General features: G+C 74.0%; 48 protein-coding genes and 1 riboswitch (2 of these 49 cut by a window edge). Of the genes, 21 read left to right on the forward strand and 27 right to left on the reverse strand.

The genetic code is table 11. The features are described 5' to 3' along the window. The 4 genes from MF406_RS17440 to MF406_RS17455 form a co-directional block, all read right to left on the reverse strand. Positions 1-522: the 5' portion of an ABC transporter permease gene (locus tag MF406_RS17440; protein ID WP_242895863.1), read on the reverse strand. Its footprint begins 333 nt before the window's first position; 522 of the gene's 855 nt are visible here — the first part of the coding sequence; its start codon is at positions 520-522; its stop codon lies beyond the left edge, outside the window. Beyond that, entirely contained in the window at positions 519-1,661 is a 1,143-nt protein-coding gene (locus tag MF406_RS17445) for an ABC transporter ATP-binding protein (protein WP_242895864.1), read from the reverse strand. Before MF406_RS17445 ends, MF406_RS17440 begins: the two co-directional genes overlap by 4 nt. A gap of 2 nt (positions 1,662-1,663) precedes the next feature. Continuing rightward, a complete protein-coding gene (locus MF406_RS17450; protein ID WP_242895865.1) occupies positions 1,664-2,740 on the reverse strand; it encodes a hypothetical protein in 1,077 nt (358 codons plus the stop codon). Positions 2,741-3,068: 328 nt separating this feature from the next. Then, positions 3,069-3,824, reverse strand: a complete 756-nt coding sequence (locus tag MF406_RS17455) for an SDR family NAD(P)-dependent oxidoreductase (protein WP_242897870.1) — start codon at positions 3,822-3,824, stop codon at positions 3,069-3,071. A 239-nt stretch (positions 3,825-4,063) separates the two neighbouring features. Between MF406_RS17455 and MF406_RS17460 the strand changes: the two genes are divergently transcribed. The 3 genes from MF406_RS17460 to MF406_RS17470 all read left to right on the forward strand — a co-directional run bounded on the left by MF406_RS17460 (position 4,064) and on the right by MF406_RS17470 (position 10,656). Further along, positions 4,064-4,285, forward strand: a complete 222-nt coding sequence (locus MF406_RS17460; protein ID WP_242895866.1) for a hypothetical protein — start codon at positions 4,064-4,066, stop codon at positions 4,283-4,285. A 167-nt stretch (positions 4,286-4,452) separates the two neighbouring features. Further along, the gene (locus tag MF406_RS17465; RefSeq protein ID WP_242895867.1) at positions 4,453-9,381 is read left to right on the forward strand and encodes a type ISP restriction/modification enzyme; all 4,929 of its coding nucleotides are present in this window, start codon (positions 4,453-4,455) and stop codon (positions 9,379-9,381) included. A gap of 234 nt (positions 9,382-9,615) precedes the next feature. Further along, complete coding sequence (locus MF406_RS17470; protein WP_242892089.1) at positions 9,616-10,656, forward strand: IS630 family transposase; 1,041 nt, start codon at positions 9,616-9,618, stop codon at positions 10,654-10,656. A gap of 125 nt (positions 10,657-10,781) precedes the next feature. Here MF406_RS17470 and MF406_RS17475 read toward each other — a convergent pair whose 3' ends face one another. Continuing rightward, positions 10,782-11,186 (reverse strand): VOC family protein, encoded by a 405-nt coding sequence (locus MF406_RS17475; protein ID WP_242895868.1) that lies wholly within the window; start codon positions 11,184-11,186, stop codon positions 10,782-10,784. A 175-nt stretch (positions 11,187-11,361) separates the two neighbouring features. Between MF406_RS17475 and MF406_RS17480 the strand changes: the two genes are divergently transcribed. Both MF406_RS17480 and MF406_RS17485 read left to right on the forward strand, forming a co-directional pair. Further along, entirely contained in the window at positions 11,362-11,973 is a 612-nt protein-coding gene (locus MF406_RS17480) for a ClpP family protease (RefSeq protein WP_242895869.1), read from the forward strand. Between the two features lie 3 nt (positions 11,974-11,976). Continuing rightward, on the forward strand, positions 11,977-12,597 hold the full coding sequence (locus tag MF406_RS17485) for a ClpP family protease (RefSeq protein WP_242895870.1): 621 nt from the start codon (positions 11,977-11,979) through the stop codon (positions 12,595-12,597). A 5-nt stretch (positions 12,598-12,602) separates the two neighbouring features. On the opposite strand, the gene MF406_RS17490 is transcribed toward MF406_RS17485, so the two are convergent. Then, the gene (locus MF406_RS17490) at positions 12,603-13,217 is read right to left on the reverse strand and encodes a helix-turn-helix domain-containing protein (protein ID WP_242895871.1); all 615 of its coding nucleotides are present in this window, start codon (positions 13,215-13,217) and stop codon (positions 12,603-12,605) included. Between the two features lie 267 nt (positions 13,218-13,484). Here MF406_RS17490 and MF406_RS17495 point away from each other — a divergent pair, with 267 nt between their 5' ends. Continuing rightward, positions 13,485-16,025, forward strand: a complete 2,541-nt coding sequence (locus MF406_RS17495) for a glycoside hydrolase family 2 TIM barrel-domain containing protein (RefSeq protein WP_242895872.1) — start codon at positions 13,485-13,487, stop codon at positions 16,023-16,025. A gap of 79 nt (positions 16,026-16,104) precedes the next feature. Here MF406_RS17495 and MF406_RS17500 read toward each other — a convergent pair whose 3' ends face one another. From MF406_RS17500 to MF406_RS17505, 3 genes are all read right to left on the reverse strand, one after another. Further along, on the reverse strand, positions 16,105-16,809 hold the full coding sequence (locus tag MF406_RS17500; RefSeq protein WP_242895873.1) for a TetR/AcrR family transcriptional regulator C-terminal domain-containing protein: 705 nt from the start codon (positions 16,807-16,809) through the stop codon (positions 16,105-16,107). 65 nt (positions 16,810-16,874) lie between these two features. Next, the gene (locus tag MF406_RS19180; RefSeq protein WP_371744680.1) at positions 16,875-17,165 is read right to left on the reverse strand and encodes a hypothetical protein; all 291 of its coding nucleotides are present in this window, start codon (positions 17,163-17,165) and stop codon (positions 16,875-16,877) included. Next, the gene (locus MF406_RS17505) at positions 17,072-17,767 is read right to left on the reverse strand and encodes a phosphotransferase family protein (protein WP_242895874.1); all 696 of its coding nucleotides are present in this window, start codon (positions 17,765-17,767) and stop codon (positions 17,072-17,074) included. The genes MF406_RS19180 and MF406_RS17505 overlap by 94 nt, the downstream gene beginning before the upstream one ends. A gap of 547 nt (positions 17,768-18,314) precedes the next feature. Between MF406_RS17505 and MF406_RS17510 the strand changes: the two genes are divergently transcribed. The 4 genes from MF406_RS17510 to MF406_RS17525 all read left to right on the forward strand — a co-directional run bounded on the left by MF406_RS17510 (position 18,315) and on the right by MF406_RS17525 (position 23,227). Then, positions 18,315-19,973 (forward strand): lactate racemase domain-containing protein, encoded by a 1,659-nt coding sequence (locus MF406_RS17510; RefSeq protein ID WP_242895875.1) that lies wholly within the window; start codon positions 18,315-18,317, stop codon positions 19,971-19,973. A gap of 80 nt (positions 19,974-20,053) precedes the next feature. Continuing rightward, positions 20,054-20,896 carry an ATP-dependent sacrificial sulfur transferase LarE gene (larE, locus tag MF406_RS17515; RefSeq protein WP_242895876.1) on the forward strand — a complete coding sequence of 281 codons (843 nt, stop codon included), beginning with the start codon at positions 20,054-20,056 and terminating at the stop codon, positions 20,894-20,896. Beyond that, a complete protein-coding gene (gene larB / locus MF406_RS17520) occupies positions 20,889-21,602 on the forward strand; it encodes a nickel pincer cofactor biosynthesis protein LarB (RefSeq protein WP_242895877.1) in 714 nt (237 codons plus the stop codon). Before larE ends, larB begins: the two co-directional genes overlap by 8 nt. Before the next feature lie 194 nt (positions 21,603-21,796). Then, on the forward strand, positions 21,797-23,227 hold the full coding sequence (locus MF406_RS17525) for an Nramp family divalent metal transporter (protein WP_242895878.1): 1,431 nt from the start codon (positions 21,797-21,799) through the stop codon (positions 23,225-23,227). A 464-nt stretch (positions 23,228-23,691) separates the two neighbouring features. Here MF406_RS17525 and MF406_RS17530 read toward each other — a convergent pair whose 3' ends face one another. The 3 genes from MF406_RS17530 to MF406_RS17540 all read right to left on the reverse strand — a co-directional run bounded on the left by MF406_RS17530 (position 23,692) and on the right by MF406_RS17540 (position 25,624). Then, positions 23,692-24,429, reverse strand: a complete 738-nt coding sequence (locus MF406_RS17530) for an AAA family ATPase (protein ID WP_242895879.1) — start codon at positions 24,427-24,429, stop codon at positions 23,692-23,694. An 86-nt stretch (positions 24,430-24,515) separates the two neighbouring features. Further along, complete coding sequence (locus MF406_RS17535; RefSeq protein WP_242895880.1) at positions 24,516-25,310, reverse strand: Crp/Fnr family transcriptional regulator; 795 nt, start codon at positions 25,308-25,310, stop codon at positions 24,516-24,518. Further along, entirely contained in the window at positions 25,307-25,624 is a 318-nt protein-coding gene (locus MF406_RS17540) for a GNAT family N-acetyltransferase (protein WP_242895881.1), read from the reverse strand. Before MF406_RS17540 ends, MF406_RS17535 begins: the two co-directional genes overlap by 4 nt. Positions 25,625-25,785: 161 nt before the next feature. On the opposite strand from MF406_RS17540, the gene MF406_RS17545 reads away from it, so the two are divergent. Further along, on the forward strand, positions 25,786-27,228 hold the full coding sequence (locus MF406_RS17545; RefSeq protein ID WP_242895882.1) for a lipase maturation factor family protein: 1,443 nt from the start codon (positions 25,786-25,788) through the stop codon (positions 27,226-27,228). A gap of 167 nt (positions 27,229-27,395) precedes the next feature. Here the strand turns inward: MF406_RS17545 and MF406_RS17550 are convergent, their stop codons facing one another. The 4 genes from MF406_RS17550 to MF406_RS17565 all read right to left on the reverse strand — a co-directional run bounded on the left by MF406_RS17550 (position 27,396) and on the right by MF406_RS17565 (position 32,039). Beyond that, positions 27,396-29,771 (reverse strand): glycoside hydrolase family 65 protein, encoded by a 2,376-nt coding sequence (locus MF406_RS17550; RefSeq protein WP_242895883.1) that lies wholly within the window; start codon positions 29,769-29,771, stop codon positions 27,396-27,398. Between the two features lie 19 nt (positions 29,772-29,790). Next, a complete protein-coding gene (locus MF406_RS17555; RefSeq protein ID WP_242895884.1) occupies positions 29,791-30,525 on the reverse strand; it encodes a beta-phosphoglucomutase family hydrolase in 735 nt (244 codons plus the stop codon). A 94-nt stretch (positions 30,526-30,619) separates the two neighbouring features. Then, positions 30,620-30,940, reverse strand: a complete 321-nt coding sequence (locus tag MF406_RS17560; protein WP_242895885.1) for a cupin — start codon at positions 30,938-30,940, stop codon at positions 30,620-30,622. An 82-nt stretch (positions 30,941-31,022) separates the two neighbouring features. Beyond that, on the reverse strand, positions 31,023-32,039 hold the full coding sequence (locus MF406_RS17565) for a YdcF family protein (protein WP_242895886.1): 1,017 nt from the start codon (positions 32,037-32,039) through the stop codon (positions 31,023-31,025). A 334-nt stretch (positions 32,040-32,373) separates the two neighbouring features. Between MF406_RS17565 and MF406_RS17570 the strand changes: the two genes are divergently transcribed. The 5 genes from MF406_RS17570 to MF406_RS17590 all read left to right on the forward strand — a co-directional run bounded on the left by MF406_RS17570 (position 32,374) and on the right by MF406_RS17590 (position 37,057). Then, positions 32,374-32,757 carry a VOC family protein gene (locus MF406_RS17570; protein WP_242895887.1) on the forward strand — a complete coding sequence of 128 codons (384 nt, stop codon included), beginning with the start codon at positions 32,374-32,376 and terminating at the stop codon, positions 32,755-32,757. Between the two features lie 91 nt (positions 32,758-32,848). Further along, a complete protein-coding gene (locus tag MF406_RS17575) occupies positions 32,849-33,349 on the forward strand; it encodes a TspO/MBR family protein (protein ID WP_242895888.1) in 501 nt (166 codons plus the stop codon). A 195-nt stretch (positions 33,350-33,544) separates the two neighbouring features. Beyond that, positions 33,545-35,659: an alpha/beta fold hydrolase gene (locus tag MF406_RS17580; protein ID WP_242895889.1), complete on the forward strand. Its 2,115-nt coding sequence runs from the start codon at positions 33,545-33,547 to the stop codon at positions 35,657-35,659. Positions 35,660-35,712: 53 nt separating this feature from the next. Further along, positions 35,713-36,756 (forward strand): S1 family peptidase, encoded by a 1,044-nt coding sequence (locus tag MF406_RS17585; RefSeq protein ID WP_242895890.1) that lies wholly within the window; start codon positions 35,713-35,715, stop codon positions 36,754-36,756. A gap of 82 nt (positions 36,757-36,838) precedes the next feature. After that, a complete protein-coding gene (locus MF406_RS17590; RefSeq protein WP_242895891.1) occupies positions 36,839-37,057 on the forward strand; it encodes a hypothetical protein in 219 nt (72 codons plus the stop codon). Positions 37,058-37,108: 51 nt separating this feature from the next. Here MF406_RS17590 and MF406_RS17595 read toward each other — a convergent pair whose 3' ends face one another. Then, positions 37,109-39,268, reverse strand: a complete 2,160-nt coding sequence (locus MF406_RS17595) for a PTS mannitol transporter subunit IICBA (protein ID WP_242895892.1) — start codon at positions 39,266-39,268, stop codon at positions 37,109-37,111. Between the two features lie 169 nt (positions 39,269-39,437). Between MF406_RS17595 and MF406_RS17600 the strand changes: the two genes are divergently transcribed. After that, positions 39,438-40,496, forward strand: a complete 1,059-nt coding sequence (locus tag MF406_RS17600; RefSeq protein ID WP_242895893.1) for a zinc-dependent dehydrogenase — start codon at positions 39,438-39,440, stop codon at positions 40,494-40,496. 138 nt (positions 40,497-40,634) lie between these two features. Then, positions 40,635-41,402, forward strand: a complete 768-nt coding sequence (locus tag MF406_RS17605) for a DeoR/GlpR family DNA-binding transcription regulator (protein WP_242895894.1) — start codon at positions 40,635-40,637, stop codon at positions 41,400-41,402. A gap of 14 nt (positions 41,403-41,416) precedes the next feature. Here MF406_RS17605 and MF406_RS17610 read toward each other — a convergent pair whose 3' ends face one another. The 10 genes from MF406_RS17610 to MF406_RS17655 all read right to left on the reverse strand — a co-directional run bounded on the left by MF406_RS17610 (position 41,417) and on the right by MF406_RS17655 (position 53,018). Beyond that, entirely contained in the window at positions 41,417-42,730 is a 1,314-nt protein-coding gene (locus tag MF406_RS17610) for an ABC transporter ATP-binding protein (RefSeq protein WP_242895895.1), read from the reverse strand. Beyond that, positions 42,724-44,487, reverse strand: a complete 1,764-nt coding sequence (locus tag MF406_RS17615; RefSeq protein WP_242897871.1) for an iron ABC transporter permease — start codon at positions 44,485-44,487, stop codon at positions 42,724-42,726. The genes MF406_RS17610 and MF406_RS17615 overlap by 7 nt, the downstream gene beginning before the upstream one ends. Further along, positions 44,487-45,629 (reverse strand): thiamine ABC transporter substrate binding subunit, encoded by a 1,143-nt coding sequence (locus MF406_RS17620; protein ID WP_242895896.1) that lies wholly within the window; start codon positions 45,627-45,629, stop codon positions 44,487-44,489. Before MF406_RS17620 ends, MF406_RS17615 begins: the two co-directional genes overlap by 1 nt. Positions 45,630-45,687: 58 nt before the next feature. Further along, a riboswitch (TPP riboswitch) is annotated at positions 45,688-45,789 on the reverse strand. A gap of 28 nt (positions 45,790-45,817) precedes the next feature. Next, complete coding sequence (locus tag MF406_RS17625; RefSeq protein ID WP_242895897.1) at positions 45,818-46,075, reverse strand: DUF4235 domain-containing protein; 258 nt, start codon at positions 46,073-46,075, stop codon at positions 45,818-45,820. 159 nt (positions 46,076-46,234) lie between these two features. After that, a complete protein-coding gene (gene mnhG, locus MF406_RS17630) occupies positions 46,235-46,678 on the reverse strand; it encodes a monovalent cation/H(+) antiporter subunit G (RefSeq protein WP_242895898.1) in 444 nt (147 codons plus the stop codon). Beyond that, a complete protein-coding gene (locus tag MF406_RS17635; RefSeq protein ID WP_242895899.1) occupies positions 46,675-47,286 on the reverse strand; it encodes a monovalent cation/H+ antiporter complex subunit F in 612 nt (203 codons plus the stop codon). Before MF406_RS17635 ends, mnhG begins: the two co-directional genes overlap by 4 nt. After that, complete coding sequence (locus MF406_RS17640; protein ID WP_242895900.1) at positions 47,283-47,879, reverse strand: Na+/H+ antiporter subunit E; 597 nt, start codon at positions 47,877-47,879, stop codon at positions 47,283-47,285. Before MF406_RS17640 ends, MF406_RS17635 begins: the two co-directional genes overlap by 4 nt. Further along, positions 47,876-49,414: a Na+/H+ antiporter subunit D gene (locus MF406_RS17645; protein ID WP_242895901.1), complete on the reverse strand. Its 1,539-nt coding sequence runs from the start codon at positions 49,412-49,414 to the stop codon at positions 47,876-47,878. The genes MF406_RS17640 and MF406_RS17645 overlap by 4 nt, the downstream gene beginning before the upstream one ends. Further along, positions 49,411-49,932, reverse strand: a complete 522-nt coding sequence (locus MF406_RS17650) for a Na(+)/H(+) antiporter subunit C (RefSeq protein ID WP_242895902.1) — start codon at positions 49,930-49,932, stop codon at positions 49,411-49,413. The genes MF406_RS17645 and MF406_RS17650 overlap by 4 nt, the downstream gene beginning before the upstream one ends. Beyond that, entirely contained in the window at positions 49,929-53,018 is a 3,090-nt protein-coding gene (locus tag MF406_RS17655) for a Na+/H+ antiporter subunit A (RefSeq protein WP_242895903.1), read from the reverse strand. The genes MF406_RS17650 and MF406_RS17655 overlap by 4 nt, the downstream gene beginning before the upstream one ends. 443 nt (positions 53,019-53,461) lie before the next feature. Here MF406_RS17655 and MF406_RS17660 point away from each other — a divergent pair, with 443 nt between their 5' ends. The 3 genes from MF406_RS17660 to MF406_RS17670 form a co-directional block, all read left to right on the forward strand. Then, positions 53,462-55,840, forward strand: a complete 2,379-nt coding sequence (locus MF406_RS17660; RefSeq protein ID WP_242895904.1) for a (Fe-S)-binding protein — start codon at positions 53,462-53,464, stop codon at positions 55,838-55,840. A 142-nt stretch (positions 55,841-55,982) separates the two neighbouring features. Beyond that, a complete protein-coding gene (locus MF406_RS17665) occupies positions 55,983-56,945 on the forward strand; it encodes a TIGR03885 family FMN-dependent LLM class oxidoreductase (RefSeq protein WP_242895905.1) in 963 nt (320 codons plus the stop codon). Then, positions 56,946-57,671 carry the 5' end (the start) of an alpha-amylase family protein gene (locus MF406_RS17670; RefSeq protein ID WP_242895906.1) on the forward strand. The gene runs 957 nt beyond the window's last position, so only the first 726 of its 1,683 coding nucleotides appear in the window; the start codon lies at positions 56,946-56,948; its stop codon lies beyond the right edge, outside the window.

Consider the following 57,671-nt stretch of genomic DNA (forward strand, 5'->3'; position numbering starts at 1 on the left):
GACCGTCGAGAGCAGCAGGGCGAGGGTGAGCAGGACGACCGTCTGCGCGGCGAGCAGCGCGAGGGCGGCCGCGGGCTGCGGGGGCCAATAGCCCACCGTCCACCGGACGACGAGGCACTGGGCCAGCCCGGCGAGGACGACGAAGCCGCTGCCGGCCACGACCAGCCCGAGCCACTTGCCGAGCAGCAGCGCGGTGCGCCGGACCGGCCGGGCGAGCACCGCGAGCGCGACGCCGGACTCGATCTCGCCGGCCAGCGTCGGGCCGGCGAGGAAGGCGGTGCCCAGCGCGGCGATCAGGCTGAAACCGAACATCACCAGGTTGAGCAGCACGGAGGCGGCCAGGCGGGACTCGCCGGTGGTGAGCGCGGCGGTCCCGGTCTCGGCCGCCAGCCGGGAGAAGCCCCAGCCGCTCAGCGCCAGCAGCACGACGGTGAGCCCGGCGAGGGCCAGCAGCACGCGCCGGCGGGACGCCTCGCGCAGGGTGAGCGCGGCCATCGTCAAGGCGGTGCGGACGGTGGTCATCGCTCGCCGCCGTGGCCAGCCCGCAGGATGCCGAGCAGGCGCTCCTCCAGGCTGATCCGGGCGGGCTCGACGGCGTGCACCCGCACCCCGGCGGCGGCCAGGTCCCGGACGAGGTCGGGGACGGCGTCGTGGTCGTCGTCGGCGGGCAGCGTCACGGTGAACCAGTCGCCGGCGCGCTCGACTCCCCCGGTCCGGGCCAGCCGCGCCTCGGCGGCCGGGGAGAAGCCGGTCAGCCGCAGCCGGACCTCGCGCTGGCCGAGCAGCTCGGCCAGCGTCCCGGCCGCGGCGACCCGGCCCCGGTCGAGGATGACGACCCGGTCGCAGACCCGCTCCACCTCGCCGATCAGGTGGGAGTTGAGGAGCACCGCGACGCCCCGGGACCGCAGCCCGAGCACGACGTCGCGTACGTCGGCGCGGCCGAGCGGGTCCAGGGCGCTGGTCGGCTCGTCGAGGACCACGAGCTCCGGCCGGGCGACCAGGGCGACCGCCAGGCCGAGGCGCTGCTGCATGCCCTTGGAGAAGCCGCCCACGCGGTCCCCGGCGCGGTCGCCCAGGCCGACGAGGGCCAGGCTGTCGCGCTGCTCCGCGGGCGGGATCGCGGTGCCCGAGAGCCGGACGTGCAGCCTCAGCACCTCGGCGGCGGTGAGCCACTGCTGGTAGCGGAAGAGCTCGGGCAGGTACCCGACCCGGGCCCGGGACTGTGGGTCGCGCGCCGCCCGCCCGAGGAGCAGCACCTCGCCCGCGTCGGGCCGGACCAGGCCGAGCAGCATCTTGATGACGGTGGTCTTGCCGGCGCCGTTGGGCCCGAGCAGCCCGACCACCTCGCCGCGGCCCACGGTGAAGGACACATCGTCGACGGCGGTCTGCCGCCCGTAGCGCTTGCGCAGGCCGGAGCACCACACGGCGGGGCCGGCGGGCAGGCCGGTGACCAGGTCCGCGGCCGCGCCGACGTCCGCGGCGGCGTCGCGGTGGCCGGTGCCGACGGCGACGCCGGCACCGTCCGTGGCGGCGCGACCGACGGCGACGCCCGCACCGTCCGCGGCCGCGGCACCGGCGCCGTCGGTGGCCGCCGCACCGGCCTCGGCGGCCGCGGCACCGGCGCCGTCGGCGGGACCGGCGCCGGCCCGCTCGGCGGCCATGGTCAGCGCAGGTCCTCGGCGACCGACAGCACCTCGTCGGCGCCCAGCGCGCCGCCCACGGCGGTCACCACGCCGTCGTCCACCCAGACGACGGCGGCCACCGTCTGGTCCCGCGCGACCAGCACCGTGGCCGGGACGCCGTCGACCTGCGCCTGGGAGGTGGTGACCTCGTCGGCCGGCACCGGCAGCGGGAGGGTGGAGCCGTCCGGGTCGAGGGCCCGCAGCTGTGCGGCGAGGTCCTCGGGCAGCCCGGGCAGGGACAGCAGGTAGTCGCGGGCCGCCGCGAACGGCACGCCGGAGGAGTCCACGGTCGGGGCGACAGCGCGGGCCACGACCAGGGCCGGGACGTCCTGGTTGGACGACCAGACTGCGGCGACCCCGGGGCCGCCCTCCAGCCGGAACCGGCTGCCGTCGAGGCCGGCGGGGGGCGGCGGCAGCGTCTCTCCGGTCTCCGCGGTGGCCTGCGCGGCCTCCGCCGCCGAGAAGGTGAACTCTGCGCTCGCCGGCCCGCCGACCTTGAGCTCCGGCTCGCCGGTCACGCCCTGGGGTAGCTCGCCGACCTGCGGGACGTCGAGACCGGTCGCCTCCTCCGCGGCAGCGACGTCAGTGACCTCGGCCATGTCGGCCTCATCGACCACCTCGACGTCGCCGTAGGCCGACAGGTCGGGCAGCTCGACGAGGTCGGCCAGGTCGGCGTCGGTGACCGTGACCGGGGCGACCTGCTCGGTCCGGAAGATCGGCAGCCAGCCGTTGGCGGCCGCAGCACCGGCGCCGGCCAGCACGACGGCGACGGCCAGGCCGGCGGCGGCGGGGCCTCGCCGGGCCGCGCGCGAGCGACGGGCGCCGGGCGAGCGGCGGGCACCGGTAGAGCCGACGGCGCCGGACGCCGTCGCCGGCAGGCCCTCGGCCGACGTCGTCCCGCCCGGGGCAGCCGTCGCCTCGCCCGGGTCGGCCCGCCGCAGAGCGGCGAGGTCACCGAGGCACTGCCCGCAGCCGGCCACGTGGTCACGGTCGGCGTCGGTCACGCCGGCCGGCTCGTCCAGCAGCCGGCGGAGGACTCCTTCGGATGGGTGACGCATGGCGGTTCAGCTCCTCCGGTGAGTGGTGGTCGCGAGTCGCGGCGCACGTCGGTGCCACCAGTGTGCGCGCCGCCACGCCGTCACGTCAGCCGACGTCGCGAACAACCACGTCGACGCTGGTCATGCCTGGACCGTAGCGACGCCGGGCCGGCCCCGGGGCCGGCCGAGGAACACCGCGTCAACACCTGCACAGCATCTGCACGATCTGCACGACCTCCCCGCACGCGGGACGCCCGGCGTCGCCGGTCAAGGCCGCGAGCGGGCGGGAGCTGGCGACGACGGTCGCTGAGTGCGCGGCCCGTCCGGCTGCACCCGGCCCGCCCGAACGTCAGACGGCGGTGTACCCGCCGTCGATGAGGTAGTACGCGCCGGTGACGAAGGACGCCTCCTCCGAGAGCAGGAAGCACACCACGTGCGCGACCTCCTCGGGTCGGCCGAGCCGGCCGAGCGGATGCCTGGTCACGAGCTGCTGACGGATCTCCGGGCTGAGGTTGCCCTCGACCATCGGGGTCATGATGTAGCCGGGCCCGACGGAGTTGATGCGCAGGCCCTGCGGGCCGTACTCGGCCGCAGCGTTCTTGGTGATGCCGACGACGCCGTGCTTGGCGGCCGTGTACGCACCGTTCCCGATGGCGGCGACCGTGCCGTGGATGGACGCCATGTTGACGATCGCACACCGCTCCGCCCCAGCGCTGAGCATCTCGGGGATTTGGTAGCGCATGCCGTACAGCACGCCGTTGAGGTTGATGTCGATGACCTTGTCCCACGCCTCGAGGTCCGTCTCGCCGGCGGGGGCCGCCGGCCCACTGATGCCGGCGTTGTTGACCGACAGGTGCAGGCCGCCGTAGGTCTCGACGGCGTACCTGACGACCTTCTCGGCGTCCTCCTTCGTGCCGGCGTCCTGCTCGATGGCCGACGCGGTCCCGCCCGCGTCGCTGATCTCGCGCGCCACCCGCTGAGCACCGTCGAGGTTGATGTCGCTGAGCACCACCGCGGCACCCTTGGCCGCCAGCTCCTTGCCGATCGCCTCCCCGAGCCCGGATCCGCCGCCGGTCACGATGGCCACCTTGTCGTCGAACTGCATGCTGCTCATTCCCTCTCGTCGTCGTTTTTCCGCCAGGCCAGACTCGCCTGGAGGACCAGGTTTGAGTCTCTCGCCGCCAGGACCGGGCAGCACGCCGGCGCGCTGCCCGCGCCGCGCCGTCAGGACGACGCATCTCCGCGCTCGCGCTCTGCTCGCACCGTTCCGCAAAGCTGCAGGAGCCGAGTGGGCAGCTCAGCTGGAGCCCGCATACCGCGACCGGCCTGCGTACCTTGTATGACATGGTTCGGCTGACCATCGACCTACCAGACGAGCTCGCCGCCCGAGCGAAGGAGGCGGGCCTCGACCTGTCGGCCGTCACGCGCGAGGCGGTCCGGCGGAGCCTGGCAGCGCAGTCGACCGGCGCCTGGTTGTCGACTCTCCCATCAGCACCCGCGCAGCCGGTGAGCCACAAACGGGCACTCGCGGCGCTCGACGCCGTGCGCAACGAGGCCGCCGGGTGACAGCTGACCCGTCGTCGACGCCTCGACGTTGATCGACTGCTCGACGCCATCCACGCCCGCCAGAGCAGCGATGACGAGGTACCCCGCTGGCGTTCAGGGCTGAGTGCCGTGGGGAAGGGTTTAGTCTCCGAACCAGCCACGTCACGCCCCAGATGAGGTAGTCGCCAATGCTGACCAGCACCACTTCCCCGCCGAGCCGGAGACGGAGGCGGGAGGCGTCGTCGTCGACGCTGGAGGGCCTGCTCGACAAGTTCCTCCGCGAGTCCACCAGCCTGCGCGACCAAGGGGACAGGTTCGAGCGCCTCGTCCGCTCCTTCCTGCTCACCGACTACCAGTGGGCGGGCCGGTTCGACGAGGTGTGGATGTGGCAGGACTGGCCGGGCCGCGACCACCGACCGGACACCGGCATCGACCTCGTCGCCCGGGAGCGGGACACCGGCGACCTGGTCGCCGTCCAGTGCAAGTTCTACGACCCCCAGGCCGTGCTCCAGAAGCAGGACATCGACTCGTTCCTGTCCGAGTCGGGCAAGGAGCCGTTCCGGCAGCGGCTGATCGTCACCACCACACTGCGCTGGGGACGGCACGCCGAGGAGGCGATCCACGGCCAACAGATCCCGGTCCAGCGGCTCGACCTGACGGACCTCCTTGACTCCTCGATCGACTGGTCCCAGTTCGACTTCGCCAAGCCGGAGGACCTCGAGCTCAAGGAGCGCAAGGAGCTCCGCACGCACCAGCGCGACGCACTCGAGGCGGTCCGCGCCGGTCTCCAGGAGCACGACCGCGGCAAGCTCATCATGGCGTGCGGGACGGGCAAGACCTTCACCTCGCTGCGGATCGCCGAAGAGCTCGTGCCGCTCGGCGGGTCCGTGCTCTTCCTCGTCCCGTCCATCGCGCTGCTGTCGCAATCGCTCAGGGAGTGGTCGCTCGAGGCGGTCGAGGGCCTGCGCACGTTCGCCGTGTGCTCCGACGTCAAGGTCGGGAAGAAGTCCGACGCCGAGGACATCTCGGTCGTCGACCTAGCCATCCCCGCCACGACGAACCCGGCGACCCTGCACGCCAGGATGGCCGACCGCAGCCCGGCGGAGGGCCGCATCACCGTCGTGTTCTCCACCTACCAGTCGATCGACGTCGTCGCCCAGGCACAGGCGATGGGCCTGCCGGACTTCGACCTGGTGGTCTGCGACGAGGCGCACCGCACGACCGGCGCCACCCTCGCCGGGGCCGAGGAGTCGGCGTGGACCCGGGTGCACAACCCGGAGTACATCCGGGCCGGCAAGCGCCTCTACATGACGGCCACCCCCCGGATCTACGACGACGCCTCCAAGGCGAAGGCCGGCCAGGCGAACGCCGTGCTCGCGTCGATGGACGACGAGGCGCTCTTCGGTCCTGAGCTGCACCGCCTCGGCTTTGGCGAGGCGGTCGGCAGGGACCTGCTGTCGGACTACAAGGTGCTCGTGCTCGCCGTGGACGAGGGGTACGTCAGCCGCACCTTCCAGGAGGCCTTCACCGACCCGGACAACTCCGAGCTGGGGCTGGACGACGTCGCCAAGATCGTCGGCTGCTGGAACGGCCTGGCGAAGCGCGGCAGTACCGAGCACGACTTCGCCACCGACCCCGAACCGATGCGCCGCGCCGTCGCGTTCTCCCGCTCGATCAAGGACTCGAAGTCGTTCGCGGAGCGGTTCGAGGCGATCGTCGCCGAGGTCATGATTAGGTCCGGCCTGCAGGAGGACGACCCGTCGGTGCTGCCGGCCACCGCGCAGCACGTCGATGGCACCTACAATGTCCTCCAGCGCAACGAACGTCTCGCGTGGCTCGAGGCGGAGACGCCGGAGCCCGAGTGCCGCGTCCTGTCGAACGCGAAGTGCCTCTCCGAGGGCGTGGACGTGCCAGCGCTCGACGCCGTTCTATTCCTCAACCCGCGCAAGTCGATCGTGGACGTCGTCCAGTCCGTCGGCCGGGTGATGCGCAAGGCGCCGGGCAAGAAGTACGGCTACATCATCCTGCCGATCGGGATCCCGGCCGGGACGACGCCGGAAGATGCGTTGCGCGACAACGAGAAGTACCGCGTCGTGTGGGAGGTGCTCCAGGCGCTCCGGGCGCACGACGAACGCTTCGACGCGATGGTCAACAAGATCGAGCTGAACTCCCGCCGTGACGACCGCATCCAGATCATCGGTGTCGGCGGCGGCCCGGAGGGTGACGAGTACGGGGACGGCGCAGGGAGGGCGGACGACGGCGGCACGCAGGCGGCCTTCGATCTCGCCTCCCTCGGGGAGTGGCGCGACGCGATCTACGCCAAGATCGTGCAGAAGGTCGGCTCGCGCCGGTACTGGGAGCAGTGGGCGCAGGACGTCGCCGACATTGCCGAGAAGCACCGCCTCCGGCTGCTCGCGCTGATCGACCAGGGGCACGCCGCCGAGGAGTTCGAGGCCTTCCTCACCGCGCTGCGGGCGAACCTCAACCCGTCGATCAGCCGCAACGACGCCATCGACATGCTCTCGCAGCACCTCATCACCGCGCCGATCTTCGAGGCGCTGTTCGCCGGCTACGACTTCACCACCCACAACCCCGTGTCCCAGGTGATGCAGGGCATGCTCGAGGCACTGGAGGGCAGCAACCTCGAGGCCGAGGTCGAGCCGCTCGAGAAGTTCTACGCCTCCGTGCGCCAGCGCGCGGCCGGGCTCGACAACGCCGAGGCCCGCCAGAAGGTCGTCACCGAGCTGTACGAGAAGTTCTTCCGGTTCGCCTTCCCGCGCGTCGCCGATTCTCTCGGTATCGTGTACACGCCGGTCGAGATCGTGGACTTCATCCTGCGCTCGGTCGACCACCTCCTGCGCACGGAGTTCGGCACGTCGATCAGCGCCGAGGGCGTCCACGTGCTCGACCCGTTCACCGGCACCGGCACGTTCCTCGTGCGGCTGCTGCAGTCCGGGCTCATTCAGCCGCACGACCTGGCCCGCAAGTACGCCTCCGAGCTGCACGCGAACGAGATCATGCTCCTCGCGTACTACATCGCGGCGATCAACATCGAGTCCACCTACCACCAGCTCATGAGCGACCGCGACAACTCCATGCGTTCGCAGACCTCCGACGGCGTTCCCTCCACCGATCAGGAGTATGTCCCGTTCGACGGTATCGTGCTGACGGACACGTTCCAGATGACGGAGAAGGACGACCTCGACGACCTCGAGGTCTTCACGAGCAACAACGCCCGCGTGGACGCCCAGCGGCGGCTCGACATCCGGGTGATCGTCGGGAACCCGCCGTACTCCGTCGGTCAGACGAGCGGCAACGACAACAACCAGAACGTCAAGTACCCGACGCTGGATGCCGTGATCGAGCGGACGTACGCCGCGCGGTCGACTTCCGCCCTCAAGAAGTCGCTGTACGACTCCTACGTCCGGGCGATCCGCTGGGCCTCTGATCGGATCGGCGACCAGGGTGTCATCGGGTTCGTCACCAACGGTGGCTTCATCGACGCGAACACCGCCGACGGGCTCCGCAAGACGCTCGCCGACGAGTTCGCCACGATCTACGTGTACAACCTCCGGGGCAACCAGCGGACCGCCGGTGAGCAGGCACGCAAAGAGGGCGGCAAGATCTTCGGGTCCGGCTCCCGGAACACCGTCGCCGTGACCTTCCTCGTCAAGCACCCCAGCCGGACCGGTCGCGCGACCCTTCGCTACCGCGACATCGGCGACTACCTGTCGCGCGAGCAGAAGCTCGCCATCGTCGACGGCAGCACAGTCGACTCCATCGAGTGGACCAACGTCGCGCCGAACGACGCCGGGGACTGGACCAACCAGCGATCCGAGGGGTTCGACTCACACCAACCCATCGGTAGTCGCGACGGCAACGGCACCGTCTTCGCCGTCTCGACGCGCGGACTCATCACGGCACGAGACGCATGGGTCTACAACTTCTCGCCCGCCGAGCTCACTCGGAACGTCGAACGCATGATCCGGTTCTACAACGGTCAGGTCGACGAGTTCGCCGACCTCGTCGCAAAGCGAAGCCTACGCGACACCCGGTCGTACGTGAACGACTTCATTGACACCGATCCCAGGAAGTTCAGTTGGGATCACGCCGACCGTCAACGCCTCCCGCGGGGGCGGCACTATGAAATGCACCAGGAGGCACTTCGGATCGCTGCCTACCGACCCTTTACTAAGCAGGCAGCATGGTTTGACCGCGAGCTCAACAACAGGGTATACCAGTTGCCGTTGATGTTCCCAACTCCGCAGCACCCGAACCACGGGTTCACGGTTTCAGCGCCCGGTGCCAACGCGCAATTTACTTGCCTCGCTGTTGACAAGATTCCGGACCTCGTTTCCGTCGCAGGTGCCGGCAATCCCAGCCTGTTCTTCGCGCGCTACACCTACGAGAACATCGAAGAAGGCGAGCTCGACCTAATCGGCGGTGGCGACGTCGTCGCCGACTACCGCCGGATCGACAACATTACAGACGCCACCCTCACCACTTACCGCAACTGGTATGGTCCGCACGTGACGAAAGACGACGTCTTCGCCTTCGTCTACGGTCTGCTGCACTCGCCGGACTACCGGGAGCGTTTCGCCGCGGACCTCAAGCGGACGCTCCCCCGCATCCCGCGGATCCAGTCGGACGACTTCGCCGCGTTCCGCGACGCCGGCCAGGCGCTGCTGGACCTGCACATCGGCTACGAGTCGGTCGAGCCGTATCCGCTGACGATTGGCGGCAGCCAGCCCTCGGGTCCCGGCAGCGCAGATGTCTACGAGTGGTTCCGCGTGGAGAAGATGCGCTACGTCAAGCGCGGCCGCGAGACCGACCGCTCGACGATCTCCTACAACCCGCGCATTACCGTGTCGGGCGTCCCGGACGAGGCGCACCGGTACATGCTCGGATCGCGCAGCGCGGTCGACTGGATCCTCGACCGATACCAGGTCCGCACGGACAAGGCGTCGGGGATCGTCAACGACCCGAACGACTGGTCGCGCGAGGTCGGCAACCCGCGCTACATCCTCGACCTCCTCGCCCGCGTGGTCACGGTGAGCGTGGAGACGATGCGCCTCGTGGACGCGCTGCCGCCCCTGCGAATCGTGGAGCAGGCGTGAACGGGGCGACCGGTCACGGGCGGAGATGGGACTTGGTCCAGCAGGAATGCCGCGCCTTGCCCAACTCGTCCTCCGCCGGGCTGGAACCTCGTCGGTCGTCGCGTCCGGTCATTCGGAAGCCGTCACGGGGCGGGGGGAATCCTGGGCGCTGGTTGTGGGCATCGCGCTCGTGGCGCATACTAAGGCGGTCGTAAGTAGGTCGACTCCGGCGGCCTTTTCTGCCATAATGGTTCTATGCGCGACAACGACGGCCGGAAGCTGGACCACGCCACCTTGGAGCAGATGCGGTTCCGCGCGGTGGACGCGGTAGAGGCCGGGGCCCACCCGGAAGATGTCGCGAAGATGCTGGGGATGCACGCGAAAACGGTGTACGGGTGGTTGGCCAGAGCGCGTGAGGGTGGCCGGGATGCGTTGAAGGCCAAACCGGTCCCGGGTCGGCCACCAAAGCTGGACGGAAGCCAGCTGCGCCGGCTTTACACACTGATCGTCGGGACCAACCCGCGCCAGCTCCAGTTCGACTTCGAGCTGTGGACCCGGGCGATGGTGCGTGAGGTGATCCGGCGCGAGTTCGGGGTGCACCTGTCGGAGGTGTCCGTGGGCCGGTTGCTCAGGAAGCTCGGCCTGTCGCCCCAGCGCCCGCTGTGGCGGGCCTGGCAGGCCGACCCCGAGGCGGTGGAGCGGTGGAAGGCGGAGGAGTTCCCCGCGATCCGGGCGGCGGCCAAGGCCGAGGGCGCGACGGTGTACTTCGCGGACGAGGCCGGCATCCGCTCGGACTACCACGCCGGGACCACCTGGGCCCCGGTCGGGCGCACCCCGGTGGTCAAGGCCACCGGGGCCCGGCACTCCCTGAACATGATCTCCGCGCTCACCCCCGCCGGAAAGCTGCGGTTCGCCACCTACACCGGCTCCTTCACCGCCGACCAGTTCATCAGCTTCTGCAAGAAGCTGCTCGCCGACACCGGCCGCGACGGCGGCGGCGGGGTGTACCTGGTCGTCGACGGTCACTCCACCCACAAGGCCAAGAAGGTCAAGGAGTTCATCGCCTCCACCGACGGCCGGCTGAAGGTGTTCATCCTGCCCGCCTACTCACCACAGCTCAACCCCGACGAGTGGGTCTGGAAGAACGTCAAGCACGACCGCGTCGGGCGCACCGCCCCACGCACCGCCGAGGAGTTCAAGAGCAACGTCATCGCCGCGCTCCACCGCCTCCAGAAACTACCGCACCTGGTACGCGGGTTCTTCGCCGATCCAGATCTCCGCTACATCACCGCATAACGGACCGGAGTCGACTTACTTACGTTCTCCTTAGTACGAGACCGGGGCCATGAGCCACCACGAGCCTCCGCGCTCGTGTCAGGCAGGCGCATATCGCCCCGCCCGCAGGTGCAGATCGCCCCACCTCACAGGAACAGGCAGAACGGGTGCCCGGACGGGTCGAGCATCACGCGCACGTCCTCCTGCGGCTGGACCCCGGCAAGGCGTGCGCCACGGGAGACTGCCCAGGCGACGGCCGCCTCGAGGTCCTCCACCCAGACGTCGAGGTGCTGCGACGCCGTCTGGTGCCCCTCCTGGGCCGGCCACACCGGTGCGACGAAGTACCGCTCGTGCTCGAAGTTGAGCGTCGGCCCCGGCTCGCCGTCGGGCGGACGGGTCTGCGCCCACCCGCCGCGCACCGGGTCGCCCGGGACGGGCGGCTCGTCGGCCGAGACCGGCCACCCGAGCAGCTCGGAGTAGAAGTGCGCCAGCTCGCTCGGCCGGTCGGTGCCGATCGTCACGGACGTCACACGCAGGAACGGTCGCGCCATCGCTGAGCTCCTCAGTCCGGATGCCGGCAAGACTGGCCACAGCGTAGGCCGGACCCGACCATCGACGAGGGGCACGCCCCGGCACGAGCGACCAAGCCGGCCGCTCCGTCCCCAGCAGATCTGCCCGGAGCAGCATCGTCCCCCGGCGGGCGCCCCAGCCCGGTGAGATGGAGGCATGACCACCCAGCAGACCGCCCCCGCCCCCCTCGACCTGGACGTCCAGCAGCGCCTGATGGTGCAGCGCATCATCGTGCTCGGCACCGAGCTCGACCAGGAGTCCGGCAACCGCCTCTGCGCGCAGCTGCTGCTCCTCTCCGCCGAGGACTCCCGACGCGACATCAGCCTGTGGATCAACTCCCCCGGCGGCTCGGTCCCGGCGATGCTCGCCATCCGGGACGTCATGCGCCTCATCCCCAACGACGTCGCGACCCTCAACCTGGGCATGGCCTACAGCGCCGGGCAGTTCCTGCTCAGCGCCGGCACCCGGGGCAAGCGGTACGTGCTGCCGCAGGCGAAGGTGCTGCTCCATCAGGGCTCGGCCGGCATCGGCGGCAACGCTGCCGACATCGCCATCCAGGCGGACGACCTGCGGCACACCCGCGACACCGTCCTGGCCCTCATCGCGCAGGACACCGGGCAGGACGTGGCCACCATCGAGCGGGACTCGCGGCGGGACCGCTGGTTCACCGCTACTGAGGCGGTGGCCTACGGGTTCGCCGACCGGGTCCTGGACCGGGTCGAGGACATCCGTCCGGCCCCGGCCCGCCGTGCCGGACTGGGGGCCTGACCGATGGCCAGCTACCCGATCCCCTACGTCACCACCCAGACCCCGCGCGGGGAGCGCACCGTCGACATCTACAGCCGGCTGCTGGCCGAGCGGATCGTCTACCTCGGCACCGAGATCGACGACGGCGTGGCCAACGCCCTCATCGCCCAGCTCATCCACCTCGAGTCGGAGAGCACCGACCAGCCGATCAGCTTCTACATCAACTCCCCGGGCGGCTCGGTGACCGCCATGCTCGCCGTCTACGACACGATGCAGTACGTCCGCGCCCCGATCGCCACCACCTGCGTCGGCCAGGCGGCGTCGTCGGCAGCGGTACTGCTGGCCGGGGGCGAGCCGGGCCAGCGTGCGATGCTCACCCGCGCCCGGGTCATCCTGCACCAGCCCGCCACCGAGGGTCGCGGCGCCGTCCCCGACCTCATCCTGGAGGCGGAGGAGGTCGCCCGGGTCCGCGCGATGCTGGAGGAGCTCATCGCCAAGGACACCGGCCGCACCGTGGCGCAGGTCCGCGAGGACACCGAGCGCGACCTCGTCCTCACGGCTCCCCAGGCGCTGGACTACGGGCTGGTGGACCATGTCCTCGACCGCCGGCCGGCTCCCGCCGGCGCGGCCCTGCTCGCCGGGTGAGGGGTTCAGGCGGCCAGGCGGTGGGCCGCCGACGGCGGTCGCACGGCCTGGGTGGGGACGGGCAGGCTCGCGGGGGCTGGCAGGCCCCTGGGGGCCGGCAGGCCCGCGAGGACAGGCAGGTTTATCCCGGCCGGCAGGCCCATCGCTGCCGACAGGTTCATGTGGGCCGGCCGGCTCATCCCGGCCGACAGGTTCGTGTGGGCCGGCCGGCTCGTCTGGGTCGGTCGTGCCGTCCGGACCGGCGCGACCGCCCGAGCCGACAGCGTCACCCTGGCCGGCCCGGCCATCCGTGCGCCGGCGCGCCGGACGACCTCGGCCGCGGGCAGGCCGAGCGCACCGCTCAGCGAGCGCAGCACCTCCGATGAGGGATCCTTCAGCCCGCGCTCGATCTCCGAGAGGTACTGAGGCGAGATCGACGCCGCCGCGGCCACGTCGACCAGCCGCTCCCGCCGCGCGACCCGCTCCGCCCGCAGCACCTGGCCGACCGCCTCGCGCAGCAGCGGGGCCGGCGCGGCCCGCCGGTCCGGCGCTCCGGGCCGCCGAGCCGGGACACTCCGAGCCGGGACACCCCCAGTCGGCGCAGTCGGGCCGGTACGGGGAACCACGCTCAGGGTCGCCATCGCCACACCGTATGGCCACCAGCCCGGCGAGCACCCAGCGATCTGCTGACAGCGGATCGACCCGCCCGGAACGCTGTACCGGAAGTCGAACCGGGAGCGGTGGGCGTGCCGGCAGCACCGGGCCACCGGACCCGGCAGTGTCTGGGACGCCGTCGGCGTGGTATTTTTCATGACACTGAAAAACCCTCTCGAACTTCGATGGAGAAGCCATGGCCGTGCCGCTCCCCGCGACCCGTGGGCCTCTCCGTCCCACCCGATTGGAGAGCAGTGCACCGCATCCGCTTCACCGACGACTGGTACGTCGCGACCGAGACGCCGGGCCGCGAGCGGCCGGCCTCCGGGCCGGTCCGGCTGCCGCACGATGCCATGCTTCTCGAGCCGCGCGACCCCGACTGCGCGAACGGCGCCAACACGGGCTACTACCCCGGCGGCATCTACCGGTACACGAAGCGGTTCGACGCGCCCGGTGACTGGCGCGGCCAGGTCGTGCTCGCCGAGTTCGAGGGCGTGTACCAGCGCTCGCGCGTGACCCTCAACGGCGTACCGGTGGGCCGCCGACCCTCCGGATACGCGGAGTTCCGGGTGCCGCTCACCGAGGCCCTGCGCTTCGACGAGGAGAACGTGCTCGAGGTCCTGGTCGACAACTCCCAGGAGCCGAACAGCCGCTGGTACACCGGCAGCGGCATCTACCGCCCGGTGCACCTGCTCGTCGGGCCGCCGGTGCACGTCGCGCCGTCGTGGCCGCGGATCTCGACGGTGTCGGCCGACGCGTCCTCGGCGACCGTCGAGGTACGTACCGTGGTGGCGAACGACGGCGCCGTCGACCGTGACGTCGTCGTGTCGGCCGTGCTGACCGGCCCCGCCGGGAACCAGGTACCCGCTGAGGGAGTCGGCGTGACCGTGCCGGCCGGCGCATCGGTGACCGTCATGCAGACCGTCACCATCCCGGATCCCGCCCGCTGGTCTCCCGAGACGCCCGCGCTGTACGACGCCGAGGTCACTGTCGCGGCGGGGGACGGATCGGCCGACACGGGGGACGGGACGGCCGACACCGGGGACGCCGGTACCGACGCGCGGGACGCCGCGGCCGACGCGGGGCACCCCGGGGCCGACGTGGCGACGGCGCGCTTCGGCATCCGCACCCTCGCCGTCGACGCTCGCCAGGGGCTGCGGGTCAACGGGCGCCCGGTGAAGCTGCGCGGCGCGGCGGTCCACCACGACCACGGCGTCATCGGCGCTCATACGCTGCCGGCGGCGGAGCACCGGCGCGTGCGCCTGCTCAAGGAGGCGGGGTTCAACGCGATCCGCAGCGCCCACAACCCGGCCTCTCGCGCGCTCCTCGATGCGTGCGACGAGCTCGGCATGCTGGTGATGGACGAGCTGACCGACGTGTGGACTCGGCCGAAGACGAACTGGGACTACTCGCTCGACTTCCCGCAGTGGTGGGAGCGGGATCTCGAGTCGATGATCGAGAAGGACGCGCACCACCCGTGCGTCGTCATGTACTCGATCGGCAACGAGATCGGCGAGACCGCCACCGCGCAGGGCGTCGCGCTCGGCGGGCGGATGGCGGCCCGGACGCGGGAGCTGGATCCCACCCGTCCCGTGGTCAGCTGCATCAACGCGTTCCTCAACCTCGCCGCCGCCTCCGACGAGGCCAAGGTGCAGCGGAAGGCGGCGAAGGCCCGGGCTGCCGGCCGCCAGGAGGCGAACAAGAACCTCGTCCTGCTGCTGAACCTGTTCATGGCCGTCATGTCCAAGGCCATGAAGCTCGTGCTCACCAAGCCCATCGTCGACAAGAAGACCCGGGACGCCTACGCCGCCGTCGACATCGCCGGCTACAACTACATGGCCGCCCGGTTCCGGACGGACCACCGGCTGCACCCCGACCGGGTCATGGTCGGCAGCGAGGACCCGGCCACGCAGACGGTCGCGATCTGGCACGACATCGCCGACCAGCCGCACGTCATCGGCGACTTCGTGTGGACCGGGTGGGACTACCTCGGCGAGGGCGCGCTCGCCGCCGCCCGGTACAACGACCGGCCCCGGCTCTACCTGCCCTACCCGGCGCTGGCCGCCGGCACGCCGAACATCGACATCACCGGCGTGCGGCAGACGCAGTCCTTCCTCAACGAGATCGCGTGGGGGCTGCGGACCGACCCGTACCTCGCCGTCCGTCCGGTGAACCACGCCGGCGACACGCTGGTCGCGTCGAGCTGGCGGTCGACGGACTCGATCCGCAGCTGGAGCTGGGAGGGGCACGAGGGCCGCACCGCCGTCGTGGAGGTGTACGGGCCCCGGGGAGAGGTTGAGCTGCGCCTCGACGGCGCGACCGTCGGCCGCGCCGCGGTCGGCCCCGAGACGGGTCACCTGGCGACGTTCGAGGTGCCGTACGCACCGGGCGAGCTCACGGCGGTCCTGTCCTCCGACGGCGCCGAGATCGGCCGCGACACGCTCCGCAGCGCCGGCACGACGTCGCTGCGGCTCACTCTGCTCGCCGAGGAGCACGCGCTCCGGGCCGACGGCGACGACCTCGCCCACGTGCACATCGAGCTGACCGACGCCGACGGCGTCCTCCGCCCGCTCGCCGACCGCCCCGTTACGCTCCGGGTCGACGGCGCGGCGCAGCTCCTCGGCTTCGGCACCGGCGAGCCGATCACGACCGAGGGCTTCGACTCGCCGACCCGCACCACCTACTACGGCCGGGCGCTCGCCGTGCTGCGCGCCGGGCGGGAGCCGGGCCGGGTCACCGTGACTGCGACGGCGGACGGGTGCGACCCGGGCCGGGTCGAGCTGGCGGTGGAATGACCGGGGCGCGGCGTCGCTCGCGCCGGGAGCAGGAGTGCGGGCATCGCCGTGACCGGAGGTCCGCGCGGCGGCGGTCGTCCTACCGCTTGGCGGGGCGACCGCCGCCCGCCAACCGCGTCTCGACGCCGGCGACGATGAGGTCGAGCGCGTACTCGAACTGCTCGACCGTCTCGGGGGCCCAGTGCTCGATCGCGGCTCGGGCGTTCGCCAGCTTCCCCGGCGCCGTCTCGGTCAGCGCGCGCAGCAGCTCCGTCTTCTGCGGGTGCACGCGGCCGTCCGCCGTCACGACGGCCTCACGGGCGGAGGAGAAGGCGATCATGTTGGCGGCCGTGATGGTGCGCGTCGCCTCCGCGGCGGACAGGCCGGCCTCGACCAGACGGGCCTGGACGTCGTCGACCAGGGCGAGCGCCCGCGTCGCAGTGCCGGTCGGGAGGCGGAAGTACGCGCTCTGCGACCCGCCGAGCACCAGGGCCTCGCGCAGGCGGCGGACGACGGTCCGCAGCGCTTCGCGCCAGTCGGCGTCGGCGGGAACTGCGGTGCTGGCGAGGTGCGCGTCGACGACCTCGGCGGCGACGAGCTCGCGCAGGGTCTCGCGGTCGGAGACGTGGTAGTTCACCGCCGACGGGTCGACCCCGAGCTCGGCCGCGACGGCCTTCATGGTCAGCGCGGACGGGTCCATGGTCTTCGCCACGTCGACGATCCGCTCGCGGGTGATGCGCGGGGGCCGGCCGCGGCGCGTGCGGCGCGGCGCCGGCTGGGCGACCGGGTCCTCCGCCTCGAACACCCCTCCACCGTAATCGTTCGGGTCGATGGTGCTGGTGCCCGGTCCAGCCTTCGTTTGCGTCCTGCCTACGCCTCCCCCACCCGGTGGCTGGGTGGCGGCGCACCTTCCGGGAAGAGCCAGCCGAGGGCCGCGAGGGTCTTGTCCGCGTAGACGTGCCGGCCGGTCCGAAGCCCGCAAGCGAGGTCCTCCAGCGCACGGCACCGGGCGTAGAGGGTGACCCGCTCGAGGAGCTGGGTCGTGGCCCGGTGCCGGCCGTAGGTGCTCAGGGCGGCGTCGAGGCCGCGTGGGCCGAGGTCGCGGTAGATCGGGGCGAGGTCGGCGGCCGGGTCGGCGAGCGCGGCGTCGGTCCAGTCGATGACGCCGGTGACTTGCCCGGTGGCCGGGTCGAGGAGGCGTGCTCAATCCCCAGGTCGTTGTGGCACAGCGCCCGGTCCTGGGCGGGGGCCGGTGGGGCGGTGCTGAGGAACGCCCGAACGTGGTCTTGGGTGGGCCCGAGGTGGTCGGCGACGGCGCTGTAGGACTGCTGTGCCTCCGCCAGCCAGTCGGCTGGTGCGGTGTCGTCGGCGTCGACGAGCGCGGCCCATCGCTCGATCAGCTGGGTGTGGAGGGCGGCGAGCAGGGTGCCCAGCGCGACCCCGACCGACACCGCGTGGGCGGCCGGGTCGGGGTCCTCGAGCAGCGGGCGGCCGGGGAGCTTGCGGTAGGCGAGGCAGCCGGCATCGCCGTCGACGAGCACAGGCATCGGCACGGGGAGCGGCGCGACCGCGGCGACGGCGTGCAGGAGATCGGCCTCGCGCACCACCTGCGCCACGGGGCCCGTGCCGGTCAGGCGCACGACGAGGTCGCCGTCGACCTCGTAGGCGGCATGGCCCAGCCCGTCCCCAAGGAGCCGGACCGACCGGGCGGGGTACCCGTGCCTGGCGAGCAGCCGCCGGACCGCCGAAAGCTCAGCGCTCACGTGGTCCCCCTCGGGGCGATCAGCGCTCGCAGGTCCCTCGCCAGGGTGGTCAGCGCTCACGTCGTCCCTCGCCGGAGCGGCCGGACGTCGAGACGGCGGGGACCCGGTCGGACGCCGGGTGCCCAGGCGGCCGGCTCGGCCTCGTCCTGGTCATGGTCATGGTCATGGTCATGGTCATGGTCATGGTCATGGTCATGGTCATCGGAAGGTTGGCTGGGCCGGGGACCATCCGGCAACGGTAGACGGCGTCCTGCGCCTCGTGCCCGCCGTCGGTTGACCGCGTTGCGCTGCGCGGTTGCCACTCCTTATTAATCTTTGTAACTCGCCTCCCTTACGACTCTGGACGCTTGTGGATGTTGCAAGTGCCTGAGTGGGGCGGCGGGTGCCGAGGAACGGCCGAACCTGGTCTTGGGCGGGCCTGAGGTGGTCGGCGACGGCGCTGTAGGGCTGCTGTGCCTCGGACAACCAGTCGGCTGGTGCGGTGTCGTCGACGTCCACGAGCGCGGCCCATCGCTCGATCGGCTGGGTGTGGAGGGCGGCGAGCAGGGTGCCAAGCGCGGCCCCGACCGATGCCGCGTGCGGCTGGGTCGGGGCCCTTGAGCAGCGGCCGGCCGGGGAGCTTGCGGTAGGCGAGGCAGCCGGCGTCGCCCTCGACCAGCACGGGCACCGGCACGGGGAGCGGCGCGACCGCGGCGACGGCGCCCAGGAGATCGGCCTCGCGCACCACCTGCCCCGCAGGGCCCGTGCCGCTCAGGCGCACGACGAGGTCGCCGTCGACCTCGTACGCGGCGTGGTCCAGCCCTTCCCCGAGCAGACGGACCGACCGGGCGGGGTACCCGTGCCGCCTCGTGCCCGCCGTCGGGCCACCGCGGATCCGGATACCGTCCAGCACATGTGGTTCCAGCACGAGTCCCGGTTCGTCGACCGCCCGCAGATCGAGGCCATGTGCCAGCGCCTCCTGGTGGAGGCTCGTGAGCGGCTGCAGATCGGGCGCTACCAGTGCGTGCTGCTGCTGCCGCCGGACCTCACCCGGGCGCACTCGGGGGCCGGCTGGATCACCGAGCACCTGTACCGGCTCCTCGACGCCGAGGGCGCGGAGGTGCACGTGATCCCGACGCTGGGCCAGCACGTGCCGCACACGCCGGAGGAGAACCGCTGGATGTTCGGCTCCATCCCGGAGGAGCGGATCCATGCCCACCACTGGAAGACCGGGGTGACCAACGTCGGCACCGTGCCGGCCGACGTCGTGAGGGAGAAGACCGGCGGCGCCGTCGACTGGGAGATCCCGGTCGACCTGAACATCATGCTGGTCACCGAGCCGTGGGACCTCGTCATCAACATCGGTCACGTCGTGCCGCACGAGGTGCTGGGCTTCGCCAACCACAACAAGAACTACTTCATCGGCCTCGGCGGCAAGCGCACGCTGGGGGCGTCCCACATGGCCTCCGCCGTCTACGGCATCGAGAACAACCTCGGCAACCTGCTCACCCCGGTGCGGGCGTGCTTCAACTACGCCGAGGAGCACTTCCTCGCCGACCTGCCGGACGTCTACCTCCAGGTCGTCATGGACTACGACGACGGCGGGCGGCTGCGGCACACCGGCGTCTACGTCGGCGACGACCTCGAGACGTACCTCGCCGCGGCGCGGGCGAGCCGGGAGCAGAACATCACCGTGTTCGACGAGCCGGTGCGGAAGGTCGTCGCCGTCATGCAGGCGGACGAGTTCCGCGCCACCTGGGTGGCCAACAAGGCGGTGTACCGCACCCGGATGGCCATCGCCGACGGTGGTGAGCTCCTCGTCATCGCGCCCGGCGTCGAGCGCTTCGGGGAGCAGCCGGAGGTGGACGCGCTCATCCGGAAGTACGGGTACCTCTCCCAGGCGGAGGTCATCGACCTGTACCGGACCGAGGCGGACATGCAGGACATCCCGCACGGCACCGCGCACCTGGTGCACGGCTCCGCCGAGGGCCGGTTCACCATCACCTACGCACCGGGGATGCTCTCGCGCGCGGAGATCGAGTCCGTGGGCTACCGGTACCTGGACCTCGCGGAGGCCCAGCGCCGCTACGACCCCGAGGTCATGACGGACGGCTGGAACACCATGCCGGACGGGGAGGAGGTCTTCTACATCTCCACCCCGTCGGCCGGGCTGTGGGCAACCCGGGAGAAGCTCGAGCAGCGGGCGGGCCACGAGCTGCACCCCTGACCGACGGATCGAGGCCCTGCTCGCGCACGACGAGGCGGGGAGACAATGACCGCACCCGCCGCCGACCGGAGGAAGCTGCCGTGACCGATGACCTCAGCGACGACGTCCGAGCGGCGGTGGCCGCCGTCGGCCGGCTCCTCGAGGGCCGCGCCCCGCTGGGGGTGGCCTACTCGGGCGGGGTGGACTCCGCCACCCTCCTCGCCCTGGCCGCCCGCACGCTCGGCGCGGACGCCGTCGTGGCGATCCTCGGCGTCTCCCCGTCCCTGGCGGCGGACGAGCGCCGCGCCGCCCACGCGTGCGCGGCCGGGATCGGGGTGCGGGTGGTGGAGGTGGAGACCAGGGAGGGCGAGGTGAGCGCCTACCGGGCCAACGGCCCGGACCGGTGCTTCCACTGCAAGGACGAGCTCTTCACGCGGATCTCGGCGGAGGTCGTCGCCGATCTGGGGCTCGCCGCCGTCGCCTACGGGGAGAACGCCGACGACGCCCGGCGGCCGGACCGCCCCGGGGCCCGCGCCGCCACGGACCACGACGTCCTCCGGCCGCTCGCCGACGCGGGGCTGACCAAGGCGGCGGTGCGGGCGGTCGCGCGCGAGCTCGGGCTGCCCGTCGCGGACAAGCCGGCCGCACCGTGCCTGGCCTCGCGCATCCCGCACTTCTCGGAGGTGACGCCGGAGAAGCTGCACCAGGTGGAGGTGGCCGAGGCCGGCCTGCGCCGGCTCGGGTTCACCGACTGCCGGGTCCGTCACCACGGCGAGGTGGCCCGGGTCGAGCTCCTCGCCGAGGACATCCTGCCGGCGGCCGAGCAGCGCCAGGCCGTCCACGCCGCCGTCACCGCCGCCGGCTTCCGGTTCGTCGCCCTGGACCTGCGGGGCATCCAGTCCGGGGCCTTCACGCTCCCGCTCGTCGGTGTCACGCATGGCTGACGGGACGCGGGACGCGCCGGCGCACGCGGAGTGGCGGGTGGGTCCGGAGCTCGCCGCCGTCGCCCGCCTCGACCTGGACCGGGGTGCCCGGCGCGGATATCCCGAGGCGGTGCTGTGCGCGCCCAAGACGCCCGAGCAGGTCCGGCTCATCGCGGCCGAGGTCGCCCGTGCCGGGGTCCCCACGCTCTTCACCCGCGCCGCGCCCGAGCACGCCGCCGCGGTCCTGGCCGCGCTGCCGGACGCCCGCCACGACCCCGACGCCCGCCTGCTGGCCTGGCCGGCGGAGCCGCCGGAGCCCAGCGGCGGGCTGGTCGTGGTCCTCGCCGCGGGAACCTCCGACCTGCCGGTGGCCCGCGAGGCCGAGCTCACCGCCCGGCACCTCGGCCGGCCCACCGAGCTCGTCGTCGACGTCGGCGTCGCCGGCCTGCACCGGGTCCTCGGCCAGCTCGACCTGCTGCGCTCGGCTCGCGCGATCGTCGTCGCGGCCGGTATGGACGGTGCCCTGCCGAGCGTGGTGGCCGGCCTGGTGCCGGCGCCGGTCGTCGCGGTGCCCACCTCGGTGGGCTACGGCGCCGCCTTCGGCGGGCTCGCGCCGCTGCTCACCATGCTCAACGCCTGCGCGCCCGGGGTGGCGGTGGTCAACATCGACAACGGCTACGGGGCGGGCCACTACGCCGCCCAGGTCGCCGCGCCGTCGTCGGCGTAGGGGTCGGCACTCCGGCGGGCCAGGGCTCCACCGGGCGCGCATCTGCTGATGAAGCCGGGCCGGGGCCGATACCTTTGCCGGGAGTGACCGCCGCGGGGTTCGGTCCAGGGCCGCCGCCGCGGGTGGCGCTCCCGAGCGCGCTGCCGTGCGGGGCGCGACCGAGGCCAGCAGGACCGACCCGAAGGAGCGTTGAGATGTCCTCGACCGACCGGACCCTGCAAGAGCCCGAGACCAGCGTGGTCCACGACGACCCGTACCACCTCCACCCCGACGGCGTCCGGGAACCGCCCACCACCTGGCGGGGGTCGTTGCGGTTCTTCGGCCCCGGGCTCATCGTCTCGGCGTCGGTCGTCGGCGCCGGCGAGCTCATCACCGCCACCGCTCTCGGCGCCGAGGCCGGGTTCGTCCTGCTCTGGCTGGTCATCTTCTCCACCCTCGTGAAGGTGGCCGTGCAGGTGGAGATGGCGCGCTACTCCATCGTCACCGGGCTCGGCGGCATGGAGGGCTACACACGCGTGCCGCCCCGGCTGGGACGCGTCGGCTGGGTGTTCGTCATGTGGGCGTTGATGGCGATCTCGAAGCTCATCCAGACCGGCGGCCTCATCGGCGGCATGGCGGCGGCGCTGTCCATCCTCTTCCCGATCGGCTCCGCCCCGCTCGAGACGACGTCGCTGACCATCTGGGCCGTCGTCGTCACCGTCCTGGCCATCGTGACCCTCTACTCCAACAGGTACGGGCTCATCGAGAAGGTCGCCGTCTTCCTGACGATGACGTTCGTCGTCATCACGGTCGTCGTCGCGCTGGGGCTGCCGATGACCGAGTACGGGTACTCGGGCGGGGACCTCGCCTCCGGGCTCTCGTTCTCCCTGCCCGCCGGTGCGATCGGCGTCGCCGTCGCCATGTTCGGGCTCACCGGCGTGGGGTCGGAGGAGATCACGGCCTACACGTACTGGTGCCTGGAGAAGGGCTACGCCCGCTGGTCCGGCCCGAACGACGGCTCCGCCGGGTACAAGCGCCGCGCCCGCGGCTGGATCAAGGTCATGCAGAAGGACGCCCTCGTCTCCTGGGTCATCTACACGGTGAGCACCATGGCCTTCTACGTCATGGGTGCCGCCGTGCTGCACCCGCAGGGGCTGGTCCCGCAGGGCAACGACATGATCCAGGTGCTCTCCGAGACCTACTCCAGCGTGCTCGGCGAGTGGGGACGGATCCTCTACCTGGTCGGCGCCCTGGCCGCGCTCGGCTCGACCATCTGGGCGGCCATCCCGTCCTGGTCCCGGTCGTGGGCCAACGCCCTGAGCATCGTGGGCGTCTACGACTGGACCGACCGGCACAAGCGGAACAATTGGATGCGCTTCTTCATCGTCGCGCTCCCGACGGTCTGGCTGCTGACGTTCCTGTGGATCGCCTCGCCGTTCGTCATGATCCTCATCGGCGGGATTGCCGGGGGGATCTTCCTCGCCGCGGTGGCCGTCTCCGCCTGGTACCTGCGCACCACGTACGTCGAGCCCGACCTGCGCGGGGGGCGGTTCGCGACCGTGGCGATCGCGGTCAGCGGCATCGCGATCCTGCTGCTCGGCGTGTACACCGCGCTGAGCTCGACCGGGCTGGTCAGCATCGGCTGACCGGGTGACGTCCCTGGGCGGCGGCAGATGACTACAGCCCGGAGGCGCTCAGGCGCCAGGCGTGGCGCCTGAGCGCCTCCGGTCGCGTCGCCGACGATTCGGGCTACGTCGTCGGCCCCCCTCATCGGCGACGTCCTCGCTGCCCTCGTCCATCGCTCATTGGACGCGAGCTGGGATGTGGTCACCACCCGCATCTACCAGGTCGAGGAGCTGCTGCACGACAAGCGGCAGGAGCGGAGCTGACCATGAGCAGCGGCCAATCTTCCCGGTAGGCTGAGGAGTGACGAGAGAGTGACCACACCGCCCGGCTCCCGCGCAGGCCCCGGCTCGAGCGCAGGCCCCGGCCGCGGTGCCAGCTAGTCGACTGGCGTACACGCGGCAAGCCTGACCGTCTCACCATAGGTCCTGACCGCTCCTGCCCATCCCCGGGACCGACCGCGGGCGCCGGCTCGTGCCGCCGCCGATCACTCCTCGGCGATGATGTGCCGGAGATAGCGCCGCGGGTCGTCGAGATAGCTGCGCCAGTGCTGCACGAGCTCGAGGTCCTCCCAGGAGGTCTCCCTCAGCCCCCAGCTGCCGACCTCCAGGATCGTGGCACCGGGCAGGGCAGCCAGGACCGGGGAGTGGGTGGCGCACAACACCTGCCCTCCCTGGGCCGCGAGCGTGTGCAGCACGCCCAGCAGGGCCAGCGTGGAGCCGAACGACAGTGCGGCCTCCGGCTCGTCCAGGCAGTAGAAGCCCGGGCCGTCGAACCGCGTCTCCAGCACCTCGAGGAAGGACTCGCCGTGGCTCATCTCGTGGAACCGGGGGTCGCGGCGGCTGGGGTGCTCCTCGAGGTAGGTGTACCAGCCGTGCATGGTCTCCGCGCGCAGGAAGAACCCCCACCGCGCCGCGCCGACGCCGCGCTGGAGCCGAATCGCCTGCGGCAGCGGGGACTCGCTCGGGCGGGTCGAGTGGTGCCCGTACGGGCTGCCGCCCTCCGGGGAGAGCCCGTAGGCGACGGCGACCGCCTCCACGAGCGTGGACTTCCCGCTCCCGTTCTCCCCCACCAGGAAGGTCACGCCGGGCGGGAGGTCCAGGCCGTCCCGGAGGAGCTGGCCGACGGCGGGGACGGTCGCCGGCCACTGGCGTGCTGGCAGCGGGCGCTCCGGGTCGGGGACGACCCGGACTACCGGCTGCTGGGCGAACCCGGACGACCGCATCCGGCAACTCTAGGTCGGGGTTGCGGCCCGGTGGCAGGGCGGGTCGTGCTGGCACGTCGCGGCTGACCCACCACCGGCGGGCGGGCTCAGTCCCCGGCGACGATCTCCGCCAGCCGCGCCCGGTCGAGCACCGCTGTCCAGCGCCGCCCGGAGTCGATGATCCCGTCCCGGCGCCACCGGCTCATGGCGCGGGAGACGGACTCCGGCGTCGAGCCGGTCATGGCCGCCAGGTCAGCGCGGGTCAGCGGCAGCTGGAGCAGGGTGCCGCCGCTCCCCCGGTCCTGGCCGAGGCGGTCGGCCAGGCGGAGCAGGGTGGCGGCCACCCGGCGGGGGACGGACCCGGTGGCCTCCTCCGCGCCGGCGTGCGCGGCGGCCAGCCGGGCGGCGACGTCGTCGAGCACGCGGAGGGCGACCGCCGGGTGCTCGGTGAGCACGGCGCGGAAGTCGTCCTGGCTGATGCGCAGGGCGCAGGTGGTGGTCAGCGCCCGGGCCGTCTCGGCGTGGGTGGGCTGGCCGAGGGTGCTCAGGGCGCCGAGCAGGCCGCCGGGCGCGAGCAGGTCGGTGATGACCTCGCCGCCGCCCGCGGTCGGCCGGGTGAGCTTCACCCGCCCGGCGGCCACGACGAAGAGGTGCTCGGCCGGGTCGCCGGCGCGGTAGAGCGGGTCGCCCGCCGCCCAGGACAGGGCGACCATCCGGCGGTCGACGGCGTCCAGCACCGGCTCGGGCAGGCCGGCGAAGTACGGGACCTGCTGCAGGACGCGCAGCCGCACCGGCCGGGCGCACGGGTGCGGCTGGGCGCAGGTGCTGCGCAGCGGGGTCCGGCGCCGGGCCGGCCGCGGCTGCTCGGCGACCGAGCCGGCGACCGCGGCGGGCTGGTTCACGCCTCGCGCGCGACCCGTTCGCGCGCCTCGTCGGTGACCGGGTCCACGATGTCGGCCACGTCCGGGTGCCGCTGGACGTAGCTCTCCACGTAGCTGCACACCGGCACGGCCCGGAGGCCCTCCTCCCGGGTCCGGCGCAGCGCCTCGCCGACGAGCCGGCCCGCGAGCCCCTGCCCGCTGTGGGCCTGGTCGACCTCGGTGTGGTGGAAGATGCGCCGCCCGTCGTCGTCGACGTACCGGGCGACGCCGACGGTCTCGCCGTCGGCGGCGATCTCGAACTGTCCGGGGGCCTGGGTCACGGTGGTGGTGTCCATGCCCGGGCAACGCCCGGCGCCGGTGCCGGCATTCCACGACGGTGCGGCAAGTGGCGGCGGGCGGGCCGGCGATGGCAGTGACCCGGCCGCCGTCGCCGGCTGCACCGGTTCCCCGGCTGGTGTGCAATGGCGGCAGGAGCGGGCCGCGAGGGGAGGGTGCCGTGGACTGGTTCGCCGCCGAGAACTACGACGCGGCGCGGTTCGTGCTCCAGCGCGGCACCGCGCTGGTGTACGCGATCGCCTTCGTCGCCGTGCTGCGCCAGTTCCGGCCCCTGCTCGGCGAGCACGGGCTGCTGCCGGTGCCCCGGTTCGTGGCGCGGGTGCCGGCGCGGGCCACCCCGAGCCTGTTCCACTGGCGCTACTCCGACCGGCTGCTGGTCGCCGTCGGCGTCCTGGGCCTGGTCCTGGCGCTGTCGGTGGTGGCCGGCCTGCCCCAGGTCGGCCCGCCGTGGGTGCCGATGGTCGTCTTCCTGGTGCTGTTCGTGCTGTACCTGTCGGTGGTCAACGTCGGGCAGGTCTTCTACGGGTTCGGGTGGGAGTCCCTGCTCCTCGAGGCCGGGTTCCTCGCCGCCTTCCTCGGCTCGGACCAGGTGGCCCCGCCGATCACCGTCATCGTGCTGTTCCGGTGGCTGGTGTTCCGGCTCGAGTTCGGCGCCGGGCTAATCAAGATGCGCGGCGACCCGTGCTGGCGCGACCTGACCTGCCTGTACTACCACCACGAGACCCAGCCGATGCCGGGCCCGCTGAGCTGGTTCTTCCACCACCTGCCCCGCCCGCTGCACAAGGTCGAGGTGGCCGCGAACCACGTCACCCAGCTGGCGGTCCCGTTCTTTCTCTTCGCCCCGCAGCCGGTGGCGTCCTGGGCCGCCGCGCTGGTCGTGGTGACCCAGGCCTGGCTGGTGCTCTCCGGCAACTTCGCCTGGCTGAACTGGCTGACCATGCTGCTGGCCTTCGCCGCCGTCGGCGACGACCAGCTCGCCGCCCTGCTGCCGGCCACCGCCAGCCCCGCCCCGCACGGGCCGGCGCCGGTGTGGTTCACCGTCGTGGTGCTGGCGGTCACCGCGGTGCTGGTGGTGCTCAGCTACTGGCCGGCGCGGAACCTGCTCTCCCCCCGGCAGCGGATGAACGCCTCGTTCAACGCCTTCCACCTCATGGGCGCCTACGGCGCGTTCGGGTCGATCACCCGCCGCCGGGACGAGGTGGTGGTGGAGGGCACCCTCGCCGCGGACCCCGCCGACGGCGACTGGCGCGAGTACGTCTTCAAGGGCAAGCCCGGCCCCACCGGCCGCTGGCCGCGGCAGTGGGCGCCCTACCACCTGCGGCTGGACTGGGGCATGTGGTTCCTGGCGCTGGGCTCCCCGTCCCAGCACGGCTGGTTCCTCCGGTTCCTCCAGCGCCTCCTCGAGGCCGACCCGGCCACCCTGCGGCTGCTCGCGCAGGACCCGTTCGACGGCGCCCGGCCGGCCTGGGTGCGCGCCCGGGTCTTCCGGTACCGCTACTCCACCTGGGAGGAGCTGCGGCGCACCCGGCAGTGCTGGGTGCGCCGGGAGACCGGCCTGCTGGTGGCGCCGCAGAGCCTGCGCTCGCTGGCCGCGGGCCGCTGAGCTCCGGCGCGGCGCGGCGCCCGAGGACAGCACGGCCAGACTCCTGACCAGGATCCACTCCGGAGTGGATCCTGTGCGAGATCCGCACGAGATCCACTCCGGAGTGGATCCTGGCCAACCGGCGACCACCTCCGGCGCCGGCGCCGGCGGGGGCCTCGGCCCAGCGCCTACGGGAAGAACCCGTGCTCGTATCGCGCCCGCGGCTCCAGGCCCGGCGGCTGGGAGGGCTCGGGCAGCAGCGGCTTGCGCGGGCGCAGCCGGCGGGTGACCGGCTGCTCCGGGACGAGGGTGATCAGCTCGTCGTAGAGCCGGACGGTGACCGGCCCGTCGGCGCCCGGGTCGTCGCCGTCGTCGAGCAGGGTGCAGCGCACCCGGCCGGCCCGGATCTCCACCGCCAGCCGGTGCCCCCGCCACCGCAGCCGGAACGCGAGCCGGGTCAGGTCCGGCGGCAGGGCCGGGGCCAGCCGGAGCTCCTCCTTGACCCGGCGCAGCCCGCCCAGCCCCTCGACCAGCGCGGTCCACGTCCCGGCGAGGGAGGCGATGTGCAGGCCGTGCCGGGTGTTGCGCTGCAGGTCGCGCAGGTCCACCAGGGCGGCCTCGTGCAGGTAGTCGTGGGCCAGGCGCAGGTGCCCCACCTCCGCGCAGACCACCGCCTGGGTGCAGGCCGAGAGGGAGGAGTCCCGCACCGTCCGGGGCTCGTAGTAGTCCAGGTTGCGGGCCTTCTGCTCCTCGGTGAAGGCGTCCGGGAACCAGTGCATGGCCAGCACGAGGTCGGCCTGCTTGACCACCTGCCGGCGGTACAGCAGGGCGTAGGGGGCGTTGAGCATCAGCGGGTAGTCGTTCTCGCCGGTGAAGTCCCACTCCCCGTACCGGGTGAAGTTGGTGGACTGGGGGTGCACGCCGAGCTCGGCGTCGTAGGGGATGTGCACCGCCCCGGCCGCGCCGAGCCAGGCCGCCAGCTCGGTGTCGGTCACCCCCAGCGCCCGGGCCCGCTCGGGGTGCCGCCCGCAGGCCTCCGCGGCCGCCTGCAGGTTCCGGGCGGCCATCAGGTTGGTGAAGACGTTGTCCTCCACGACGGCGGTGTACTCGTCCGGCCCGGTGACCCCGTCCAGGTGCCACTGGCCGTGCCGGTCGTGGTGGCCCAGCCGCAGCCACAGCCGCGCGGTCTCCACCAGCACCTCCAGCCCGTGCTCCTCCTCGAGGTCCGTCTTGCCGGTGACCGTCCGGTAATCCTCGAAGGCGCGGGCGATGTCGGCGTTGATGTGGAACGCTGCGGTGCCCGCCGGCCAGTACGCCGAGGTCTCGTCCCCGTCGACGGTGCGCCATGGGAACGCCGCGCCGGCCAGGTCCAGGGTGCGGGCCCGCTCCCGGGCGCGGTCCAGCGTGCTGGCCCGCCACCGCAGGGCGTGCGCGGCCGCGTCCGGGGCGGTGTGCGTCAGGACCGGCAGGACGAAGCCCTCGATGTCCCAGAAGGTGTGCCCGCTGTACCCGGTGCCGGTCAGGCCCTTCGCGCCGATCGCCCGCCCCTCGGTCCGGGCCCCGGCCTGCAGGACGTGGAACAGCGCGAACCGCACCGCCTGCTGGATGACCGGGTCGCCGTCGACCTGCACGTCCGCCGCTGCCCAGAAGTCCCTCAGGTACTCCTCCTGGCTGCGGCGCAGCAGGTCCCAGCCGGCGTACCGGGCACCGGTGAGGGCGGCGGCCACCTGGTCCCGCAGCGCCTCGGTGCTGCGGGTGGAGGACCACCCGTAGCCCAGGTACTTCACCACCCGGAGCTTCTCCCCGGGCTGCAGCACGGTGACCACGGTGGTCCGGGCCCAGTCCTCCCTGGCCTCGTGCTCGGCGTCGTACTGGGCGTCGCACTCGATGTCGTGGTCCATCCCGGCGGCCAGCTTCAGGCCGCTGCGCCGGGTCTGGTGCAGCAGGATCGCCCCGGCCTGCTCCACGTCCTGGGAGAGGGCGACGAGGGGGTCGTCGAGGGCCTCGGCCACCCGGGGGTCGTCGCTCTCCACCTCCGGCGGGGCCTCGTTGGTGACCAGCTCGGACTGCAGCAGGATCCGGGTCCGCTCCACCGCCTCGACCACGTAGGCGATGGCGACGACCGCCCGCTGGGCGAAGGAGACCAGGCGGGTGGACCGGACCCGGATGGGCTTGCCGGCCGGGGAGACCCACTCCAGCTCCCGGTGCAGGGTGCCGGCCCGGAAGTCCAGGACCCGCTCGTGGGAGCGGAGGGTGCCGTACCGCACGTCCAGCGGCTCGTCGTCGACGAAGAGCCGGATGAGCTTGCCGTTGGTGACGTTGACGATGGTCTGCCCGGCCTCGGGGTAGCCGTACCCGCCCTCCGGGTAGGGCAGCGGGTGGTACTCGAAGAAGCCGGAGAGGTAGGTGCCCTGGGTGTAGTGCGGCTCGCCCTCGTCGAGGTTGCCGCGCACGCCCACGTGCCCGTTGGACAGCGCGAACAGGGACTCGGTCTGCCCCAGCCGGTCCAGGTCCAGCGTGGGCTCGCGCAGGCACCACGGGTCCACCGGCAGCCGCTCGGTCACAGCAGGTCCTCCAGGTCGCTCACAGCAGCTCCTCCAGGTCGCGGACGACGACGTCGGCCCCGTCCGCGCGCAGCGCACCGGCCTGGCCGAGCCGGTCCACCCCGACGACGAACCCGAAGCCGCCGGCCCGCCCGGCCGCGACGCCGGCCAGGGCGTCCTCGAAGACGGCCGCCCGTGGCGGGTCCACCCCGAGGCGCCGGGCGCCCTCGAGGAAGGTGTCCGGGGCGGGCTTGCCGCGCAGCCCGTGGGCGCGGACGTCGGTGCCGTCGACGACGGCGGCGAAGCTCGCCGCCAGGCCGGTGACGTCCAGCACCAGGCGGGTGTTCGCCGAGGAGGACACCACGGCGCGGGCCAGGCCGGCCGCCTCGGCGGCGCGCAGGTAGGCCCGGCTGCCGTCGTAGACCGCCACCCCGCGCTCGCGGATGAGGCGGAGCAGGAGCTCGTTCTTGCGGTTGCCGAGACCGGCGACGGTCTGCGCGCCGGGCGGGTCGGCGGGGTCGCCGTCGGGCAGGACGATGCCGCGGCTGGCCAGGAAGTCCCGCACGCCGTCGTAGCGGGGCTTGCCGTCGACGTGGGCGGCGTAGTCGGCGACCGGGTCGAAGGGCACGAACGGCTCGCCGGTGGCGGCCGCGCGGGTGCGGAGGTAGTCGTCGAAGGCCTGGGCCCAGGCGGCCCGGTGCACGTCGGCGGTCCGGGTGAGGACGCCGTCGAGGTCGAACAGGCAGGCCGTGATGCCCGGGGGTAGTCCCAGCACGCAGGCTCCTCTCTGATGGTGCGCGGGTGACGACGCCGGTCAGCCTCGCCGAGCGGCGGACCGGCCGCACGCCGCCCGCCGTCTCCGGGCCCGGCTACTCGCGGTTCACGGCGGTGAGCAGGACGACGGCGTCGTCCACGGCGACGAGCCCGTGCCGGGCCTGCGGCACCGGCTCCAGCGCGCCGGCGCCGAGCACGACGTCGCTGTCCGTCCCGGTCAAGCGGACCCGGCCGTGCAGGACCTGCACGGTCGCGGCCGGCGGGGTGTTGTGCTCCTCCATCTCCTCCCCGGCGAGGAGGGCGATGACCGTCTGCCGCAGCGGCCCGTCGTGGATGACGCGCAGGGCGCTGCGGCGCCGGGGCGCGGCGGCGGCCGCGGTGAGGTGCTCGGTGACCAGGGTGGGGAGCTCGGGCATGGGAACCTTTCGACGGCGCTCCCCGCAGGATGGCACCGGTGCGCCGGGCCGGCACGCGCGACACGGCGGGCGGTGGCCCCGGTCAGCCGCTCCCCTGGACGAACGCCACCAGCAGGACGGCCGTCACGGCGACGAACGGCAGCGACAGCAGGGCGTGCCACCACCGGTAGTCCACCATCACGGCGGCGAACTCGCGCAGGAAGGCGCTCGGCACGAAGTAGCGGGCGGTCCGCGCGCCGACGACCTGGATGTCGCTGCCCAGGCGGCGGGCCAGCAGCGCGGTGCGCAGGACGTGGTAGTCGCTGGTGACCGCCAGGGTGGGGCCTACCCGGCCGGCCCGGGCCTGCACCTGCTGCGCCAGGACGAGGTTCTCCCGGGTGTTGCGGGCCTGCGTCTCGGGCCGGACGTCCTCGGGTGCGGCGCCGTGCTGGACCAGGTAGCGGCCCATCAGCCCACCCTCGGAGTGGATCTCGTCCGCCCCCTGCCCACCGGTCGGGATCAGCAGCGGCGCCGGCCCCACCGCCCGGACGTCCTGGTAGATCCCGAGCGCCTTGTCCAGCCGGCTGCGCAGCAGCGGCGGCACCCGGTCCCCCACCACCCGCGAGCCGAGCACGATGAGCACCGCCGGCCGGAGGTCCTGCTCGGTGGTGCGCCGGTAGGCCAGCGACCCGACGAGGTAGACGACGAACGCGACCCCCAGGTAGCTGGCGAGGAAGAACAGCACGACGGCGGCGACGAACGCGCCGCCGCTGCCCATGAGCACCAGCGCGACGATGAGCAGCGGGACCAGCGCCACCGCGGCGCCGGCGAGCAGCGAGAGCAGGTTCCCCAGGCTGCGGCCCTCCAGCCGGAGCATGGTGATGCCGTTGGCGATCAGGAACGCCGCCAGGACCAGCACCGCCAGCGGGGTCAGCGCGAGGACGACGAGGACCGCCCACTCCAGCTGCGGGACCGACCGGGACAGCACGTCGAGCACCCCGACCAGGGCGAACCAGGCGGCCGCGACCAGCAGCACCCCGTTGCGCAGCAGCCGGCGGTCCTTGCTGCGGTAGTAGAGGTACCCGCTCGCCAGCAGCGCCGCCATCACCAGGTTCCCCACCGCGGCAGCGTACGGTCCGCGCCCCGCCGGGCGGCGTCGCGGGCCAGCGTTCCGGCCAGCGGGCGCGCCCGCGGCCATCCCGGGCCACCGTCTCTGGCTGCCAGCCCGGGCGGGCCGTCCCAGGCCCCGGGCAGTCCGGTGAGGAAGCCGCTCGTTCATCCTGTGTAGTCGTTGAAGCGCTTTCCCAGCGACGGGAAAGCGCTTCAACGACTACACAGGATGCGCTCGACCGCCGCGGTGAGGCTCGGCTGCGCAGCCTCCCGAATACGTCCGGCAACCCTGCCCCGCCGTACCCCGCGTGCACAGCGCAGAGGCGGACGGTAGGAAGGTCGGCATGACCGCCTCGATCAGCGCCATCGCCATCGACGCCCGGGACCCGCGCCGGGTGGCCGAGTTCTGGGCCGCCGCCCTGGGCTGGGAGGTGCGGGAGGAGGACGAGTCGGGGGTCGGCATCGGCCCGGCCGACGGCGGCGCCGGCATCGACGTCCTGGCCGTCCCCGAGCCGAAGACCGTGAAGAACCGCCTGCACCTGGACCTGCGGGCGGACGGCTCGACCCAGGCCGCGGAGGTGGACCGGCTGCTCGGCCTCGGGGCCCGGCGGGCCGACGTCGGGCAGGGCCCGGACGTGAGCTGGGTGGTGCTGGCCGACCCCGAGGGCAACGAGTTCTGCGTGCTGTCCCGCTCGGTGCAGGACGTCGCTGCGGAGGAGGCCGGGTGAGCCCGCACCCCTGGTGGTGGAGCCCGGGTGAGCGCGCGACCCCTGGTGGTGGAGCCCCGGTGAGCGCGCAGACCGTGGTGGGGGAGCCCCGGTGAGGGCGCGGACGCTGGCGCGGACGACGGCGGCCGCGGCGGCGACGGCGGTCGTCGGTTCGGCGGCGGCCGGCCCCGGCAGCACCTGGTACCGCAAGCTGGCGAAGCCGTCCTGGCAGCCCCCGCCGGCCGCCTTCCCGGTGGTCTGGACGGCGCTGTACGCCGACCTCGCCGTCACCTCCGCGGTCGCCCTGGAAGCGCTGGCCGACCGCGGCCGGGCCGACGGCGGCCGGACCGGCGACGGCGACCACGCACCGGCGGCCTACCGCCGGGCCCTGGCGGTGAACCTCGTCCTGAACGCCGTCTGGCCGTGGCTCTTCTTCCGGGCCCGCCGCCCCTGGCTCGCCGCCGCCGAGTGCCTGGTGCTCACCGCAAGCACGTCGGACCTGGTCCGCCGCACCGGCCGGGCCGACCGCGCCGCTGGCCGGGCGCTGGCGCCCTACGCTGCCTGGTGCGCCTTCGCGACGGCGCTCAGCACGGCGATCGCCCGGCGGAACTGACACGCCCATCGCCCGGCGGGACTGACGCCGTCGCCCCCTGGGCACCGACGCCATCGCACCGGAGGAACTGACACGGCGATCGCCCGCCGGAACTGACGCGTCGCCCGAGGGGGACTCACGCCGTCGCCCGAGGGGGACTGACGCCGTCGCCGTTATGGCACTGACGCCGTCGGTCCCGCGTGGTAGGACGGGGCAGTGACCGCCGACACTCCCGCCCCCGCCGACACCCCGACCCCGGCCGCCGAGCCGCCGACCCCGTTCCACGACCTCGATCGTTACGTCGCGCTGCCGCGCACCGAGGGGCTCACCCTCTCCCCCGACGGCACCCGCCTGGTGACCTCGGTGGTGACCCTGGACGACAAGCGCACCAAGTACGTCTCGGCGCTGTGGGAGGTCGACCCGGCCGGGGAGCGGCCGGCCCGCCGGCTGACCCGCTCCCGGCAGGGCGAGTCGGGGGCGGCCTTCACCCAGGCCGGGGACCTGCTGTTCACCTCCGCCCGGCCGGACCCCGCCGGCTCGGACAAGGAGGACGAGCCGCCGTCGGCGCTGTGGCTGCTGCCGGCCGACGGGGGCGAGCCCCGCGTCGTGGCCACCCGGCCGGCCGGCGTCGGCACGCCGCGCACCGCCCGCCGCGCCGACGTCGTCGTCCTCACCTCGGACGTGCTGCCCACGGCCCGCGACACCGCCCACGACGACGAGCTGCGCGCCGCCCGCAAGGAGAAGAAGGTCGGCGCGATCCTGCACCGCGGCTACCCGGTCCGGTACTGGGACCACGACCTCGGCCCGGGCGAGCCGCACCTGCTCACCGCCCCGGTCACCGCCGACCTGGTCGCGCCGGCGGCGGGCCAGGACGAGCCCCGGCTGGAGCTGCGGGACCTCACCCCGGCCCCGGGGCCGGCGCTGCGCGAGACGTCCGCGGCGCTGTCCCCGGACGGGGCGACGGTGGTCACCACCTGGACCCGGCCCACCGGCCGCGGCGACCAGCGCACCGGGCTGGTCGCCGTCGACGTCGCCTCCGGGGAGCGCCGCACCCTGGTCGACGACGAGGCGGCGGACCTCTTCGGCCCGGTGGTGTCCCCGGACGGCGCCTGGGTCGCCTACGGCCGCGAGACGCTCACCACCCCGGCGCGGGCCCCGCGGGTGAGCGTCGCGCTGGTCCCGCTCGCCGGCGGGCAGTGGCGCGAGCTCGCGGCCGGCTGGGACCGCTGGCCGGACGGGATCCAGTGGCTCCCCGACGGGAGCGGCCTCCTCGTGGTCGCCGACGAGGACGGCCGGGCGCCGGTGTTCCGCATCGACGTCACCACCGAGGAGGTCACTAGGGTCACCAGCGACGACGCCGCGTTCAGCGACCTGCAGGTCAGCCCGGACGGCACCGCCGCCTACGCGCTGCGCAGCTCCTACCTCGAGCCGCCGCACCCGGTCCGCATCGACCTGGTCGCCGCCGAGCAGGGACCGGTCGGCGCCGTCGCCCTGCCCGCCCCGGCGCCGCTGCCCGACCTGCCCGGGCTGCTCACCGAGGTGGAGACCACCACCGCGGACGGCACCCGGGTCCGGGCCTGGCTCGCCGTGCCGACCGGTACGCCCGACCCCGCGCCGCTGCTGCTGTGGATCCACGGCGGGCCGCTGAGCTCGTGGAGCTCCTGGTCCTGGCGGTGGAACCCCTGGCTGCTGGTCGCCGAGGGGTACGCCGTCCTGCTGCCCGACCCGGGCCTGTCCCTCGGCTACGGGCAGGACTTCGTCCAGCGCGGCTGGGGCGCCTGGGGCGGCGCGCCGTACACCGACCTGATGGCCATCACCGACGCCGTGTGCGCCCGGCCGGACATCGACGCCGAACGGACCGCGGCGATGGGCGGCTCCTTCGGCGGGTACATGGCCAACTGGGTGGCCGGGCACACCGACCGCTTCCGGGCCATCGTCACCCACGCCAGCCTCTGGGCGCTGGACCAGTTCGGCGCCACGACCGACGACGCCCACTACTGGGGCCGGGAGATGACCCCGGAGATGGCGCGGGAGAACTCCCCGCACCGGTTCGTGGAGCAGATCGTCACCCCGATGCTGGTCATCCACGGCGACAAGGACTATCGCGTCCCCATCGGGGAGGGCCTGCGGCTCTGGTACGACCTGCTCAGCCGCTCCGGGCTGCCGGCCGACGAGGAGGGCCGCAGCCCGCACCGGTTCCTGTACTTCCCGGACGAGAACCACTGGGTGCTCTCGCCCCAGCACGCCGTGCTGTGGTACCAGGTCGTCTCGGCGTACCTGGCCCGGCACGTACTCGGCGAGGAGCGGGAGCTGCCCGGCCTGCTCGGCTGACCGGCCGGCGGGCAGCAGGCCACGGGCAACGGGCGAGGGAGGACAGGGATCGCATGGACCTGGACGAGGCGCGGGAGACCAAGAACCGGCTCGCGCGGACTGCCGCGGAGCGGGCCGGCACCTTCGCCCAGGCGAGCGGCCGGCCGCGGCCGCCGGTCGCCCTGGGGCTGGTGCCGGGGGCGGACGGCGGCTACGGCATCGCGGTGCGCTACCGGACGCCGACCGGTGAAGCGCTGGCCCATCAGGTTGCCGACGAGGTGGGCGAGGCGGCGGACGTGCGGTGGACCGGACGCGTTCGGGCCCTGCAGGTTGGGGCGGGCTCGGGCGGGGTGGGCCCGGGCGGGGCGGGCCCGGGCGGACCGGGCCCGGGCGGGGCGGGCCCGGGCACGCCCGACCCGGGCGGCGTCCCCGACGCCGTCGGCGAGACCGGCCGCGTCCGGCCGCTGCGGCCCGGCGTCTCGGTCGCGCACGTCGCGGTCAGCGCCGGCACCCTCGGCGCGTTCGTCCGGGTCGACGGCGCCCTGCACGCCCTGTCGAACTACCACGTCCTGGTCGGGTCGCCGTCGGCGGCCATCGGCGACCCGGTGCTCCAGCCGGGACCGGCCGACGGCGGGCAGGACCCCGCGGACCGGATCGGCACCCTGGCCGGCTTCGTCCCGCTCCAGCCGGGCGCCGACGGCCTGGTCGACGCCGCGGTGGCCGCGCTGGCCGACGAGGCGGTCGACCTGGACTACCCGGTCGGCCGGGTCACGACCACGGCGGCGGTCGTCGGCGCGGAGGAGGTCGCCAAGGTGGGCCGGACCACCGGGCTGACCCACGGCCGGGTCACCGCGATCGAGCTGGACGACGTCGTCGTCGAGTACGGCGAGGACCTCGGCGAGCTGCGCTTCGACGACCAGATCGAGGTGCAGTCGGTCGGTGCCGGGCCCTTCTCCCGCGGCGGCGACAGCGGCTCGCTCGTCTACCGCGCGGACGGGGTCGCCGTCGGGCTGCTCTTTGCCGGCAGCGAGACCGGCGGCGACAATGGCACCGGGCTGACCTACCTCAACCCGATCGGCACGGTGCTGGACGCCCTGGCGGCCGAGCTGGCGCGCTGACCGGCCGGTGCTGGCGGGCTTACCGGCCCGAGGTGACGGGCAGAACGGCCGGCTGACCGGCCGGTGCTGGAGCGGAGGAGCGATGGCTGACCTGGGTGCGGCGCGGACGGCGAAGGCGCGCCTGAGGGTCGCGCTGGCCGGGCGCGACGGCGTCCGCGGCGTCGGGATCGCCCGCACCGAGGAGGGCTACCGGCTGCAGGTGAACGTGCGTCGGGAGGACGACCGGACGGGCGTGCCGGCCGAGGTCGACGGCGTGCCGGTGACGGTGCGGGTCACCGGCACGATCCGCGCCGGCGGCTGAGCGACGGGCTCGGGTGCCGGCGCCGTCCGCGCCGGCGCCCGAGCCCGCGGCTCACGCGTCCACGCCGCCGAGCAGGGCCTGCACCTCCTCGGCCGACGTCGCGGCCCGGAGCCGGGCGACCTGGTCGGGGTCGGTGAAGATCTCGGCGACCTTGCCGAGCACCTGCAGGTGGTCGTTGCCCGCGCCGGCGATGCCGATGACGAACTCGGCCGGCCTCCCGTTCCAGTCGATCCCGCCGGGGTAGCGGACGAAGGAGATCGCGGTGCGCCGGATCTGGTCCTTCGCCTCGTTGGTGCCGTGCGGGATGGCCAGGCCGTTGCCCATGTGGGTGGAGACCGACCGCTCCCGCTCGTGCATGGCCTGCACGTAGGACTCCGGCACCGCGCCGGCCGCGACGAGCAGCCGGCCCGCCTCGGTGATGGCCTCGTCCCGGGCGGTGGCCGTGCCGTCGAGGACGACCGACTCCGGCGCGAGCAGGCTCCCTGCCGGTGCCGTCGCGGTCGCCGCACCAGCCGTGCCCGACGCCCGGGCGACGTCGGCCGCGGCGCGGGCCGTGTCGTCCCCGCCAGCCGCCGGAGCCGTGCCCGGCCCGCCAGCCGCCGGAGCAACACCCGCCCCACCGGCAGCCGCGGCGACGCCGGCCGCGGCCGGCACCCGGTCGCCGTCGGCGGCACCGTCCCCGCCCGAGCCCCGCTCCGCCTCGGCCTTGAGCAGCTCGACGATCTCGTCGTAGCGCGGGCTGTCCATGAAGTTCTCGACCGAGACGTGGACCGCGGACGGGGTGCGCTGCCGGGCGCGCTCGGTGAGGTCCTGGTGGGTGACCACCAGGTCGGCGTCGTCCTTGAGGTTGGAGATCGCCCGGTTGACCACCGTGACGTCGGCGAAGCCGGCGTCCCGGATCTTCCGCCGCAGCACCGAGGCGCCCATGGCCGAGGAGCCCATGCCGGCGTCGCAGGCGAACACGATCGAGTCGATCGGACGCGTGCGGGTGGCCGTGGCGGTCCCGCCGTCGCCCACCAGGGCCGACGCGACCGAGGAGCGCTTGCCCTTCATCCGCTCCATGTCCGCGGTGGCGCCGGCGAGGTCGTCCGAGCCGGACCTGTCGAGCTTGAGCAGGGCGGCGGCCACCGCGAAGGTCACCGCCGCGGCGAGGAGCACCGACAGGATGACGCCGAGCAGGCTGGAGACCGGGGCCTGGAGCAGGACCGCGATGATCGAGCCGGGGGCCGCCGGGGCCCGCAGCCCGGAGCCGAAGATGAGGTTCGTCGCCACCCCGGCGATACCGCCGGCGATGACCGCGAGGATGAGCTTCGGCTTCATCAGCACGTACGGGAAGTAGATCTCGTGGATGCCGCCGACGAACTGGATGAGCGCGGCGCCGGGGGCGGAGGCCTTGGCCTGCCCCGCGCCGAAGACCATGAACGCCAGCAGCAGGCCGAGACCGGGCCCGGGGTTCGCCTCGATCAGGAAGAGGATCGACTGCCCGTCCGCGGCGGCCTCGGCGGTGCCGAGCGGGGTGAAGACGCCGTGGTTGATCGCGTTGTTGAGGAAGAGGATCTTCGCCGGCTCGACGAGGACGGAGGTCAGCGGGAGCAGGCTGTGCGCGACCAGGAAGTCGACGACGCTCTCGGCCGCCGTCGAGAACGCCGCGACGAACGGGCCGGCCACCAGGAAGCCGACGATGGCCAGGAGCATGCCCCAGATGCCGGCCGAGAAGTTGTTGACGAGCATCTCGAAGCCGGGCCGGATCCGGTCCGTCCACAGGGCGTCCAGCCGCTTCATCGACCAGCCGCCGAGCGGGCCCATGACCATCGCGCCGAGGAACATCGGCACGTCGGCGCCGGTGATCGCGCCCATGGTGGCGATGGCTCCCACGACGCCGCCGCGGACGGTGTCGTCGTACATCATCCGGCCGCCGGTGTAGCCGATGAGGAGCGGGAGCAGGTACTTGATCATCGGGTCGACGATCCCGGTGCCCTCGGCGCCGGCGCCCCAGGCGCCGAGGTGCTCGACGAAGCCGTAGCCGCCCTCGTAGCCGAAGAGCCCGCCGACGAGGGTGATCCACCCGGCCTCGATGAACAGGGCGGTGATCAGGCCCCAGGCGATGAATGCTGCGATGTTGGGCAGCACCATGTTCGACAGCGCGGTGCCGAACTTCTGGACGGCGACGCGCGCGCCTGACCGGGGCCGCGCGTCGGTGGGTGCGGTCATCTTCTCCTCCTCGAGATCTGTGGCTCCAACGCCACACGCTGGCGCCACTAGACCACTCATCCGGGCACGGTGTCAAGAAGAACCACCTTTTGCCGTGCCCGAACGTGTGGCTATGCTGGCCGGAGTGGCGTCCGCAGTGAACGCCACCACAACGACTGTGGGAGGACCGATGAAGGCCCTGCGCTTCTACGCGCCGGAGGACGTACGCCTCGAGGACCAGCCCGAGCCCAGCTGCGGCCCGGACGAGGTGAAGATCAGGGTGCGCAACTGCTCCACGTGCGGCACCGACGTCAAGATCTTCCACAACGGCCACCAGAACCTGAGCCCGCCGCGGACGATCGGGCACGAGATCGCCGGCGAGATCGTCGAGGTCGGAGCCGACGTCGCCGCCACCTACGGCCAGGACTGGCACGTGGGGGACCGGGTCCAGGTCATCGCCGCCGTCCCGTGCGGGAAGTGCCACGAGTGCCGCAAGGGCTGGATGGCGGTGTGCGAGAACCAGACCTCGGTCGGCTACCAGTACGAGGGCGGCTTCGCCGAGTACATGGTCGTGCCCCGGCAGGTGCTGCAGGTCGGCGGGCTGAACCGGGTCCCGGAGAACGTGGGCTTCGACGAGGCCTCGGCGGCCGAGCCGCTGGCCTGCGCGATCAACGCCCAGGAGCTGCTGGGCATCGAGCCGGGGGACATCGTCGTCGTCTTCGGCGCCGGCCCGATCGGCTGCATGCACATCCGGCTCGCCCGCGGGGTCCACCAGGCCGGCCAGGTCTACCTCGTCGACGTCAACGCCGACCGGCTGGCGATGTCGGCCGAGGTCGCCGCGCCCGACGAGGCGATCGACGCCTCGCGGACCGACGTCGTCGAGCGCGTCAAGGAGCTGACCGGCGGCCGCGGCGCGGACGTCATCATCACCGCCACCGCCGCCAAGGTCGCCCAGGAGCAGGCCGTCGCCATGGCCGCCCGCAACGGGCGGATCTCCTTCTTCGGCGGGCTGCCGAAGACCGACCCGGTCATCCAGCTCGACTCCAACGTCGTGCACTACCGCCAGCTGCACATCCACGGCGCCAACGGGTCCGCCCCCGAGCACAACCGGCGGGCGCTGGAGTACATCTCCACCGGTCAGGTGCCGGTCAAGGACCTGATCACCAACCACGTCCCGCTCGAGGACGTGCTCAGCGCCTTTGACATCGTCCGCTCCGGCCGCGGCATCAAGGTGACCGTCGAGCCCTGACCGACTCGCGGGCCGCCGCCGGAGCCCGACGGCGGCCCGCACGGCTGGGCGCCGAGGACGGCCCGTACCATCGCCCCGGACGGTCGGGCCCCGACGTCGGCGGTGCGGCGGCGCCCCCGGGGCCCCGAGGGGAGCAGGGTGTACGCAGAGGAGCGGCAGCAGGCCACGGCCCAGCTCGTGATCGCGCGCGGGCGGGTCTCCGTCGCCGAGCTCGCCGAGGAGTTCGCGGTGACCACCGAGACGGTGCGCCGCGACCTGAGCGTGCTCGAGCGGATGCGCGTGCTGCGCCGGGTCCACGGCGGCGCGGTCCGGGCCGGGTCGGTGCCGGTGGTGGAGAGCGGCCTGGACGAGCGCGACGTCGCCCAGGCGCGGGAGAAGGAGCGGATCGCGGTGGCGGCGCGGCGGTTCCTGCCCGGGGCGGGGGGCACCGTGATCCTCGACGCGGGGAGCACCACCGCGCGGCTGGCCGACCTCCTGCCCCGCGACACCCGGCTCATCGCCTTCACCCACGGCGTGCCGATCGCCGCCCGCCTGGCCGCCGTCGCCGGCGTCGACCTGCACCTCCTGCCCGGCCGGGTGCGCACCACCACCCAGGCGGCGGTCGGCGCGACGACCGTCCAGGCGCTCGAGCGGCTGCGGGTGGACGTCGCCTTCGTCGGCACGAACGGCCTCACCCTCGAGCGTGGGCTGTCCACCCCGGACCCGGAGGAGGCGGCGGTCAAGACCGCCGTGGTGCGGGCGGCCCGGCGGGTGGTCGTCCTGGCCGACGCCACCAAGTTCGGGCTCGACGCCACCGTGACCTTCGCCCCGCTGTCCGACGTCGACGTGGTGGTCACCGACGCCGAGAGCCCAGCCGTCCCGCGCGACGCCCTCGCCGAGGCCGGGATCGACGTCGTGCTGGCCTGATCCCCCGGCGCCGGTCAGGCCGGGACGACGACGGCGCCTGCCGGGTCCAGGCGGACCTGGACGGTCTCCCCCAGCTCGGTGCCGGGCGGCGCGACGGCGGTCGCCCGCTGCCCGCCGGGCAGGCGCACGTCGGCCTCGACCCGCCCGCGGACGAACCGGGTGGCGAGCACCGGCACCTCGACGTCGTCGGCCCCGACCCAGGCCTCGCCGACGACGGCGGACAGGGCGGCCGGGCCGACGCCGACCACCACGCCGCCCGGGCCCCCGGTGTTGCTGCCGACCGGGAGCCCGTCCGGTCCGGCAGCACGCCCCAGCAACCCGTCGGGCAGCGGCACCGGGCCGAGCTCGGTGCGGGCGGTGCCGGCCACCACGGCGGCGGGCAGGAAGGGCCCGTAGCCGAGGAAGGCGGCGACGTCCCGGCTGACCGGGCGGCGCCACAGCCGGGTCGGGGTGTCCACCTGGGCCAGCCGCCCGTCGGCCATGACGGCCACCCGGTCCGCCACGGTGAAGGCCTCGTCGTGGTCGTGGGTGACGTACAGCGCGGTGGTGCCGGTGGCGCGCAGGATGTCCCGCAGCTCCCCGGTCAGGCGCTCCCGCAGGCCGCGGTCGAGGGCGGAGAGCGGCTCATCCAGGAGCAGCAGCTGCGGGGCGGGCGCCAGCGCGCGAGCGAGGGCGACGCGCTGCGCCTGCCCGCCGGACAGGGTCGGCACGGTGCGGCCGGCGTACCCGGTCAGGCCGACGAGGTCGAGTAGCTCGGCCACCCGGCGGCGGCGCTGCGCCCGCGGCAGGTGCGCCAGCCCGTAGCCGACGTTGCCGGCCACCGTGCGGTGCGGGAAGAGCTGGCCGTCCTGGAACATCAGCCCGAAGCCGCGGCGGTGCACGGGGGTGGTGGTCACGTCCGCACCAGCCCAGGCGACCGTCCCGGCGGCGACGGGCTCCAGCCCGGCGACCGCGCGCAGCAGGGAGGACTTGCCCGACCCGGACGGCCCGAGCAGCGCGAGCACCTCCCCAGGGGCGACGTCCAGGTCCACCCCGGCCACCGCCGTCGTCTCGCCGCCGGCGCCGGGGTAGCGCACGACGACGCCGCGCAGCACCAGGCCGTCGGCGGACGCCGGGGCGGGGTCGGGCCGGGCGGCGCCGGGCCGGCCGGGGTGAGGCCGGCCGGCGGATCCGCCGCGGTCGAGGCGGCCGGGGGCGGATCCGCCGCGGTCGGGCCGGTCGGCGCCGGGGCGGTTCGGATCGGCTCGGTCAGGCTCCTGCCGGCCGGCGTCCGGGCGGTCCGCGTCGGCCGGGCGGGCCGGGGTCGGGACGGGCTCGTGCCTCACCATCCGGTCGCCTCCGGGGTCCGCAGCCGCTCGGCCAGGGCCATCACGACGGCGGTGAGCACCGCCAGCACGACGGCGCCGGCCAGCGCCATGCCGTAGTTCTCCGCGCCGGGGCGGCCGAGCAGCCGGAACACGACGACGGGCAGGGTGGGCCGGTCCGGCCGGGCGAGGAACGCCGTCGCGCCGAACTCCCCGAGGGAGACGGCGAAGGCGAACCCGACCGCCAGGCCCAGGCCGCGGACGAGGAACGGGCCGTCCACGGTGGCGAGCACCCGGCCCGGGGCGGCGCCGAGGGTGGCCGCCGCCTCGCGCAGCCGGGGGTCGATCGCGCGGAGCACCGGCAGGACGGTGCGCACCACCATCGGCACGGCCACCACCGCCTGCGCCAGCGGGACCAGGACCAGGGAGGAGCGCAGGTCCAGCGGGGGCCGGTCGAGGGTGATGAGGAACCCGAAGCCGACGGTGACCGCCGAGACCCCCAGCGGCAGCATGAACACCGCGTCCAGCGCGCCGGCGGCCCGGCGGGCGGCGCGGGCCCGGGGCCGGCGGGAGAGCACCAGCGCCACCGCCACGCCCACGACGATGGCGAGCACGGTGGCGTCCACCGCCACCCGCAAGGAGTTGGCGGCCGCCTCCCAGACGGTCACGGTCAGCGCGCCGGTGCCGGTGCTGCCCAGGGCGCGGTAGTTCGCCAGGCCCCACCCGCCGTCGGGCTGGTGCAGGGAGCGCACGACCAGCCCGAGCAGCGGCGCGGCCAGCAGGGCGAGGACGACGGCGGTCACGGCGGCCGGCAGCAGGTCCGGCCCGGGGCGCCGGCCGCCCCCGGCGCGGGGGGCGAGCAGGCGCAGCGGGTGGTCGGCCGGGGTGTCGCGCAGCCGCAGGGCCCGCTCCTGCCGGGCCCGGGTGCGGCCGGCCACGGCGAGCGCCGCGGCGACCACGGCGAGCTGGACGACGGAGAGCACGGCGGCCGCCCGCAGGTCCAGGAACTGGGTGGTCTGCACCCAGATCTCGGTCTCCACCGTCCCGTACCCCGGGCCGCCGAGGATGAGGACCACGCCGAAGGCGGTGGCGCAGAACAGGAACACCACCGAGGCGGCGGAGGCGATCGCGGGCGCCAGCGCCGGCAGGGTGACCGTGGCGAAGGCCCGGGCCGGGGAGGCGCCCAGGGCCCGGGCGGCCTCCTCCGCGCGCGGGTCCAGCCGGGCCCACATGCCGCCCACCGTGCGCACCACCACCGCGTAGTTGAAGAAGACCAGGGCGGCGACGACGGCGGCGAAGGTGCCGTCCAGGCCGAGGAAGCCCAGCGGCCCGCCCGCCCCGAGGAGGGAGCGGAAGGCGACCCCGACGACGACGGTGGGCAGCACGAACGGGACGGTCACCGCCGCCCGCACCAGGCCCCGGTCGGGGAAGGAGCAGCGGTAGAGCAGGTAGGCGCCGGGCAGGCCGAGAAGCACCGACACCGCGGTGCCCGCCGCGGCCTGGGCCAGGGTGATGCCGATGACCCGCCAGGTCCGCGGGCGGGCGAAGACCTCCGCGAACCCGGACAGGTCGGCGGCGCCGTCGGGGAAGAATCCGCGGGCGACCAGGGTGCCGACCGGGTAGGCGAAGAAGACGCCGAGGAAGACCAGCGGGACGGCCGCGGTCAGGCCCCAGCCGAGCAAGGACGGCGCGCGGCCGGCCAGCGGCCGGCGGGCGGGGCGCTGCCGGGCGGGAGCCGGCGTGGGCCTGGGGGCGGGCGGCGCGGGTGCGGTTGCGGCCATCACCCGACCACGATCTCGGTCCAGGCGGTGACCCACTCCTCCCGGTGGGCGGCGATGTCGGCGGGGTCCACCTGGTGCGGGTCCTCGGCCAGCGGGGCGTGCGCGGCCCACTCCTCGGGCAGCGGCACGTCGGCCACCGGGTACATGTACATCTGGCCCGGGATGTCCTGCTGGACGGGGTCGGAGAGCAGGAAGTCGACGAAGGCGCGTGCGCCCTCGGGGTTGGCCGCCCCGGCGATGACGCCGGCGTACTCCACCTGCCGGAAGCAGGTGTCGAGCAGCGCGCCGGTGCGCGGCTCCGCGTCGTCCTCGGGCACCTCCGCCGCCGGGGAGGAGGAGTAGGAGACGACCAGCGGGCGGGGGCCGGCGCCCTCGGAGCCGGAGAAGTCCACGTAGTAGGCGTCCGACCAGCCCTCGGCCACCCGCACCCCGTTGGCGGCCAGGTCCGTCCAGTACTGCTGCCACCCGTCGGTGCCGAACGCACCGATGGTGGCGAGCAGGAAGGCCAGGCCGGGCGAGGAGGTGGCCGGGTTGGTGACGACGAGCAGGTCCCGGTAGGCCGGGTCGGTGAGGTCCGCCAGGGTGCGGGGCTCGGGGATGCCGCGGTCGGCGAACCAGGCGTGGTCGACGTTGACGCACACGTCCCCCCGGTCCACCGCGGTGAGGTGGCCCTCGTCGTCGACGGCGTTCTCGGCCACCCCGGCGGGGGCGTCGGCCGGGGTGTAGGGGTCAAGCACGCCGGCGTCGATGGCGCGGGCGGCGAAGCTGTTGTCGATGCCGTAGACGACGTCGCCGAGGGGGGAGTCCTTGGTCAGCACGAGCTGGTTGACCAGCGCCCCGCCGTCGCCGGGGGCGACCATGGTGAGCCGGTAGCCGGTGTCCGCCTCGAACTGGTCGAGGAGGTCCTGGCTGACGCTGAACGAGTCGTGGGTGACGACCGTGAGCTCCCCGCCCGCGGCGGTGCCGGTGCCGTCACCGGTGCCGCCGGGGGTGTCGCCGTCGTCGCCGCCCCCGCCGGTGAGGCTGCACGCGCCGAGCACGGCGGTGGCGGCGAGCGCGGCGAGGGCGGTGCGCCGACGGCGGGTGCGGGCGGTTGAGCGGTGGCTGGTGCGGGCGGCCGAGCGGTCGCTGGTGGTGGTCATGGCTCCTCCTGGCGGGGAGGGGCTGCACCCCGGGCACGGCGGGCGTGCCCGGGGTGCCTGGAGAGATATCCCGACTTCCTTCGCCGGTGCTAACCGGGCAGGTTCGAGGGTCTGCGTTGCCGCACTCTCAGCGCCTCGCGGCGCTCCCCTGTCGTTTCGCCGGCGAGCCTACCAGGGCCGGAGCGACCTCAGTGCTTGTCGACCCGCTTCTCGGCGGGGTAGACCTTGGCGGCGCCCTTCAGGGCGTAGTGCCGGGCCAGGCCCAGCAGCGCACCGGAGACCGCGGCGAAGACGATGACCTGCCACGCGCCGACGTCGGGGTCGTCCTCGTCGGTCGGGGGCTCGTGCCCGGTGATGGCCTTCCAGCCGCCGTCGACGATCTTGTTCGTCAGCACCCCGGCCGCCAGCAGCGCCCCGGTGCTGATGAGCCTCCAGCCCATGTCCATTGCATCTCCGTCGGTAGTGGTTACTGCCCACCGTCGATCATGCCCGAACGGCGGCGGTCCTGCTCAGCGGGGCGGCGGGGTGGGCCGACGCACCCGGGCCGGGGGTCGACCCGCCGGCCGATGCGGCACGTACGGGCGGGCGGGGCGCCGGGCGCCGCCTCACCCGCGGACGGCGCCGCCGTCGGCGTCCGGGGCCGAGCTGCCGCCGGCGTCCCGGGCGGTGCGGCCGTCGCCGTCGAAGCCCTCGGCGGACCGCTGGGCGGCGGCCAGGTCCTCGGTGAGCTCGTCCACCACCAGGTGGTCCGGGTCAACCTTGCCGGTCCGGTACCCAGCGCGGCCGACCATGTGGGCCGAGATCGGCGCGGTGATGAACTGGAACGCGACGACGAGCACCAGGGTCCAGGCCACCACCGAGTCCTGCACCACCAGGGCGAGGCCGGCCATCATCAGCGTCAGCCCCAGCACCTGGGGCTTGGCCGCGGCGTGCATCCGGGAGAGCAGGTCCCGGAAGAAGCTCACCGAGATCGCGGCGACGAGCGTCAGGGTCGCCCCGAGCACGAGCAGGGCGGTGCCCGCGGCCTCGGCCGCCGTGGCCCAGGTCATCGCTCCCCCTCGGTGGCCGGCCTCGCGGTCGGCCCGGTGCTCGGCGGCTCGGCCCGCGGTACCGGGCCGCCGTCGGCCGGCTCGGCCCGCGGCGCCCCGCCGCCGTCGACCGGCCCCCCGCGGGGCGTCCCGCCGTCGACCGGCCCGGCCCCGGGAGCCCGGCCGGCGACGCCCGTCCGCTCCTCCTCCTCGGCCGGCCCGCCGGGCAGGCCGTCCTCGTAGCCGCGCTCGCGCAGGTCCGCGGCGTCCGGGTCGTGCACCGGGGCGTCCTCGTCGGCCATGCTCTGCTGCGCGGCGAGGAGCTCGCGCAGCTCCTCCCGGCTCAGGATGCGTGCCTCGTCGGGCCGGTCCACGGGCACGAACCGGGCGATGGTCACCGACCCGACGAACCCGACGACGGCGAGCACCACGAGCACGGGGAGCAGGTCGCTGCGGTCCTCCGCCGCGGAGATGACGGCGACGACGCCGAGCACCACGGCGGTGATCACGTCCAGGGCGACGACCCGGTCGAGCATGCTCGGGCCGCGCTCCATCCGGACCAGGGCCACGATCCCGGCCAGGCCGAGCGCGATCCCGCAGTAGAGGAAGGCGACGGTCTGGGCTGTCACCGGCGCACCTCCGGCGCGCTCGCCAGCCGGCCGGCCCGCGGGGAGGACCCGGGCACGAACCCGGCCTCGAGGAGCTCCTCGCGGGAGGCGAGGGCCCGCAGGATGCGTTCCTCCTGCGCGAGCACCGTGTGGTGCGCCTGGTCCAGCCCGCCGGCCAGGTCGAGGTCGAAGATGTGGATGTACAGCATGCCCAGGAGCCGGTGCGCCTCGACCACGATCGACCCCGGGACCAGCGAGGTCATGCCGGCCGTCATGGTCAGGTAGGTGTCGGAGTGCGAGCGCAGCTGCACCCGGATGACCGCGCCGGTGGGCTGGCGCCGGCGCAGCGTCATCCAGCTGATCTGCAGCGAGGCCACCACCACGTCGTAGGCGAACCGGGCGGCGAGGCGCACCACCCCCCAGGGCCGGAACCGTCCGTCGAAGGGCAGCCGGGGCAGCGGCATGACGGTGGTGACCACCAGCGCCACGACCAGGCCGAGCATGACGTTGGCCCAGGTGATCTCCCCCCACAGCAGCACCCAGACGATGGTCAGCCAGGCCAGCATGCCCCAGGAGGTGCGGGGCCAGCGGCGGGCGGGCGGCGCCGTCGTCATCCCTCCCCCTCCTCCGCCACCTGCCGGGACTGCCCGGTCCCCCGCTCCAGGTCCGGCAGCACCGCGGTGACGTAGGGGTCCCGGGCGCGCAGGTCGTGGGCGGCGGTGTCGGTGTAGGTGTACAGCGGCCCGGAGCCGAGGGCGAGGACGAGGGAGAAGGCGACCAGGCCGGCGGCCGAGCCGACCATCCCGCGGGGCATCGTCGTCGTCGGCAGCGGCTCGGGCGCCTCCTGCCAGAACGCCATGTTCCACGCCTTGGTGATGGCGTACAGGGTGAGCAGGGAGGTGACCAGCCCGCCGGCGACCAGGCCGTAGGACAGCGCCGAGCCGTCCTGCGCCGCCGCCTGCACCAGGCCGGCCTTGCCGAAGAAGCCGGTCAGCGGCGGGATGCCGGCGAGGTTGACCGCCGGGACGAAGAACAGCACCGCGAGCAGCGGCGCGAGCTTGGCCAGCGACCCCAGCCGGACCAGGGAGGTGGTCCCGCCGCGCCGCTCGATCAGCCCGGCCACCAGGAACAGGGAGGTCTGCACGGTGATGTGGTGGGCGACGTAGTAGATGGCGGCGGACAGGCCGTCGTCGCTGCTGGTCGCCACCCCCCAGACCATGTAGCCGATGTGGGAGACGAGGGTGAAGGACAGCAGCCGCTTGATGTCCTCCTGGGCGACGGCGCCGAGGATGCCGACCACCATGGTCGCCAGCGCCGCCCACATGAGCAGGTCGTCCAGCCGCCCGGCGGGGAAGAGCAGGACCTGGGTGCGGATGATGGCGTACACCCCGACCTTGGTGAGCAGGCCGGCGAACACCGCGGTGACCGGGGCGGGCGCCGTCGGGTAGGAGTCCGGCAGCCAGGCCGAGAGCGGGAAGATGGCCGCCTTGATCCCGAAGGCGACGAGCAGCATGAGCTGCAGCACCGTCTGGGTGCCCGGGGCGATCTCCGGCAGCCGCAGCGCGAGCTGGGCCATGTTCACGGTCCCGGTGGCGGCGTAGACCAGGGCGAGGGCGATCAGGAAGACCACCGAGCCGAGCAGCGAGACGACCACGTAGATGGTCCCGGCCCGGATCCGCTCCCGGGTGCCGGAGAGGCTGATGAGCACGAAGGACGCGGCGAGCAGGATCTCGAAGCCGACGTAGAGGTTGAACAGGTCTCCGGACAGGAACGCGTTGGACACCCCGGCGGACAGGACGAGGAAGGTGGGGTGGTAGATCGCCACCGGGGCGCCCTCGTCGCCGTCAGCCACCCCCTGGGACAGGGAGTAGACCAGCACGGCGAGGGTGACCGTGATGGACACGACCAGCATCAGGGCGCTGAGCCGGTCCGCCACCAGGGAGATCCCCACCGGCGCGGCCCACCCGCCGACGTCGAGGACGATCGGCCCGGAGTCGACCCGGACCAGCAGCACGACGGCGACGGCGAGCACCACCGCCAGCGTGGCGAGCGCGACGACGCCCTGCACCCGGCGGCGGCGGGCGAGCGCCAGCGCCGCGCCGGCACCCACCAGCGGCAGCACCACCGGGAGGGCGACGAGCCAGGTCATCGGCGCTCCTCCTCCCCGGCGAGGGCGGCCTCGTGGCGGCGGCGGCGGGCGCGCTCCTCCTCGGCGCGGGCGGTCTCGTCCCGCACGGCCGCGGCCTCCTCGGCCAGGGTGGTGCCGGCGTCGTCGGTGGCCCGGGTGGACAGCTCGTCGCGGGCCGCGCGGCGGGCGATGCGACGGTCCTCCAGGTCGTCCTGGACCTCGTCGTGGCCGTTGAGCTGCCAGGAGCGATAGGCCATGGCGAGCAGGAAGGCGGTCATGCCCAGGGTGATCACGATGGCGGTCAGCGTCATCGCCTGGGGCAGCGGGTCGGACATCTCCGCCGGGTCGGTCTGGTCCAGCAGCGGCGGGCCGCCGGCCCGGCCGCCGGCGACGAGCATGAGCACGTTGACGCCGTTGGAGATCAGCGCGGTGCCGATGATCACCCGGGACAGGGAGCGCTCGAGGATGAGGTAGACCCCGGTGCCCACGAGCACCGCGACCAGCGCGACCAGGACGATGGCGGGGGTGGTGTCGATCATCGCTGGTCTCCCGAAAGGTCCGCGGCCGCGGCGGCCAGGTCCGCGCGGGTGTCGGCGGCCGGCAGCGGGTCCTCCACCGTGCTGGCCGGGTCGTCGAAGGCGAGGTCGGGGGCCTGGTTGCCCTCCAGCTCGCCCTGCCGGTCCACCTCGGCGCCGAGGGAGCGCAGCACGTCCAGCACCATGCCCACGACGACCAGGTAGACGCCGGTGTCGAAGGCCAGGGCGGTGGTCAGGTGCACGTCGCCGAACACCGGCAGGGTCAGGTCCACCACCGCGCTCTGCAGGATCGTCCCGCCGAAGAGCACCGGGACCAGCCCGGCGCCGGCGGCCAGGAACAGGCCGCCGCCGAGGAGGTGGCCCGGGTGGAGGGGGGTGGCCGCGGCGAGCTCGAAGCGCCCGCCGGCCAGGTACCGCACGATCAGCGCGACGCCGGCGACCAGGCCGCCGGTGAACCCGCCGCCGGGGGCGTTGTGCCCGGAGAACAGCAGGAACAACGAGAACACCAGCATGGTGTGGAACACCAGGCGGACGCCGACCTCGAAGATGACCGACCGGCGCTGCGGGGCCAGGGTGACCTCCCCCACCAGCCACCGCCGGCCCCGGCCGCCGCGGGCGCCGCGGGCGCGCGCGGCGCGGTCTCCGGCCTGCCCGGCGCGGCCGCCGGCCTGGCGGTCGCCGTCCCCGGGCGGGCGGCGCAGCGCCGCGGCCGGGTCCGGCAGCCCGCCGGCCCAGACCGTGGGCCGGGCGGTGGCCTCGGCCAGCGCGGCGGCCTTGTCGCGGCGGCCGGTGCGGGTGCGCAGGAAGATCAGCGAGGCGACCCCGGTGGCGGCGACCACGACGACCGAGATCTCCCCCATGGTGTCCCAGGCCCGGATGTCGACCAGGGTGACGTTGACGATGTTCTTGCCGTACCCGTACTCGTAGGCCTCGGCGGGGTAGTCCACGGTGACCGGCGGGTGGATCCGGGCGCCCGCGGCGAGCACGCCGAGGGCGGCCACGGTGACCCCGACGACGGCGGCGAGCACCGCCCGCCACCAGCGGGAGGAGGCCAGCGGCCGGTTGGAGAAGTAGGCGGGCAGCCGCCGCAGGACGAGGACGAAGACGACGAGGGTGACCGTCTCGACCAGCACCTGGGTCAGCGCCAGGTCCGGGGCGCCGTGCAGCTCGTAAAGCAGGGCGACGCCGTAGCCGGAGACGCCGAGCAGGAGGACCGCCTTGAGGCGGCGGCGGGCCCGGGCGGCCAGCAGCGCGCTGAGGGCGACGAGCACGGCGACGACCACCTGCAGCGGGGTGTCCCAGGCCCGCAGCCCGGCCGGCCAGGAGTCCCCGGCCGCCAGGGCGGCGCCGCCGGCCAGCACCACCACCGCGACGAGGATGGTGGCCAGGTAGGCCGGCAGGGAGCCGCGCTGGGTCCAGGCGGTGACGTCGGCGGCGAGGTTCTCCAGCACCCGCAGCAGGCGGCGGTACCCGCCCTCGGCGCCGTCGAAGGTCCGGAAGGACCGCTGGAACCGCTCCACCGCGTCCCGGCCGAGGAACAGCGCGACGCCGACGACGAGCACGGCCACCGTGGTGAGGACCGGGACGCCGACGCCGGCCCAGAGGGTCAGGTGGCCCTCCGCGCCCGGGTAGAGCGCGGCGTGCGGGGCGAGGTAGCGCTGCAGCGCGCCGGGCACCAGGCCGAGGGCCAGGCTGAGCGCGGCGAGCACCACCGGCGCGGCCGCGATCAGCCGGGAGGCCTTCTGCGGCTCGGCGGTGGCCACCCCGGGCTTGGTCGCGAACGCGCCCCACCACAGCCGCAGCCCGTAGGCCACGGTCAGCGCCGAGCCGGCGGCGACGGCGACCAGCACCACCCAGTCGAGCCCGCCGCCGCGGTGCTCCAGGCCGGCCAGGGCGCCCTCCTTGGCCACGTAGCCCACCAGCGGCGGGACCCCGGCCATGGAGGCCGCGGCGACGGCGGCCGTGACGGCCATCAGCGGCGCCCGGCGCCCCAGCCCGGAGATCTGCCGCAGGTCCCGGGTGCCGAGCGACCAGTCGATGATGCCGACGACGAGGAAGAGGCAGGCCTTGAACAGCGCGTGCGCGACGAGCAGGGCGAGGCCGGCCAGCGCGACCGCGGCGTCGTCGTACCCGACCAGGACCATGATCAGGCCGAGCTGGGAGACGGTGCCGAAGGCGAGGATGAGCTTCAGGTCGTACTGCCGCAGCGCGCGGTAGCCGCCGAGCAGGAGCGTGCCCAGGCCGACGGCGAGGACCATCCACCGCCACACGGTCAGGTCGGCGAACCCGGGCGCCAGCCGCGCCACCAGGTAGACGCCGGCCTTGACCATGGCGGCGGCGTGCAGGTACGCCGAGACCGGGGTGGGCGCGGCCATCGCCGCCGGCAGCCAGAAGTGGAACGGCAGCTGGGCGGACTTGGTCAGCGCGCCGAGCAGGACCAGGCCGACGGCGGTGGGCACCAGCGCGGCCGGGTCGCCGGCGCCGAGGGTGCCGGCCGCGGCGGAGCCGACGAGCTCGCTGAGCCGGTAGGAGCCGCCGTCGGCCTCGCCGAGGATGATCAGCCCGCCGAGCATGGCCAGCCCGCCGGCGGTGGTGATGATGATCGCCTGCAGGGCCGCCCGGCGGGAGGACTGCCGGTCGTGGTAGTGGCCGATCAGCAGGAAGGAGAAGATCGTCGTCAGCTCCCAGAACACATACAGCATCAGGGAGTCGTCGGTGGTGACCAGCCCGAGCATGGCGCCGGCGAAGGCGACGAAGGACCCGGCGAAGCGGCCCAGGGCGTGGGCCGTGGCGGAGAAGTAGGCGGCGCAGTAGACCAGGACCAGGGCGCCGATCCCGCCGACGACGAGGGTCATCACCCAGGCGAGGGTGTCCAGCCGGAACGCCAGGTCCAGGTTCAGCGCCGGGACCCAGGGGACGACGACGGTGGGGTGGTCCCCGGCGAGGACCCGGCCGGTCTGGGCGGCGGCCCAGACGGCGGCGGAGCCGGGGACGGCGGCCAGGACGAGGAAGGCCCGCCGGCCGAACCTGCCGACGACCACGGGCGCGACCAGGGCGGCCGCGACGTGGATCATCAGCAGGATGAGCATGGTCCGCTCCCAGTCCTCGCGGTCGGCGGCCCCCGCCCGCAGCAGGCATGGGCGGCCCGGTCACGCGCAGGAAGGAAGGTCCAGAGTAACAATCCGGGACGGGTACCCCCGCCGGGCATCAGGGTCCTCGCCCACCCGAGCACCGCTACCGGTCTGGGCGACCTCTCGGTGAGAAGCCCGGTCTGCGCGGCCTCTCCAGTGAGAAGCCGCGCGTCCGTGTGGTCCTTGTGGCGGTTTCAGCCGCGGCGGATACCGCCACAAGTACCACACGGACGGGCGCCCTGACAGCGACCTGGTCCTGGACCACGACCTGGAGGCCGGGCACGTTCGCCCCGGCCGCTCCCGGGCCCGGAGGCCCCGCCGCTCGCGGGCCCGGAGGTCCCGCCGGTCCCGGCCGCGGGCGCGGGTAGCGTGGGCGCAACCCCGGCCGGAAGGACCCCCGCGTGCTGCAGAGCGTCGCCGTCGTGCTCGTGCTCCTCGCCACCGCCGCCGGGGTGGCCGTCTTCGCCCGCGGCGCGGTCGTCCTGGTCCGCCGGGTGGGGGTGGGCCGGCCGGCGCCGGGCCGGCTGCGGCCGGTGGGCCGGCGCCTGGTCACGACCGTCCGGGAGGTCCTCGGCCACGGGCACTTCCGCCAGCGGCCGGCGGTGCGGGTGGCGCACTGGGCCGTGATGGTCTCCTTCCCGCTGCTCTTCCTCACCCTGCTCGCCGGCTACGGCCAGCTCACCGACCCCGCCTGGGCGATCCCGCTGCTCGGCCACCTGCCGCCGTGGGAGTGGCTGACCGAGGTCTTCGCCTGGGCCGGGCTGGTGGGGATCGGCTGGCTGGTCGCGGTCCGGCTGCGGAGCCAGCCCCGCCGGTCGGCGCCGGTGGACGCCCAGCGCGGGTCCCGGTTCTTCGGGTCCACCCGGTGGCAGGCCTACTTCGTCGAGGCCGTCATCGCCGCGGTGGTGCTCTGCGTCCTGGCGCTGCGCGCCCTGGAGTACGCCTATCTCGCCGCCCAGGGGTCGGACCTGGCCAGCGCCCTGCACTTCCCGCTGACCGGGTGGGCCGGGCGGCTGCTCGCCGGGACCGCGCCGGCCACGCTCGCCGACGCGATCACCGTGGTCGCCGCGGTGAAGATCCTGGTCTCGATGGGCTGGCTCGTCGTCGTCGGGCTGCAGCCCGCCATGGGCGTGGCCTGGCACCGGTTCCTCGCCCTGGTCAACGTCTACGCCCGCCGCGAGCCCGGCGGCGGCCCGGCGCTCGGCCCGGCCGCCCCGATGACCGTGGCCGGCCGCCCGGTGGACGCCGCCGCGCTGGAGGAGCTGCCCGAGGACGCCCGGCTGGGCGTGGGCACGGTGGCGGACTTCAGCTGGAAAGGCCTGCTCGACTTCTCCACCTGCACCGAGTGCGGCCGCTGCCAGGACCAGTGCCCGGCGTGGAACACCGGCAAGCCGCTCTCCCCCAAGCTCTTCACCCTCGCCCTGCGGGACCACTCGGCGGCCGCCGCGCCGTTCCTGCGCGCCGCGGCCGCCGCCGGCGGCGCACCCGACGGTGGCGCACCGGCCGGCGGCGGGCCGACCGGTGCGGCGGCCGGCTCGGCCCCGGGCGGGGCGACGGCGACCGGCGGCCCGACCGGGAGGTCCGGACCGGCTGCGGCGGGCGCCGTCGGGAACGGCCCGGAGGACCTGAGTGCCCTCGCCCTGACCGGGCGGGACGGGTTCCGCCCGCACACCGGTGACGTCCTCGGCGCGCTCAGCGCCGCCGGCGCGACCGGCCCCGGCGGGGTGGCGACGGTGCCGGGCGAGCTGGTGCCGGGCGTCGTCGACCCGGACGTGCTGTGGTCGTGCACCACGTGCGGGGCGTGCGTGCACCAGTGCCCGGTGGACATCGAGCACGTCGACCACATCCTGGACCTGCGCCGCCACCAGGTCCTCATGGCCTCGGCGTTCCCGGCCGAGCTCGGCGGGATGTTCCGCAAGCTCGAGAGCCGGGGCAACCCGTGGGGCATGGCGGCCCGGAAGCGGCTGGACTGGGCCAAGGACCTGCCGTTCGAGGTGCCGGTGGTCGGCGCCGACGTCGCCTCCGCCGGCGAGGTGGACTACCTGTTCTGGGTGGGCTGCGCCGGGGCGTTCGAGGACCGGGCGCGGCGGACCACCCGCGCCGTCGCCGAGCTGCTGCACGCCGCCGGCGTCTCCTTCGCCGTGCTGGGCGACGGGGAGTCCTGCACCGGGGACCCGGCCCGCCGGGCCGGCAACGAGGTGCTCTTCCAGATGCTCGCCGCGCAGAACGTCGAGACGCTGCGCGACGCCGGCGTCCAGCGCATCGTGGTCACCTGCGCGCACTGCTTCAACACCCTCGCCCGGGAGTACCCCCAGCTCGGCGGCCGGTTCGACGTCGTCCACCACACCCAGCTGCTCAACCGGCTGGTCCGCGAGGGCCGGCTGACGCCGGTGCCGCCGCCGGCCGGGGAGGCCCGGACCGTCACCTACCACGACCCGTGCTACCTGGGCCGGCACAACCAGGTCTACGCCCCGCCGCGCGAGCTCCTCGGCGCCCTGCCGGAGGTCCGGACGGTGGAGATGCCGCGCAGCGGCGAGACGGCCATGTGCTGCGGCGGGGGCGGCGCGCGGGTGTGGATGGAGGAGCGGATCGGCACCCGCGTCTCCACCGAGCGGGCCCGCGAGGCGACCGCGACCGGCGCCACCGCGGTCGCCACCGCCTGCCCGTTCTGCACCACGATGCTCGCCGACGGGGTGGCCGCGAACGGCAGCGACGCCGAGGTGCTCGACGTCGCCCAGCTGCTGCTCGCCGGGGTGCGCCGCGGGCAGGACGGCGGGTGACGCCGGTGCCGGGGAGCCGGAGCCGGGTGTGCGGAGGCGCCGTCGGCCGGTGTGCGGGGCCGCCGTCGGCTGGCTCCCCGGAAGGCGCCGTCGCCCGCCTCCCCGGGAGGCGCCGTCGGCCGGCTCCCCCTAGAAAGGGTGGGTGACGACCTACGGGCACCACGCCTCCCACGAGCAGATCGCGCCGAGCCAACTGCTGCGCGACCTGCAGGCGGCCGAGCGGGCCGGCTTCGCGATGGGCATGTGCTCGGACCACTTCGCCCCGTGGAGCCACCGGCAGGGCCACTCCGGGTTCACCTGGTCCTGGCTCGGCGCGGCGCTGGCCACCACCGGGCTGCGGCTGGGCTGCGTCAGCGCCCCCGGGCAGCGCTACCACCCGGCGGTCCTCGCGCAGGCCATGGCCACCCTCGCCGAGATGTTCCCGGGCCGGTTCTGGACGGCGCTGGGGACCGGCCAGGCGATGAACGAGCACATCACCGGGGACCGGTGGCCGGTCAAGGCGGAGCGGCTGGACCGCCTGGAGGAGTGCGTGGCGGTGATCCGCGCCCTGCACCGGGGCGAGGAGGTCACCCACGCCGGGCTGGTCCGGGTGGACCGTGCCCAGCTCTTCGACCTGCCGCCCGCCCCCGTCCCGCTGCTCGCCGCGGCGATCAGCCCGGCGACGGCGGCCCGCGCGGCCGCCTGGGCGGACGGGCTGATCACCATCAACCAGCCGGCCGAGAAGCTCCGCGCCGTGATCGACGCCTACCGCGACGGTGGCGGGAAGGGCCCGCTGGCGCTGCAGGTGCACCTGTCCTGGGCGCCCACCGAGGCCGAGGCGCAGGCGATCGCCCACGACCAGTGGCGCAGCAACGTCTTCGACGAGCCGGTGAGCCTGGACCTGCCCACCCCGGAGCACTTCGACGTCGCCAGCCGGGACGTCACCCCGGAGACCGTGGCCGGCGCGGTCCGGGTCTCCGCCGACCCGGCCCGGCACGTGGCCTGGCTGCGCGAGTACGCCGACCTCGGCTTCGACGAGATCTACCTCCACCACGTCGGGCAGGACCAGGGCCGCTGGCTCGAGACCGCCGCGACCGACGTCCTGCCCCACCTGACGGAGGCCTGAATGCGCATCAGCGACACCTCGGACCTGTGGTACAAGAACGCGGTCATCTACTGCCTGGACGTGGAGACGTTCTTCGATTCCGACGGCGACGGCGTGGGTGACCTCGCCGGCCTCGCCCAGCGGGTGGACTACCTCGCCGGGCTGGGCGTGACCTGCCTGTGGCTGATGCCCTTCTACCCCAGCCCGGACCGGGACGACGGCTACGACGTCGCCGACTTCTACGGCGTCGACCCGCGCCTGGGCACGCACGGGGACCTGGTGGAGTTCGTCCGCACCGCCAAGGACCGGGGCCTGCGGGTGATCATCGACCTGCTCGTCAACCACACCTCCGACCAGCACCCCTGGTTCCAGGAGGCCCGCAAGAGCGTGGACAACCCCTACCGCGACTACTACGTGTGGCGGTCCGACCCGCCGGGGGACACCTCCGACCAGGTGGTCTTCCCCGACCAGGAGGACTCGATCTGGCAGCTCGACGAGCGGACCGGCGAGTGGTACCTCCACCACTTCTACCGCCACCAGCCGGACCTGAACATCGCCAACCCGGCGGTCCGGGACGAGATCGCCAAGGTCATGGGCTTCTGGCTCCAGCTCGGGGTGGACGGCTTCCGGGTGGACGCGGTGCCCTTCTTCCTCAACAACCTGGGCACGGCCGAGCGGGAGCGGCACGAGTTCGCCCAGCCCCACGAGTACCTGCAGGCGCTGCGCGCCTTCCTCCAGCGCCGCTCG

It is taken from the genome of Georgenia sp. TF02-10 (assembly GCF_022759505.1).
GTDB lineage: Bacteria > Actinomycetota > Actinomycetes > Actinomycetales > Actinomycetaceae > TF02-10.

Coding starts and splice junctions, on each gene's coding strand:
- MF406_RS17460 (WP_242895866.1), top strand. CDS start 4,064: ATGGTTCGGCTGACCATCGACCTACCAGACGAGCTCGCCGCCCGAGCG.
- MF406_RS17570 (WP_242895887.1), top strand. CDS start 32,374: ATGACCGCCTCGATCAGCGCCATCGCCATCGACGCCCGGGACCCGCGC.
- MF406_RS17445 (WP_242895864.1), bottom strand. CDS start 1,661: ATGGCCGCCGAGCGGGCCGGCGCCGGTCCCGCCGACGGCGCCGGTGCC.
- MF406_RS17655 (WP_242895903.1), bottom strand. CDS start 53,018: ATGCTCATCCTGCTGATGATCCACGTCGCGGCCGCCCTGGTCGCGCCC.
- MF406_RS17560 (WP_242895885.1), bottom strand. CDS start 30,940: ATGCCCGAGCTCCCCACCCTGGTCACCGAGCACCTCACCGCGGCCGCC.
- MF406_RS17615 (WP_242897871.1), bottom strand. CDS start 44,487: ATGGCCGCAACCGCACCCGCGCCGCCCGCCCCCAGGCCCACGCCGGCT.
- MF406_RS17450 (WP_242895865.1), bottom strand. CDS start 2,740: ATGCGTCACCCATCCGAAGGAGTCCTCCGCCGGCTGCTGGACGAGCCG.
- MF406_RS17455 (WP_242897870.1), bottom strand. CDS start 3,824: ATGCAGTTCGACGACAAGGTGGCCATCGTGACCGGCGGCGGATCCGGG.
- MF406_RS17485 (WP_242895870.1), top strand. CDS start 11,977: ATGGCCAGCTACCCGATCCCCTACGTCACCACCCAGACCCCGCGCGGG.
- MF406_RS17600 (WP_242895893.1), top strand. CDS start 39,438: ATGAAGGCCCTGCGCTTCTACGCGCCGGAGGACGTACGCCTCGAGGAC.
- MF406_RS17610 (WP_242895895.1), bottom strand. CDS start 42,730: ATGGTGAGGCACGAGCCCGTCCCGACCCCGGCCCGCCCGGCCGACGCG.
- MF406_RS17590 (WP_242895891.1), top strand. CDS start 36,839: ATGGCTGACCTGGGTGCGGCGCGGACGGCGAAGGCGCGCCTGAGGGTC.
- MF406_RS17470 (WP_242892089.1), top strand. CDS start 9,616: ATGCGCGACAACGACGGCCGGAAGCTGGACCACGCCACCTTGGAGCAG.
- MF406_RS17620 (WP_242895896.1), bottom strand. CDS start 45,629: ATGACCACCACCAGCGACCGCTCGGCCGCCCGCACCAGCCACCGCTCA.
- MF406_RS17530 (WP_242895879.1), bottom strand. CDS start 24,429: ATGCGGTCGTCCGGGTTCGCCCAGCAGCCGGTAGTCCGGGTCGTCCCC.
- MF406_RS17645 (WP_242895901.1), bottom strand. CDS start 49,414: ATGACCTGGCTCGTCGCCCTCCCGGTGGTGCTGCCGCTGGTGGGTGCC.
- MF406_RS17595 (WP_242895892.1), bottom strand. CDS start 39,268: ATGACCGCACCCACCGACGCGCGGCCCCGGTCAGGCGCGCGCGTCGCC.
- MF406_RS17625 (WP_242895897.1), bottom strand. CDS start 46,075: ATGGACATGGGCTGGAGGCTCATCAGCACCGGGGCGCTGCTGGCGGCC.
- MF406_RS17540 (WP_242895881.1), bottom strand. CDS start 25,624: ATGGACACCACCACCGTGACCCAGGCCCCCGGACAGTTCGAGATCGCC.
- MF406_RS17480 (WP_242895869.1), top strand. CDS start 11,362: ATGACCACCCAGCAGACCGCCCCCGCCCCCCTCGACCTGGACGTCCAG.
- MF406_RS17640 (WP_242895900.1), bottom strand. CDS start 47,879: ATGACGACGGCGCCGCCCGCCCGCCGCTGGCCCCGCACCTCCTGGGGC.
- MF406_RS17650 (WP_242895902.1), bottom strand. CDS start 49,932: ATGATCGACACCACCCCCGCCATCGTCCTGGTCGCGCTGGTCGCGGTG.
- MF406_RS17490 (WP_242895871.1), bottom strand. CDS start 13,217: ATGGCGACCCTGAGCGTGGTTCCCCGTACCGGCCCGACTGCGCCGACT.
- MF406_RS17585 (WP_242895890.1), top strand. CDS start 35,713: ATGGACCTGGACGAGGCGCGGGAGACCAAGAACCGGCTCGCGCGGACT.
- MF406_RS17475 (WP_242895868.1), bottom strand. CDS start 11,186: ATGGCGCGACCGTTCCTGCGTGTGACGTCCGTGACGATCGGCACCGAC.
- mnhG (WP_242895898.1), bottom strand. CDS start 46,678: ATGACCTGGGCCACGGCGGCCGAGGCCGCGGGCACCGCCCTGCTCGTG.
- larB (WP_242895877.1), top strand. CDS start 20,889: ATGGCTGACGGGACGCGGGACGCGCCGGCGCACGCGGAGTGGCGGGTG.
- MF406_RS17525 (WP_242895878.1), top strand. CDS start 21,797: ATGTCCTCGACCGACCGGACCCTGCAAGAGCCCGAGACCAGCGTGGTC.
- MF406_RS17465 (WP_242895867.1), top strand. CDS start 4,453: ATGCTGACCAGCACCACTTCCCCGCCGAGCCGGAGACGGAGGCGGGAG.